The sequence below is a fragment of the Alteromonas sp. ABH4_453 genome (assembly GCF_056160665.1).
In genome coordinates this window covers 288,358-346,028 of the sequence record NZ_JBSWXP010000002.1, presented here as the reverse complement: position 1 = coordinate 346,028, position 57,671 = coordinate 288,358, and the positions used below count along the sequence as shown (strand labels likewise).

Sequence of the window (57,671 nt, the reverse complement as noted above, 5' to 3'; positions counted from 1 at the left end):
GTGGGATATCCCGCTTGTCAAAATCGATTTCGGTGTAGCTCGCACAGAACAGTCTTTGACTGGCTTTACCGCATGGAGCGGACTACGCGGCGGACCTGGCTTTAGCCCATCGTTCACGGAAATTTTCCCAGACAGCATGTTCGTTCGCAACGACACCTCAGGCTTCCTAGACGCTTTTGATGGTGGTGGTGCGAGCATGAACCCAGGCTATTATTACACCTTTGACTTTGATGAAGCCATTGCGCGTCAGCTTCAATTCATCACTGCCGACGTTGTGGGCGAAAGCAACGCGTACTCTATCGACCCGTACTTCAGCGGCGCACCTTCAGTAAGCAACGTAGAAGAGACAACCGACTCAATTTACGTACAGACCGAGTGGGACTTTGACGTTAGCGATTACTACGTTCAAATTAACGCTGGTCTTCGCTACGAAGAAACGGAAGTACCTAGCACTGCTGAAGTTCGCGTACCTATTCAAGTAAACTGGGTTGCCGCTGGTGAGTGGATCACTGTTTTCCAAGACGGTGTTGAAGAGCAAGACTTCACAGGTAAGTACGATGTACTGCTTCCTATGTTCGACGTGAAAGTTGATGTTACTGACGACATTGTTGCCCGTTTCTCTTGGGGTAAATCAATTACTCGCGCACCTATCGGCTTTTTACAAGGCGGACGTTCATTTAGCGGAAGCCCTAAAATCGGTTCAAGAACAGTGTCTGAAGGCAGTACCGATCTTAAGCCTTACGAGTCGACTAACTTAGACTTATCTTTCGAATGGTACTACGACGAAGCAAGCTATGCGTCTGTAGGGCTATTCAGAAAGTCGGTTAAGAACTACATCGATACGCAAGGTGCACTTGAAACTTTCGACGGTCTGAACGACATCTATCTAGGACCAAGATGGCAAGAAGCGGTTTCAGCACTTCAAGCAGACGGAATCCAGGCTACTGACAGCAACATTTACGATTACTTCTTGTCGGCGGGTTACGCCAACGCTGAAGGCGTAGTAGAGCCTAATTCAGATGACCCGCTTATTGAATGGAACGTAGTGAAGCCTCGTAACCTTAACGAATCAAAAACCGTTGAAGGTATCGAGCTTGCTGTTCAGCATACGTTTGGTGAAACGGGCTTTGGTTTTGGCGCTAACGCAACGCTTGTTGACGGTGACGTAGAGTACGACCCGTACAACCTAGAACAGCAAAACCCGCTAGTAGGTATCAGTGATTCAGCTAACTTCCAAGTGTTTTACGAGAAGGAAGGTCTATCTGTTAAAGTTACTTACGCATGGCGTTCAGACTATGTTGTTGGCATTGGTCAAGCGCAAGGTTCATCTGATAACCCAGCTACCCAGTTCGACACATTTGGTCAAGTTGATGCCAGCATCAACTACGATGTAAATGAGCATCTAACGGTGTTCCTAGAAGGTGTAAACATCAACGACGAAACCGAGCGTGGTTACGGCCGCTTTGAAGAGCAATTCTTATTCGCTCGCCAGTATGGCCCTCGCTACACGCTAGGTGCTAGATACAGCTTCTAAGTTTAGTAAGCACTTACGATAAGGGCCTTTTTAAGGCCCTTTTTTAATTCTAACCCGCTAAAATCATCAAACATTTCTGCCATTTTTTGGTAACCTCACTTCATAAGCTCAGGTATGAGTAGTAGAAGAAGAAAACAAGTGAAGTATAAGAAGTATATTAGCGCGCTAGTGCTATTTTTGATGGGAATTAATTCTACTTTTGCGATTAGCGGTGATAAATATCTCCAAGCATATTCCCAAATTATAAGCAGCAAGCCCGAAAGTAAAGAAGCGTTGATGTCATTAGTTTCTGACTCTGAAAGCTTATCTACACCGTCACCTGTTGCATCCGTTTATATCGCTTTGCTGCACTCAATCATTGACCATCCAACTGGGTTTGAAAAATACTACCTTGCTCCGTCACATCATCTTAAAGAAGTAAAAAATACCAATCCCTCTTTGTACTACCGGCATAAAATTCTGTCAGCCTATAACTTGGCTATACAAGAAAAGTGGCGTTTAGCTCACGGCGAAATTGACAAAATCATCGCGTTTGCTCGTAACAAAGACAAAGAACTTTATTTTGATGCCCTTGCCACAAAATCCATCTTTCTTGCTCGTATGGGCTTAATAAGAGCATCGCTAAATGACAACGCGAAAATTATAGAAGAACTCCCCTCACTATCTGAAAAACAATTTTTTGGAGATGGTGCAATCGAAACCATGGAGCTTGAGATAGGACTCAGTATGTCTTATCTAGGCGAGGATAAAGGCGCGTTGGAGTTGTGTTCACGAGCAGAAGCATTCTTTCGCAATAGACCCAAGGCAAGTCCCCACAGGTATTACCAAATTGCACTTGATTGCCAACGAAGAAGTTTTGAAAATTCAGGTCGCATAGACGAAGCATTGAATACGCTTGAACGGCTCATCGATTACGCAACATCTATTGAAGATTGGGATACTTATGCCTATGGTCTTGTTTCAAAAATTGAGTATTTTTATACCTTAGAAAAAGTTAACGCGGCGCATACATTAATTAAAAAAACCGAGGATTTTATATCCACATTACCTGACTCGTACGATATTAATACCTATCAAATCTTTCGATTTAAAGCGCTAGTAGAACAACGCGAATTAGAAACAGCTAAAGCACTGATGGATAATATTATCGACAGCCTAAGCGCCGATTACAGCTCATCAGATTTGCACTGGGCGCAGTTTAAATCTATTCAGTCTTCTTTCTTCGAGCAGTCAGGAAACAAAGAAGCGGCAATATCAGCATTGCGCGACAGCAAAGACTTTTATCAGTCTCTTTATTACCAGACAGACGTTCGAGAGGAAGTGTTTAGCGACTACTATGAAAGCGCACTTGCTGAGCGAAAACTGCAACTTTTAGAGAAACAGCATGAATTAGCAGGCGTGGAACTCGCAAACAGCAACAGAACAAATTTAATTCTGAGTGTTGGGGCGCTGGTCTTAGTGGTGCTTTTAGCCCTCGTAACTTATCTATACATTGTTCAAAGAAGGCTGAAAAGAGAACAAGAAACACTTGCAACCGTAGATACACTGACAGGCGTTCGCAACAGAAGAAGTTTACTCGGTGTTATACAGTTAGAGCTCAACGAGGCAAAGGCGTATCAAAATGACTTGTCATTGGTGTTAATCGATTTGGATAACTTCAAGGCAATTAACGACAACTACGGCCATGAATGTGGGGACAATTTACTCAAAGCCTTTTGTGAACATGTTTCTAAGTCTATTAGAAAAACAGATACTTTTGGACGCTATGGTGGAGAGGAGTTCATTCTTTGCCTACCTAATACGTCAGCTTCCGAAGCTAAAAAAGTTGTAGATTCAATCCTTGATAGCTATAGGAAAGTGCGTATTTCTCCAGATATTGGTGCACAAACCTATTCTGCGGGCATTGCGCAGTATCAAAAAGGTATTGAAACGTCGAAACTCATCAAGCAGTGTGACGATGCACTTTATGTAGCTAAAAGATTCGGTAGAAATAGAGTTTGTATTTTTAGTCATGACGACTGACAAAAGCCTAAGAATTAAAAGCTAAACAAGCCGAACAAACCTCAGTGCCAGGGTTAATTAACCCTAACACTTTGGTAAGCGTCTCGCTTTAACTATGACTACTGGTGCTTTCCACGCTACTGTTTCTCTAGGCCATCGTTACTCGGTAACGGGTGTGCCGTCTTTGTTAAACTTCGCAATTGCAGCGCCGGACGCCTTCCATTGTTCACGCTCTTCACCTGTAGCTTTAGGCGAGAACCAGCCAACATAGGCGTAGAATATCCCTATCAAGGGCGCCGTCCAACAGGCAAAAGCAAGAGGGATATACAGCAAGTTTTCCAAGTTGTTGCCTGAAATACCAAGGCCTAGCGCCGATATCACAAACGCACCTCCGGCATTCCAAGGAATAAGCGGAGACATTAGCGTTCCTCCCTCTTCAATGCCACGTGACAGATTAAGGGTGGAGTAGCCCATGCCCCGATAAACAGGAGAATACATCCTTCCAGGTAAAGCCACCGATAGATATGGGTCGCCTGCCACTAAGTTAGTAGAAAAGGCAGTGCCAACTGCGGCAACCTGAGTACCAGCAAAAGTTTTAGCTTTGCTCTTTATCGCGTTAATGATGCTTCGTAAGCAGCCCGTTGTCTCTAACGCCCCACCGAAACCAAGGGCAATAAGCACCAATGAGATAGTCCACATCATAGACTGAACACCACCGCGATTGAGCAGACTATCTATTTCAATGATATTTGTATTAATGGAGTAGCCGTTATTTGCATAGTCGAATACGGCCTGCAGGCTTTGCCCCTGCATAAACATGGCAAATACACCTCCCACTACGGCACCAGCAAATAATGCAGGAAGTGGCGGAATTTTCTTTAGTGCCAGCCCCATTACAATAAGTGCAGGCAAAAGTGCCCAGCCAGATATGGTGAAATTGTCTTCAAGCGCTGTGGTGATACCCGCAATTTTGGCAAATGAAACGCTTTGGGCATCTATGACAAAGAAGCCTACACCCAGATAGATTAAAAATGCTATTACCATGGCGGGGATTGTTGTTGCCATCATATTTTTTATATGTGAAAACACATCTGTACCGGTTACTGCCGGAGCAAGGTTTGTGGTATCTGACAGCGGCGATACCTTGTCACCAAAGAAAGCCCCAGAAACCACCGCTCCCGCTGTCCAGTACATGGGTATATCGAAGCCCTCGCCAATACCCATTAATGCTAAACCAACGGTACCTACGCTGCCCCAACTTGTACCTAGCGAAACAGAAACGACTGCACAGATAACCATACCGGCAGCCAGAAAGATTTGGGGAGAAAGGGTCTTTAGCCCATAGTAAATAATCGTAGGTACAGTACCGCTAGCTATCCAAATACCTATGATCATTCCTACAACAATAAGAACACTTACCGACGGTAAGGCCACATGGATGACTTTAAAAATACCTGCCCGTACTTCTTCCCATGTCAGACCAAGATAAGTCCCTACAAAACTAGTCAATGCTATACCGATGGCAAGTGGTATATGAGGTTCGAATACGCCGAAATAGAAGATCTGCATACCCAATATCAAAAGGGTTAAAACAACTGGCGTCAAAGCAAGATAAAGATGGGGTGTAGGCGTTTTTTCCTTTGTCATATTACTACCCTGTAAATAAACATGTGAAGTGAACGAGGACTTAGCAAAATACCCTGCTTGAATCAGTTATCATCCAGCCACTGATTTGCAGTTTTAATAAACATAGCTACGGGGTAACGTGGGGAAAAGATCGGTGACGCAAATGAGTGGGGGGTTGAGCTGTTTACAAACAAAAACGTCGCCAAGACTTTGCCCCGGCGACGTTGCTTAAGGTCTAGTGATAGAGCTTTAACTTATTCTTGGCAGCTTATACTCGCTGATTCTGCTGCACTTGGTGTAAACTGAATATCTGCTACGCTCAAACTTGCCTTACCTGAGCTGCCTAGCTCAAACGGTACGACAAGGCCAGTGAAGTCAATGCCTTCGTCGACAAAGCACTGAAGATCAATGCTCACGTTCGTCCACGTATCAGCAGGCATTGCTTTTAGCTGCTCGCTAATATTAATCTGCGTTGAACAGCTGCCAGCAGCATCACCTTCGCCTTCACAGTTCATGCCTACGGTAACAGGCCCAGTAATATCTGAGTGACGACTAACGTTAAAGCTTAGCGCCCCGCTAGTGAGTAACTGTGCACTTAAGTCTTCGCGGAAAAAGCTTTTGCTCGCAAAGCGCATCGCCGCAAATTCAGAACCATCAAAGGTAACTTTCCGTGCATCTTCTTGCACTACTTTATCTACAGTACGGTAGGTCAGCGCGCCAACGGTGTGAGTGCTTGCGTTCACAGGTAGCGATTCATCACCTGAATACAGCCATAGTACCCACGGTGACTGCACGGCACCGTTTAGAATTTCCATTGCTTCGTTGTTATCAGTACTAATTTTTATTTCAGTATTTAACGTATCGCTTAATACATTGTCATCGCTGAAAGTAAGACCAAAACCATAAGGTAATAGCGGCTCGTAGCTCTCATCGCCTTTGTTAACTATCTGCTGAGGCTCAGACGGCCAAGAGAAAGATAGCTTACCTTTAAAGTCTTGCTCGCCAAACAGCACGTCGGCTACCGCATCACCTTCAGAGCCAGGCAACCAAGCGGCGACAAAAGCGTCAGACGCATTAAGCTCAGCATTCACCCACATTGGGCGGCCGCTGATAAATACAGATACCACTGGAATACCTTGTGACTTCAGTTTTTCAAGTAGCGCTAAATCTTTCTTACTGCCGTATTGGTAAATAAGCGTTTCTCTATCGCCGTGGCCTTCTGCGTAAGGCTCTTCACCAAATACCACTATGGCAACATCTGGCTTTGTTTCAAAATCGCCTTCAACAGAAAGCTGAACGTTGCCACCTGCACTTTCGACATGCTCTTTGATGCCGTCGTAGATAGAGCTACCGCCAGGGAAGTCGTCATTGGTATTGTTGGTGCCTTGCCACGTAATGCTCCAGCCACCAGACTGCTTACCAATATTGTCGGCACCATCGCCTGCTACTAATATGTTTTTATTTGCAGAAAGAGGCAGAGTTTTATCTTTGTTTTTCAAAAGCACAAGTGACTCACGTACCGCTTGCGCAGCTACTTCACGATGCTCTGCTTTACCTATAAGTGAACGGTCGCCAGATAACGGGCGATTTGCTGGGCTTGGCTTATTAAAAAGGCCCGCTCGTACTTTCACGCGAAGAATGCGGCGCACTGCATCATCGATGCGGGCCATAGATATAGTGCCATCTTTTACTTGAGCGAGGGTGTTGTCGTACAGTACCTTCCAATCGTTAGGTACCATGAAAATATCCAGACCCGCGTCGATAGCTTGCGCGCAGTCTTCGTTATTACAACCTTTTACCTGGCCATGGCCGTTCCAATCGCCCACTACGAAGCCGTCAAAACCCATTTGATCTTTAAGTACATCATTTAATAGATACTTATGACCGTGAAGTTTGTCGCCGTTCCAACTGTTGAACGATGCCATGACAGACTGCGCCCCAGCGGTCAACCCGCCAACATAACCTTGGGCATGTATGTCGAATAGCTCTTGTTCGCTAGCTACGTTATCACCTTGATCGTCCCCGCCTACGGTACCACCATCACCGACAAAGTGTTTTACCGTGCTGATTACACGCTGGTCGCTTAAAAAGTCTTTGTCAGCAGCACCTTGTAGACCTTTAACCACTGATGCAGCATACTCTCTTACAATCGCTGGGTCTTCAGAGTAGCTTTCATAGGTTCTACCCCAACGGTCGTCACGTACAACAGCAACCGTTGGCGCAAATACCCAATCAATGCCCGTCGCCATCACTTCTTTCGCTGTGATATGAGCAATTTTCTCTACTAGCTCAGGGTTATTTGCCGCACCTAAACCTATGTTATGAGGAAATAAAGTGGCGCCAATTACATTGTTGTGACCGTGAACCGCATCGGTACCCCACATCGTCGGGATTGTCGAACCATCTAGGCTGTCGTCAATGGAAGCTTGATATAGCTTTTCGGCAAGTTCCACCCAATCTTCAGGTGTTGCATGCTTGTCGTTATTCGGAAATGCGCCACCACCATTGAGGTAAGAGCCAAACCCATACTTGCGCATGTCTTCAACAGTGATATTGCGAATTTCTGGCTGTATCATCTGCGCAATTTTCTGTTCAAGCGTCATGGTAGATAAAATATCATCTACCTTTTTCTCTACCGCAGGGTCTGACTTTACTTCGATATCTAGCTTAGGCCATATCTCACTGGCTTTATTCGTTTTTTCTACGGCACTGTTAACTGAAGAAGCGTCTTCATCGGATGCACAAGCGCTAACTAAGACACTGACCAATGCACCTGCAACAACCTTCGCGATTAGACTTTTTCGCATTATTAATCCTCGTTACTTTTCAGTGGTTTGAAATTTAGATACGCGACTTCCCACAAGGCCATAATAAGCGATGTAAAGATAGCACGAAGCGGGTAATAGGAATGAAAGCGTAACCCCAATTGAGTCGGCCAGCATACCTTGAAAGAGTGGAACGATAGCTCCCCCCACAATAGCTAGACATAAAATGCCTGAACCTTGCGGTGTGTCCTTACCTAGTTGCTGTAGTGCAAGACTGAAAATAGTAGGGAACATAATTGAGTTAAATAAACCTACGCCTAATATGCTCCACAGCGCAAGGTCACCCGTACTTGAAAGCGATAGCAAAATAAGGCCAATTGCTACACAAGCATTAAAGGCCAATACATAACCACCTGAGATTTTTTGCATAACGACAGCGCCGATAAAGCGCCCTACCATAGCTCCGCCCCAGTAATACGCCAGCAGTTTTGCCGCCCCAGCTTCAGTTAGGCCGCCCACCGCAGGGCTAGCTAAGTAGTTAACTAGCATACTACCTATAGCCACTTCTGCACCAACATACATAAAGATACCCACCGCACCTAAAACAAGGTGTTTGTGATGCCATGCGCCGCCTTTAAATACACCTGCATTTGCGCCTGTGTGGTTAAGCTTAGGTAACTTCAAGTACATGAAAATAAGCGCTAGAAGCAGTAACGACGCCGCTAGAATTAAATAAGGAACCTGCACATCTGAAGCGCTTGGCGTGCCGCCACCGTGCTCGCCCGTAGCACCGTAAATAAGATAAGAGCCGAAGAATGGCGCCACTGTGGTACCAAACGCGTTGAATGCCTGAGTCATGGTAAGTCGTGACGAGGCCGTTTTAGGGTCTCCTAGTGCTGTCACGAAAGGGTTGGCAGACACTTGAAGTATGGTTATACCTGACGCCAACACAAAGAGCGCCAACAAGAAAACACCATAAATTTGACTAGACGCAGCGGGGAAAAACAGCAAGCAGCCTACACATGCTATACCTAAGCCAAGCACAATGCCTTTTAGGTAACCAATGCGCGACACAACCATTCCCGCGGGGAGCGATACGATGAAATAAGCGCTAAAGAAACAAAATTGAATTAACATTGCTTGCGTAAAGCTAAGGTTAAAAGCTCCTTTTAGATAGGGAATAAGAATGTCGTTCAAACATGTAATAAATCCCCACATGAAAAACAACGTGGTAAGTGAGATTAGCGCAAAACGGTAGCCACCGTTTGCCCCTTGCTCTTGGGCGGATGAAATATTCGGCTGAACTGGTGTGTCCACAAGTAACCTCTGTTGCTATTTTTCTGATTAATGATAAATTTACATTTGAAAGCGCTTACATGCTTATCCAAATTATTTTGTAAGCGCTTACATTGAGTAGATAATTACATGAAGCGTTATCGAATTCAATGTAAATATGATGTTATTTGCTTAGCAATTCGCAAAGCAAATATGACGAAATTGTTATTGCTAGGACATTTCTACGATGAAAGACATTAACCTTCCATCCAATTCTATGATGCTTTCTAAAGACTTCCTGTTTGGTGTAGCTACATCAAGCTTTCAAATAGAAGGCGACAGAAAAGGAAGGTTGGACTGCATTTGGGACACCTTCTGTGAAAAGAGCGGGACAATTTCAGATGCAACTAACGGTGATGTAGCTTGCGATCACGTTGCGCTTTGGAAGGAAGATGTAGCGCTTATCGATGCCTTAGGTGTCGATGCCTATCGATTATCTATTTCTTGGCCCCGCGTTATGATGCAAGACGGCACCGTTAATGAAGTAGGTATGCAATTTTACGTCAACCTAGTTAACGAGGTCGTAAAACGCGGTATGAAAGTGTTCGTTACGCTTTATCACTGGGATTTACCGCAGCACCTTGAAGACAATGGCGGCTGGCTAAACCGCGACACCGCCTACGCATTTGAAAAATACGCAGAGGCCGTTGCAAAGGCATTGGGCGAGAAAGTCTATTCTTACGCCACCTTAAACGAGCCATTTTGCTCTGCTTATTTAGGCTATGAAGCCGGTATTCATGCGCCTGGTAAAACAGGGATGGGCAACGGGCGTAAAGCAGCGCACCACCTGTTGCTTGCACATGGGTTAGCTTTGAAAGTACTTAATAGCCATTGCCCGAACAGTCAAAACGGTATTGTGCTTAACTTTAGTAACTGCCATACCACGACGAATTCTAACGAAGATAAGCACGCAGCTAAACTGGCCGACGACTACCATAACCAGTGGTATTTAAAGCCGATAATAGAAGGTAGATACCCCGATATTATCGACATGCTCGATACTGATAGCAAACCAGAAATACTTGAAGGTGATATGGATATCATTTCTCAACCTATCGATTATTTGGGTATCAATTTCTACACACGCACTCTGTATCAAAGTGATGGAAATAATTGGTTTGAAATTGTTCCACCAGCAACAAATGAGCTAACAGCAATGGGCTGGGAAATTACCCCTGACGCGTTTACCGAACTGCTCGTTGATCTTAATGAGCGCTATGACTTACCGCCCATTTACATTACAGAAAACGGTGCGGCCATGGATGATGTCCTTAATGACGGTGAAGTTATAGATGATACGCGTACCGCTTATTTTCACACTCACTTAAATGCCGTAAATCAAGCAATGGAAAAGGGTGTGGACATTCGCGGGTATTTTGCATGGAGCCTGATGGACAACTTTGAGTGGGCGCTGGGTTATTCCAAGCGTTTTGGCATTGTATATGTTGACTACGAAACCCAAAAACGCACCTTAAAACAAAGTGCTTTAGCCTATTCAAAACTGGTGAAGAGTCGCATAAATGGGTACATTAGCGGTATTAAATAAGGACAATTACTAGAAACCGTATGGCAACAATTTACCAAGTATCAGAAGCAGCTGGGGTATCGCTGGCTACCGTCTCTCGCGTTATGAATGGAAACGCGAAAGTAAGCGAACGCACGCGTAAAAAAGTGGAAGACGCTATGGCATCGCTGGGCTATCAGCCCAACGCTATTGCGCAATCTCTGGCATCAAACCGTACCAATAGTGTAGGTTTACTTGTTTCCGAACTGCATGGCTCATACTTTGGTGACTTGATGAGCACGGTTGAACACGTGCTAAAGAAAAGTGGTAAGCATGTAATCATAACCGCGGGACACGTCGATGAAGAGCGTGAACACGAAGCTATAGAGTTTTTGAAAAGCCGCCGTTGTGACGCACTTATCTTGCACGCTGAGGCAGTCTCTGACGAATACTTGAAAAAGCTGGTCGACAGCAAAGTCCCGGTTGTAGTGATTAACCGAAAAGTAGACGAACTTGAGCAAAACTGCTTTGTTGTAGACAACGTAAAAGGTGGCTACTTGGCTACGAAAGCGGCCATTGACGCAGGTCATACGAAGATAGCTTACATTAGCGGACCGCTATTTAAAAAAGATGCGAGCGATCGTCTTACTGGTCACAAAAAAGCTCTTGAAGAAGCGGGACTTACATTTGACAGCAACAGTTTGTTCGAAGGCGACTTCCATGAGTCAACAGGACAGGAAGGGATGCAGCATCTCCAAGCGACCTTTCCAGACTTCACCGCCCTTGTGTGCGCAAACGATGAAATGGCCTCTGGCGCAATGACGGCGGCACGAGAAGCTGGATTTGATATCCCAACTCAGCTTTCCATAGTGGGTTTCGATAACGTGCTATTTTCGCGCTATCTCTATCCTAAGCTAACAACTATTAATAACCCTATTCACGCTATGGGAGAAATGGCCGCTTATTGGGTGCTTGAACATGTTTATAACATTAAAAGTCCTATCCCAATTGAGCACTTATTTGTTCCTGAAGTCGTCGATAGGGACACACTAGGCAAATTATAAAATGCATAAAGCCCTGACTCCCTCGCTATACTACACGCTCATTGTTTCCCTTGGTGGGTTCATATTTGGTTTTGATGCCAGCGTGATAGCCGGAGCCAATGGCTTTATTGACGCCGAATTTAACCTAAGTGATTGGCAGCAAGGATTTGTGGTCAGCTCACCCACGTTGGGCGCACTTATTGCCATGCTCTTTGCCGGCGGCATAAGCGATGCTATCGGAAGACGAAAAGCCCTGATCCTTGTGGCTTTCTTGTATTTACTTTCATCCATAGGCTCTGCCCTCGCCCCTAATTTCGAATTGTTAGTGCTTGCTCGGTTTATTGGCGGCATTGCCTTCTGTTCACTCATCATTGCCCCACTGTATATCTCGGAAATAAGCGCCCCAGAAAACCGAGGTAGAATGGTATCGGTGAATCAACTCAACATTGTGTTTGGTTTCGCTCTATCCTATTTCACTAATTATTACCTGTTACAGCTGAGTAACAGCGGTGCAGGTTGGGTTACTGAATGGGGTATAGATACGCATTTGTGGCGCTACATGCTAGGGCTTGAAGTCATTCCAGCCGCATTTTGGTTTGGCCTACTATTTACTATTCCACGTAGCCCTCGATGGTTAGTACTAAAAGGAAGGCAAGAAGAAGCAGAGCAGGTGATAAACCGCCTTTTCGATAAGGCACAAGCCCATGCACTTGTTAAGGATATTGCATCTTCGCTTAATGAGAAGACTTGGACACTACGCGAGCGCCTTGGTTTTTTAAAAGCAAAAGCCATGCGCTTTCCTTTGATGGTAGGAATCATTATTGCCATTGCGCAGCAAATTACCGGCATCAACGTTATCTTTTTCTATGCACCTACTATTTTTGAACAAAGCGGCGTGGGTACCAACGCCGCCTTTATGCAGGCAGTATGGATTGGTGTAGTGAATGTCGCCTTTACTGTTGTGGCAATGATGACTATTGATAAGTGGGGTAGAAAGCCACTACTCATTGTGGGTTTGACCGGTGTTGTAATCAGCATGGCTATCTGTACCTATGGCTTCAAACAAGCCACTTACCAAGTTCAACAAACTGCCGTTAGCACTATTCAACAAGACGCACCCATCGCAGCAAGCAAATTAGAACCTCTAACCAACCAAGTCTATTATTCGGACGTGGAGTTTAAACGGGCGCTTAAAACTGTTTTATCAAGTGAAGAGTTTGATACTTACCAACAGCCATTGCTTACCAGCAGTATCACAATGAACGCGCCCTTAGTGCTATTTGGCATTATCGCGTTTGTAGCCTCTTTCGCTATGTCTTTAGGCCCTGTAATGTGGGCGATGTTAGCCGAAATTTTTCCTAATCAAACGCGTGGTTTGGCTATCTCTTTGGTGGGCGTGATTAACTCCTTAACCAGCTTTCTAGTTCAAATTATCTTTCCGTGGGAGCTAGCTAACCTAGGCGCGGCCACCACATTTGCTATTTATGGCTGTTTTGCATTAATCAGCCTCATTTTAGTTGCTAAGCTCTTTCCGGAAACTAAGGGTAGAAGCTTAGAAGACATTACAAGAAACTTTGAACACAAGGCTATGAAATAGCGCACTGTGTTTGCAGTGAAGTTTTAATGTCGGCTTCACCTAGTTGAAGGTGCGTTTTTACGTTTAGCGCGTCTGGTGTTGTGTGGGATGCAACTAAAATCAATGTGGTAGCAGAAAGACTATTTAGTACCTCACTCACCTTTAGTTGTGTGTAAGAATCTAAGCCCTCAAAAGGCTCATCTACAGCAAGAACAGGTGGCTTTGCTAGTATTGCGCGAGCTAATGCCAAACGCTTTCGCTCACCACCAGATAAAGGCCTTCCAGCTTTTCCTACCCAGTTCGTCAAGGGCAGAATCTCTTCCAGGCCAAGCGCAGACAACAATTCACGCATTTCATTTTGAGAAATATCGTTGCCCGCTGGGTCTAGGTTTAAGGATATACTGCCTGATAACACAATAGGTTCCTGCTCTACATAACGCCAGTTTGTTACCATGCCCTCAGGCATACCTATGCCGTCAATTTCGCGCAGCCCCGTAGCTGGCAGCAAACCAATAATTGACTGCAACAATGAAGACTTACCGCATCCCGACGGCCCAGAAATACAAACAACACCATTCGCAGGTAGTGAAGTATTAACCAAACTTGCATGTCGACCTTTAGCAGAAAACTGAATTAAATTAAGTGAGTGTTTTATTTCTCTATCACGATACTGCCTAATTGGCGTGGCTTTAAGTTGCTTAAGAGCATTGACGCTTTGTTTGTACTGCGCAAATTTACTTACACTTAAAAAGCCTGTACTTGCCCAGTCAGGCGCTGCCAATAGAACCATAGGTATGACTATAGCGATAGGCGCGAATACAAGGGCCGACGCTACGGGTGAAACACCCGACATGACTAAAACAACAAATAAAAACGCTAATCCCTGAAACCACCATGCTGTTCGTTGTGCCTTAGCTTTTTGCGCCAGCTGATAGCGCCATACCTGACTAGCACTCGGTATTTTAGTGTTGTCAGGGTTAGGTGAGGCAAGGTCATTTTCAATCATCGATTTGTCCAGATGCCAAATGGCACTGCAGTTGAAAAAATCGGAAGATTGCTGACGAAATAGTTTGTTTGCTTTATTGGCCTCTTTCGCAAGCGTTAGTGCGTTTACGCCTTGCACGGCCACAAAAACTAGCCAAGCAACAAATAGCGCCAGAATATAAAAAGCGCCGGGGAGGTCGAGGTACACCGCAGCAACGCACAAACCTGAGAAGATGAATACAACGCTTGATAGAGGGGCAACCCATGCAATCCATTTGCTCGCAAGCTCTTCAGTATGTTGCGCTAGTGCTTCTGTGGTATAGGCCTTATCAGTAATCCGACTGTTTTCTAGCTGACGAAAAACGCGCAGCCGTGCTTTTGCAATGCGTGCTAGGAGGTCATTGTGTCCGAACCACATACTGGCATAACCTGACGCAATACGAAGGAGCGCCAAAGCGCGAATGACCACAGCAGGTATTACATAGTTAAACCCCACTGGCGCTATTGCGCTAATCGCGATAAACCAAGCAGAAATAACAAGAATACTAATCCCCGCTATGCCATGCAAAAGAGCCAGTAGTAACGTCAGATAAGCGGGTTTTCCATTATTCAAAACCAAAACTCCTTTTCTGATCATTTGAATTTTTATTCACAGCACTGGTTACTACTTTCACTACACTTGCTACATCACAATCGTGGTTGCCGTGTTCTATACCAGTGTCGCTGTGATCATTATTAGCTTCAGTATTTGCTTGGTTGAGTGACGTTTTTTTCTCAACCGACCAAAACTGATTAAACCAATTACTTGGCAATGCTTTGTGAGAGGCCCATATCAAGGTTTTGCTCTCGCCCAAACGCTTAATCAACTGAGCTAGCCTATGGTGTTGCTCATCGGGTAAATGTGCGGTTGGTTCATCGAGAAGCCAGATACTTTCATCACGTAATAACGCTCTTGCCAGTGACAAACGCTGTGCTTCACCGCCTGAAAGTTGCGGGTAGTCTGTCATCACAGTATCAAGCCCATAGGGCAACAGTGTTAGCCAAGCTTCAAGTTCAACGTCTTGCAATGCGGCCATTAAGATGTCATCGGAGTAAGTATCGTTAAGACATAGGTTCTCCCGTACTGAACCTGGCGTGATGACTGGGTGCTGAGTGATCCACACTACTGGCTGTTCGAATTTATGGGTCGCTGGCCTTTGGCCACTAAGCGCCTCTAACAATAAGGTTTTTCCCGCTCCAGATTTCCCATTAAGGAGCACCTTATCGCCTTTTGAGATTATCAAGGAGTTAGCTTTTAGTAAGGCAGGTTGTACGTGCCCTCCATTAAGTGAAGCAGGCTCGCGCAAGTCGAACACATTGAAGTTAGAAGCATCTAGTAACCGTGACATTTCCTCAGGATTATCAGCGCTTTGAGCATAAGATTGTAGTGAAATCGTATCAGGCACGTGTGAGTACAATGGAGCCAGTTCTTCTTGCGCTGCTTCAGCCTGAGCTTTTTGATGATACACCTGCCCCAGTTTTTTCATTTCACTTAGTAACAAGGGTACGGTAAGTAAAACCCATAAGCCTTGCTGCAAGGTTATAGCCGGGCCAATTTCAAGCTCACCTAATAGCGAAAACCCAATAAACACCGCCACTAACGCCACAGCAAGCGTGGCAAAAAAATCGAGCACACTATTAGATAAAAATGCGACACTGACGACTTTCATTGTGCGTGTATTTAACTGTTCGCTTGCTTCTTTTAGCAGGCCGGTTTGTCTTTGATGCGCTTGAAAATTTGATAGCATCGGCAATGCCGCTAAACGGTCTGTAAATAAGCTTCCCAACCTTTCAAGAGCGACAAAGTGTTTACGATGCAGTGCAGCTGCGCCCTTACCAACAATAATCATGAAAAGCGGCACAACAGGGAGTGTGATTAGTAACCCAAGACCAATAACCGGATTGACATAAAAAATTACTGTTAATGCTAATAAAGGCACTACAACGGCTATTGTTTGCTGAACACGATATTCCAATGCCCAATCTGTAAAAGCTTGTAGATTCTGTAACCATAGCGTTTGCCAGTAATAAACTGAGTGCTGTCGAACCAAGGCATGTTGGCGAGAAACAAACACCTTACTTAACTTCTGCTCCAGCTTGTTGAGCACCGAGTCTTTCGCTTGGCACGACAAGCGATTCGCTACGCCTTGAAGCACCCAGGTTATTCCCAAGCAAACAGATAAGCCCGCTAGATCACTTTGTAAGGCGGGTGTTTTATTCACCACCCAGTCTTGGGCAATATTAGAAAAGTAATAAAAACCAATAATTAAAGAAAAAAGCGACAAACACTTAACCGCTACCTGTGACATAAGAGAACGGCGCAAGCCAAGCGTGTGCGCGCTATCCATTTCCTTACACCACTGAGTAAGTGTTTGCCTGTTGGGAACCTTTTCTTTAATCACTGTTCGTATCTATCTTTCTCGTTATTTGATTTCTTTTTCACCCTCTTCGAAGGGGTGATGGGCTGGCCGCAAAGCCCCCTTTGACGGGTTCACGGCGTGTTCTTGCGGCCAGCCTACTTCCATTTTTACTCTTGATCTTCCGGTCTATCCATATTTTCTGTAGCTTCTAACCACATGGCGTTGATAATGCCGAAAGAGCACGCCAGTAAAACACCTAATATCCAAGCGAAATACCACATAAATATCTCCTTAATAGATAGTGTGAGATTGGTCGAGGTCATCATTTTTGATGCGACCACGCATCACGTAAAAGCTATAAGCGGTGTAGCTAAGTACAATGGGTACAAAGATACAGGCAACAATGAACATAACGTTCAGCGTCATGTGACTAGACGTTGCATCCCATACGGTAAGGCTAGCTTCTGGCATTGTGATGCTAGGCATTAGGAACGGGAACATTGAAAAGCCCGCAGTTAAAATTACACCCGTGATAAACAGTGCACTTGATACGAACGCCATACCCGGATTGCCTTTCTTAGAGAAGAACGCGCAGGCGAGACCAGCTACTACACCTAATACAGGGGCTACCACCATGAAAGGATATTTGCTGTAATTGCTCATCCAAGCGCCCGCTTCAATAGCTACCTCTTTCTTAAGCGGGTTCGATGTGGCAATAGTGTCTACCGCAGAGGTAATCACAAAGCCATCTAAGCCAAATGCTACCCAAAAACCTGCAATAACAAACAAGGCTACGCCTACAAGGCTCAATACTACGGACACGGCGCGGGCTCTAACTTCAATAAAACCATCAGTTTTCATTTGTAACCAGGTTGCACCGTGATTAAGTAAAATAGCCACTGACAGTAAACCGCTCACCAGGGCAAAAGGCGTTAGCAAACCAAAGAACGAACCTGTATAGGTTGATTTAAGGGTGCTATCTAGCTCGAACGGCACACCTAATAGCAGGTTACCAAACGCCACGCCAAAGATGAGCGACGGAATAATGCCACCAGCAAAAAGCGCCCAGTCCCAGGCTTTGCGCCACTGCGGGTTAGGTAATTTACTGCGGTAGTCAAAACCAATAGGACGCATCCATAGGGCAATCAAGGTTAATGCTAACGCGAGGTAAAAGCCCGAAAACGCCGTAGCATAAATCATTGGCCACGCCGCAAAGATGGCGCCGCCAGCGGTAATAAACCACACCTGATTTCCGTCCCAGTGAGGTCCAACAGTGTTAATCATCACACGACGTTCTTTGTCATTTTTCCCGATAAGGGTAAGCAAAGCGCCCACTCCTAAATCGAAGCCGTCAGTGACGGCGAACCCAATTAGCAGCACGCCAACTAAGCACCACCAAATGACGCGTAACAGTTCATAATCAATCATGCTTTTGCTCCTTGCTCATCAAGGTCAATAAGATCAAGCTCAGTTTCAGTCTTTGTATCTTCCGGAGGCACAGGACCTTTCTTCGCGAATTTTTTCATTAGGTAAAAGCCAATGATGAACATTGCTGTGTAGAAGACGGTATAGGCAACAATAGTGATTACCACATCGCTAATCGCCAAGTTAGACACTGAGGTATGCACCGGCAATACTTCTGCAATAGACCATGGCTGACGACCATATTCCGCAACGAACCAGCCTGCTTCGCACGCCACCCAAGGAAGTGGTAAACCATAAAGCGCGCCTCTTAGTAGCCAGCGAGGCTTGGTGATTTTATGTTTTGTGCTGTAATAAAATGCGCATAAGAACAGAGCAAGCATAATAAAACCTGCGGCAACCATGATTCGGAAACTCCAAAATAGCGGGGCCACCGGAGGAATGCTGTAGTCAACGGCTTGTTGAATGGCCGTTTCTGATGGGTTTGATACATCGTCTGTGTAGGGCTCAAGCAGCATGGCGTAGCCAAGACTGTCTTTGTTGGCTTCAAAGGCTGCACGCTGCTCAGCGGTCGCTGTGTCGTTTCTTACATCATCAAGCACTTCGTACGCTTTAATGCCGCTTAAAATACGCTCGCGATTCTCTTCTTTAAGATCCTTAATACCTTTCACTTCTTCGGTTAACGAACGGGTTGCAATAATGCCCATTGCCCACGGAATCTGAAGGGCGTATTCGGTTTCCTCTTTCTCATCGTTAGGTATACCAAAAACAGTGAAGGGTGCTGGCGCAGGGTGGGTCTCGTATTCAGCTTCCACTGCAGCTAATTTCACTTTTTGCACGTCACCAAGTTCATAGCCACTTTCGTCACCTAAAACAATAACTGACAAAGTTGAAGCTAAGCCAAAGCTTGCTGCAATCGCAAACGAGCGACGGGCAAACGCAATATGCTTATGGTTTAGTAAGTAGTAGCTAGAGATTGCCAACACAAACATGGCGCCGGTCACGTAGCCTGCTGAAACTGTATGAACGAACTTAACCTGAGCTACAGGGTTAAAAATAACGTCAGCGAAGCTGGTCATTTCCATACGCATTGCTTCAAAGTTAAATTCAGCACCTACTGGATACTGCATCCAGCCATTAGCGATTAGGATCCAAAGCGCCGAGAAGTTAGAACCAATAGCAACTAACCAAGTAGCCATAAGGTGCTTCACCTTAGACATTTTGTCCCAGCCAAAAAAGAACAGGCCCACGAAGGTAGACTCCAAGAAGAAAGCCATAAGCCCTTCAATAGCCAGAGGCGCGCCAAAGATATCGCCAACATAGTGGGAATAGTATGACCAGTTCATGCCGAACTGGAATTCCATGGTTAAGCCTGTGGCTACCCCAATGGCAAAGTTAATACCAAACAGCTTTCCCCAAAACTGTGTCATTTGCTTGTATATCTCTTTACCTGTCATCACATAGACCGACTCCATGATGGCAAGTAGAAAGCTTAGCCCTAGTGTTAAGGGTACAAAAATAAAGTGGAACATCGCAGTTAATGCAAATTGCCACCGCGATAGTTCTATTAACGTATCGCTCATGGGTTATCTCCCTCGTCTCTCTTGCGCGATAAGCGCTTGACCTTAAATAAATTTATTGGTTATTCAGTGGTTATCACGTGAACATTCATCACAGCTAGAGCATGGTTTGTGCCATACATCACTTTTCTCGTTAATCTGAACTAACAACTGATGAATGACAGTCTATTCGTACTGTGCAGGACAATTATTCCATGGCGAAAAGTTGCGCACTTTGATCCATCGCAAGGATCTAATATGAATTTTTCGCCAATTTTGTCATTTTTAATGACAAAATTGGCGCAGATAAAAAGAAGACAGGGATGTCGTAGCCTTATTCAAAATGGTTGAGAAGAGAGCTTTTGCTTCAGCTAATACAAAATTAACTGAAGTTGTTACTGTGGCGAATAGGTCAGTGTGAACGCGCCGCGCAATTCACCAAGTTCAAACCCAGTGGCCTCATCCTTAGGGTAATGTTTTAAAATGGTGTCCTTTACTGAAGGTGCAACTTGGCCACCGTGGCACGCCATGCAAACTTGACCTTGTTGAATAGCCATCATGTACCGGAATTCGCCACTGTCGCTGTCATACTTAGAGGCATCCATAGGCATAGACGGCTGTTTATCCTCTAGCTTAGCCTTTTCCAATAGAGAGGCGAAAAGGGCTAGCTGCTCGCGCTCCCACTCGTCTGGCGCGTTATTCGGGTTTCTCACTTTTAGCGCAGTACGCCCTACTTCCCACCCATTTTGGCTAAGCCCCTCGGCGATAGGCTCGGCGGCCAACTGACACTCTTCTACACCCGCTTCTAAACCACCAGACTGAATTGCCTGTTTTAGCCTAGATTTAAGCGCTCCACCAAGTGCTTTAGCGTGAACTCTTGCCTGCTTCACTTTTGTTTGTACTTCGCTTTCAGCTAGCTCGTTGGTTTGTGCATTAGCGAAAGGGCAACCGGCGCTTACGGCTACCCCCAACGCAATTAAAAAGGTGCGTTTTTTCATTGTGTAACTCTCCTATTGACGGACGTATTTGCACTCAGGCATTGTGATTCAACTAAAACAATCAACAAGCTCTATGCCAATATGTTAAGTTGGCAAGATAAAAGTAGCATTAACTAATACGCTGACAATGAACATATCAATTGTACAAGCAATGATAGATGCAATAGACAAACCCGCTATTTTCATCAATCAAAACTACATTATTGAGGCGGTCAATGCGCCTTACAGAGATACTTACCCTGTCGATATCAAGCTCGGTTATAGCACCTGTTATCAGGTATCTCATCGAAACAATAAGCCCTGTGACCAATGCGGCGAGCAGTGCCCTATGCAGGAAAGTAAAAAGTCGGGCCGAGCAGCTAGTGTGGTGCATATCCATACCACCAGCGAGGGCCAAAGCTACTGTGACATTCTGATGCGACCTATCTTCGACGGTCACGGGGATTTAATAGGTTATCTGGAAATTCTAGATAAGCTTGCCTTTGCGTCTAACCGCCCCTCTGCTGGAAAAATGATTGGCGAGTCTGAAGCATTTAAAACTATGCTTAATAAAATAAATCGCGCTGCAAATTCAGATATATCCGTTTTACTGTTTGGTGAAACCGGAACCGGGAAAGAACTGGTGTCTCAGGCTCTACACTCAAGTAGTCATCGCGCTGAAAAACCTTTTGTTGTAATTGAATGTACTGGGTTGTCTGATGCTTTGCTTGAAAGCGAGTTATTCGGCTATGAAAAAGGCGCGTTCACCGGCGCGACCACCAATAAAAAAGGGCTAGTAGAGGCGGCTGAGGGTGGCACCCTATTTTTTGATGAAGTAGGTGATATACCGCTTGCCATGCAGGTTAAACTACTAAGATTGTTTGAAACCCAAACCTATCGCCCTGTGGGTAGCGTAGTCTCTAAGAAAGCTAACTTCCGTTTGGTTTGCGCATCACATAAGAATTTGAAACAAATGGTAGAAAGAGGCGAGTTTCGACGCGATCTTTATTACCGAATTGCGGGCTTTCCTATTAGCCTTCCGTCTTTGCGAGAAAGACCGTCAGATATTGCGCTTATCGCAACGCACTTTTTAGCGCAGTCGCAAGAGAAAAAGCGTTTCAGCAAAAAAACACTAGAGAAATTGAGTAGCTATACTTTTCCGGGCAATATTCGCGAGTTACGTAACATCGTGGAGCAAGCCATATTACTTGCCGATGAGACCGTAATATACGAGTCAGACTTACCTGACCTTGACGATGACTTTACAGGCGAAGACCTAAGCCCAGTGGCAAATAGTAATGGTAAATACGTTCGAAAAGTGGATGTTAAGGGGCTGGCAAAGCCTGCGAATGAAATTATGACCCTAGAAGAAGCCGAGCACGCTTATCTTGCTGAGGTTTATGATACTTTCAAAGGCGATATAAACCAGCTTGCGGACCAGTTGGGCGTGAGTACACGTACCCTTTATCGAAAATTAAATAAAGCCGGTATCAAAGCTGGTATTAACGAACACAATTAATCAGTGGAAATAAACTGTCGTCACAGGCTATGATAAAAGTGCGCAATTTAAAAAGATAAAAAATGTCGATTAAACGCCTGATAGCCTTAACACTTTGCCTTTGTATGCTTTTGCAAAATGCATTAGCACTCGGCCTTGCTTCGCATACTATGCAGCATGCGCGTGGATTGGTGGGCGACGACATCGAGCTTATCTGTACTGGCAAAACCATGCGATACATATCGCTTAGTGCCACAGAGCTTGAAGGTGAATTTGTATTTATAAGCCCCGAGCTGCTAAAAGCGCCTGTCGAGCATGTAGATTGTACCAATAGCACACTCGCAGACCTTCCTCATGTTGATAATGTACCGGTAGATTCAATGCCGGTGCTATCCCTTGTGCGCTATCGCGCCTTAGTATCTCGCCTTGCAGCAGCGCCCTACACATCATTTGCGTTTGCCGCCCCGCTTGGCCGCGCTCCACCAATTGCATAACAAAACCTTAAAACACACTTAACGCGCATGGTTTAACCGTGCATATAGTTCGTTTATTTAATGGAATTGTTATGAAGTATTCTTTACTGGCATTCGCTATTTCAGCTGCCTGCACATCTGCACACGTTTATGCGAACACATCGGCGTTCGTTGACAGCGCTTCAACAGAAGTGATTACAGTTATTGGCTCTTCGCTTAAGGATAATACAGTAGAAATTGAGCGAGAAACGGTGACCGCCGCAACCAATATAGACGCTGATTTTGGCGATCAGTTAGCGCAACTGCCTGGCGTATCCGTGTCTAGAAACGGGCCGGTAACAGGTCTTATTCAATACCGAGGGCTGTTTGGCGATAGGGTTGGCGTATCCATTGACGGTGTTGATATAGCGGGTGCGGGGCCTAACTCCATGGACTCGCCATTATCCCACGTACTGCCAGAGCCAGGTCTTACTGCTACTTTGTATCGCGGTATTGTACCAGTTAATGCTGGAGTACAAACGCTAGGCGGTAAGCTGCGAATTAACGCCGATGCGGCATCTCTTTTTGCTTTAGGAAGCGGTATTACTGGCAGTGTAAGTGCAAGTTTAATAGGCCCGGGTAGCGGTCAACAATACCAGGGCAATGTGCTTTACAAAACAGACCAAGCTTTCATTAGCGGCGCCTTCATGCATCAGCAGCGTGACGAGCGAGAATCGGGCGATAACGCTGTTATACCTAATAGCCACTATCAAAGAAATAGCGGCAAATTTAGACTTGGCTATGAATGGGGAAAACACCAATTTGATGCTAGCTATCAACAGCTAAATACCAATGAGAGCGGCACACCAGCGCTCGCCATGGATATAGGCTTTATTGATGCAGCATGGTACCGACTAGGTTATCGCTACAACGCCGGCGAAGCAGAGTACTTTGCTATAAATTGGTTTGGCAACAGTAACCAACATGCCATGGATAACTTTTCCCAACGCATGATAATGTCTGAGAATATGGCGCGAGAAAACAACGCTGACGCAATCGCACAAGGCCTAGATGCAAAGTACGTTATACCGTTAGATAGTGGCGAGTTAGAATTGGGCGCTTACCTGCACCACAGCCGCAACAACTCTGTTATTACTAACCCTAATAACGGTATGTTTTTTGTAGATAACTTTACTAATGTACAAAGAGATACCGCGAGTATTTATGCACAATGGACAATAAACAAAGAAGATTATTCGTCTACGCTTGGTGCGCGATACACCCGCGTTAATATGGAAGCCGGAGAAGCGGGTTCTAACATGGTGATGATGAACCCAGCAGTTGATACGTTAGTCAGTAATTTTAATACCGCTGAGCGTGACGAAAACTACAACATGTTAGATATCGCCGCGACTACCCGATACCATGCGAGCGACTCGCTTGATATCGTACTTGGCATTTCTCAGAAAAATCGTGCCCCTACCTATTTCGAGCGCTACACCTGGCTGCCACTTGGCATCTCGGGCGGCATGGCTGACGGCTTTAACTACATAGGCAACCTCGAGTTAGACAATGAAACTGCGCGTAAATTAGATGTGGGTGTTGATTACACCTATAAAAATTGGACTATCTCTCCACGCCTTTTCTATCAAGACATAGAAGACTACATTACCGGCTCACCTAGTACGAATATGGCGGCGAACATGGTATCTACCATGATGGCTGGTACAGAGCCATTTCAGTGGACGAATACCGACGCTGTTATCAAAGGTGTGGATATGACGGTGCAAGGCGAGCTTAGTGAAAACCTAAGCTTGCGAGCAGTAGCAACCATTCAGCATGGTAACCGTGATGACATTGATGATGCTTTGTTCCGCATTGCGCCAGAGCAGTTAACAACAACAGTTCAATGGAATACTCAGGTATTTGACGCGCCGCTTCAGATGCAGCTTACATCTGAATTAGCAGGTGCACAAAACCATATCTCGGCACTGCAAAGTGAAGCACCCACAGCAGGCTATGGTTTGTTTCATATCTCAGGGCTTTTAACGCTTTTTGATAATGCGCAGTCGAATCTTCAGGTTACGGCAACTATTCATAACCTGTTCGACAAACAATATGCCCCGCACACAGCCGGTATCAATCGAGTAATGAATGCCGATGTTGAAGTAGGAGAGCGCGTGCCTGGTGCTGGAAGGGAGTGGCATCTGTCGTTGAACTATCGCTTTTAAGCAGCCAAAAAATAACGGAAAAGGCAAAAAACATGCTGAGCTTAAGAAGCTAACTTCTTAAGCTCTTTTTTCTATAACAAGCTAGCTACAGCCTGCCATAGCAAGCGCAGGGCCAACAAGGTCACTACAATTTTGAACGCCAGCATAAACTTCTCCGCCGGCACACGCTTTAATACTTTGAGCCCGAAAAATGTACCGAGCGCACCACTGGCAATCATAATGATGATAAGCCCTGCCCACTGCGCAAAAGAAAACCCTACAAAGGTAAACACGAAGGCTTTAAGGCCGTGCTGGAATGTCATGCAGCTGGCAAATGTGCCGGTTATCTGCATTTTGCTATATTTATTTCGGTGTACAAATGCAGCCACCAAAGGCCCTGTGGCACCTACAAACATTGAAACCAAGGTGGTCACCAACCCCGCCAACGTTCTACCCGCGGGCCTCATTTCTTGTGCTTTGGGTTTACTCCCCCACACTAAAAATAAAATGAATGCGGCAACTGCAAACTGAATGATAACGAGCGGCAGCTGAACCACAATAAACGACGCTAAGAAAGCGCCAACAATTGCACCTAAAGAAAAATATTTCAGCATATTCCAGTCGATATGCTTTGCCGTCATCAGTGCACGATTTCCGTTGGAACCAAGCTGTACTAAGCCGTGAACTGGGATCAGCGCACTAACCGGCATAGTACCGGCCATTACCGCTAGTAATAACACCCCGCCACCTATACCTAGTGTTGCTGTCATCATAGACGTAAAAAACGAGGTAACAACAAGTATTACTGACGTTGACATCGACAATGTATCGTTGGCCGTCAACCAGCTTAAAAGTAAATCCAAGAGCAAACTCCACCTTAATTTATGACACTGTTTGCGTGGCGTTAGTGATCACAACACCATACAACACCGTTTAAATATCATACAAATTTACTCGTGTCGCGTTAGGTTATTTATCATGCCTTCTATTAGTTATTTAAACAAAGCACTGCAAATAATATGCGACAAGCACAGCACAAAAGACGCCAAGCTTGTTGCCAGGCAAATTCTCCATAACAGTGGCTTTACTGATAAAGATATTTATGATTGTTTAAAGCAGGGCTCGATTATTCGCATTACCATATTTGAAGCCTAGGGTAGCGTGAGACCTTACATCTTACACTTACCGCTTGCCCACCCGCTCGCATGAGTCTAATTTGTTCACATAAAAAACCCATTGACTTTCTCTTTGGTGCACAGGATACTCGGGTCATTAAATACTCACTAGCAGCATTGTTTTTAAATACTATGCCTAAAAACACGAATATACATACTGCTTACTCAGCGTCTGCGCTGATTATTATTCTCGCTATTCTAAGGAATGGGCGGGTTAGCTAGTGCGTAAATAGAATTCACTAAACCCGCCGCAAAGGCGGGTTTTTTATTGGCTCGTCTTGCGGTAAAAATAACGGAACGACAGCCATGAACAATCCAATATCTCACGTGTTACAACAGTTGCATGACGCAGTAAACCGCGGCGATCAAGACGCCTTATCCCAATGTTATGCGAGCGATGCAACAGTGGTCGCGACCCCTATGTCCAGCTCAACGCAAAACCTGGCTACAGACGAACATGCCACGCAGCGCGACTGCATTAACGCCCTACTTAAATTTCAAAAGAAATTCATGCCCGATCATTTTGTTACCACCGGAGACGAACGGGTTATACAAGCCGGTGACGTAGCGCTAGTCGTCGCCAAGCTTTACCTTGTTCCCAAAGCAACACCCAACGCCCTACCCTGCGAGGGCAAGCGCGCCGTCTACGTTTTGCAAAGGGATGTAAGTGGTGAATGGCGCTGTGTCATCGATAACTTCTTCGGTACTGACTTGTTAGATTTTGCGTGATCCTCTCAAACCCATACATTAATTCTAAAAATTAGAATGTTTTGCTGAATTTTTACGCATTTAAAATAAATAAAAACGAACATAAGATTTATCTCGAGGTTTACGAAGTACTCACAACAAACTTAATCCAAGAGGAAATCGCAATGTTCAATATCAAAAAATCAATGGTAGCACTTGTTGCTGGCTTAACCTTTCTTGTTCCTTCTGTGCAAGCGGGAGAGCCAGCAAAGAGCCTTCTGACCCCCGACAACCACACGGTCATTCTTATCGACCACCAGCCTCAAATGGCGTTTGCAACACGCTCACATTCAATCGAAGATGTGCGCAACAACGTTACAGGTCTAGCAAAATCTGCAAAGGCATTTAATGTACCCACCATTCTGACAACCGTAGCTGAAAAGTCATTCAGCGGCCCGCTTTTCCCAGAATTAAAAGCAGTATTCCCCGACCAAACACCTATTGACCGCACAACGATGAACACCTGGGAAGATAAGCGAGTTACCGACAAGGTTAAGAAATTTAAAAAGAACAAAATTGTTATTGCAGCGCTTTGGACAGAAGTTTGTGGTGTAGGGCCAGTGCTGTCTGCCATTGAAGAAGGCTATGACGTGTATTTTGTAACCGATGCGTCTGGCGGTGTATCTAAAGAAGCTCACGACATGGCGGTTCAGCGTATGATTCAGGCAGGTGCTCAACCCATTACTTGGTTGCAGTACCTTCTAGAACTTCAACGTGATTGGGCTCGCACTGAAAGCTATGTGGACGTGACAAACATCGCAAAAGAACATGCTGGGGGATACGGTTTAGGCCTTATTTACGCAACCGAAATGTTTAACGCCAAAGAAGGCCAGTAGCCTTCAATGCGACAGGTCACCGTGACCTGTCGCTCTTGTATCGTTACTGCACGAGGAGTTTAACATGAGAGCTTTGCACCCACTTGTAGCACTATTGACCTCGCTTGAAATCGCAACACTTTCTTTCAGCGTTAGCGCTAATACCGATAGCGCGCAATACGAAAAAGGCCAAACACTTTCACAATACTGTATGGGGTGTCACGGTGAAACAGGCATTGCCAACATTGAAAGTAACCCTAATTTGGCAGGTCAGAACAAACCGTACCTAGTTTATGCACTTAAAGCTTATCGCGACGGCATCAGGAAAGGCGGTATGGCCAGCATCATGCGCCCCAATGCATCAGGGCTTAGCGATGACGATATTGACGCCCTAGCCACTTATTTTGCAGCCCAGTCAGGTAAACAAACCACTAGCCAAAGCAGCAATAACTAGGAGCTATCCCATGAATTTATTATTGTCACGTTTTTCGATTGTTGCTCTATTGTTTGGCGCTAGCCAGGCAATGGCTGCCCCAGATCTGGTCGTTGTAAATGCAAAAATCACAAATTCGAGCGGCCAAACCTATACGGCTCTTAGCGTAGAAAACGGTAAATTTAGCGCCTTTTCGCAAGATGCCCAACAGCTGCTAGCAGACGCAGATAGCGCCACTCTAGTAATCGATGCAAAAGGACAGCGGCTCATTCCAGGTATTAATGACTCGCATATGCACGTAACGCGTGGAGGACGCTTTTATAATTTAGAAACTCGCTGGGAAGGTATTACAAGCTTGAAAGAAGGCTTAGCCATGCTAGAAGCACAAGCCAAACGCACGCCCAAGGGTCAATGGGTAAGAGTCATTGGAGGTTTCAGCCCTTATCAATTTAAAGAGAAGCGCTTACCTACACCACAAGAGCTTACCGACATCGCGCCAAACACACCGGTATTTGTACTTCATCTTTACTCAGGTGGTGTGCTCAATAAAAAAGGCCTTGAAGCACTGGGAATAGACAAAGACACCCAAGCACCAAAGGGAAGCGTGATAGAGCGAGATGCTAACGGCAACCCCACAGGTGTTTTGCTTGCTCAACCCAACCCAATGATTTTATATAAGACCATTGCCGCGCTGCCTCAGCTAAGCGCAAATGAACAGTTAAATTCCAGTCGACAGTTTTATCGCAAACTACTTAGCCTAGGCGTAACCAGTGTAGTAGACGCAGGCGGCGGTGGCCATACCTTTCCTGAAGACTATACAGCCAGTGAAACCCTTGCCAAGCTCGGTGAGTTACCGATACGGGTTTCTAATTACTTGTTCCCGCAAGTTCCCACTAAAGAAATGGTGAGTTTTGCTACATGGATGAGCAAGTATGAAGCAAATCAAAACCAGCATATTCATTTAGACAATGGCTATGTGATTGAAGGCGGTGGCGAGCTACTCACTTATAAAGCGTCAGACTATGAAAACTTTCGTGCGCCACGCCCTGAACTTCCAGGCGAAGCCGAAGATGCGCTGGAAGAAGTGATTAGGCTTCATCTATTGCAGCAGTGGCCGTTTAGGCTCCATGCCACTTATGACCAATCTATAACACGTATTTTAAACGTACTTGAACATATTCACTCAACACAGCCCGTTGATAGCGTGCGCTGGATTATTGACCACGCCGAGACGGTGTCTGATGAAAATCTCTCGCGCATTAAAGCGTTAGGTGGCTCGATTGCGGTACAAGGCCGTATGGCCTTTGCTGGTGAGGATTTCGTTGAGCGATATGGCGCCGAGCAAGCCAAGCGCACGCCCCCTATAAAGCAAATGCTTAGTGCTGGTATCACAGTGGGCTTAGGCACAGACGGTACCCGCGTTTCAAGTTTTAATCCATGGGCAACCTATTACTGGGCAGTGAGCGGAAAAACCGTGGGTGGTTTTGATTTAGGTACAGAGCATTTAGACAGACTGACAGCCCTTAAGCTATTTACTCAAGGAAGCGCTGCACTATCTGGAGAAGAAAACGTTAAGGGAAGATTACGACCTGGCTTTTACGCTGACTTTGCTATTCTTAACCAGGATATCTTAACAGTAAGTGAAAAGGCATTGCTAAACACACAAGCACAGTTAACTGTCGTAGACGGCAACGTCGTTTTTGCCGATAGACAGCAGTACCCAGAACTCGCAACACCAATAGAAACAGCCGAGCCCGCGTGGTCACCGGTTAACTTCTCCCAACAACGTTAATTGAGAAAGATCATGGCAAAACGAATTTCATCTCACAAAAAAGATTTAGGTGGCTTCTCAGTAAGTCGTATTATTCCGCACGTTGACGCAAGGAGCATTGGCCCATTTGTTTTTGTTGACCATATGGGACCTGCACATTTTCCAGCAGGCAGCGGCATTAACGTTAGGCCCCACCCGCATATAGGACTGGCCACCATTAGTTATTTAATGGAAGGTAGTATGCTGCATAGGGATAGCTTAGGCACTATTCAGGAAATACAGCCTGGCGACGTAAACTGGATGACTGCGGGTAAAGGCATTGTTCACTCTGAGCGAGAGACCATTGAAACCCGAGGCAGTGATCATGTGCTCAACGGTCTACAGTGCTGGGTTGCATTGCCTGAAGAAAAGGCAGATATGGAGCCCAGCTTTATACACGTTAACAAAGCTAAACTGCCTTATATACATCGTGAAAAAGTACTGATGCGACTAATTGCAGGGGAAGCGTACGGCTATACGTCACCGGTTAAGACGTACTCACCCATGTTTTATTTAGATGTGATAACAGAAGCCGGAGCGGTTATTGAGCGTCCGTGTGGCAAATCTCAAACGGCCTGTTACGTTATTTCCGGAAAAGTAAAACTAGGCGATGAAGTTTTCAGCGCTGGCGAGTTTGTCCTTTTGGACGATGAAAGTGAAATTGAAACCATGGAGAACAGTCGCTACTTCCTTTTAGGTGGAGAGAAAATGGAGAAACAACCCATTTTACGTTGGAACTTTTTGGCGTACTCTCAAGAGAAAATAGAAGACGCTGAGGCTCGTTGGGCAAACGGGTTATTCCCAACTATTCCGGGTGACGACCAAGAGTTTATTCCACTGCCTAAATAAAGCTGTTGTTGTAAGCAGGTCTAGCAACAAACTAATGGCTTTAAGCACAAGGTACATTAAAACCAAAAAGAGCAGGCTTATAGCCTGCTCTTTCGTTTACTTAATCACTACTGCGTATTAGTGATCGTGATCGTCGTGCTCGTGTTCTTCAGCAATACCTAACCAAACTGCACCTGCAGGCTCAAAATCTAGTTCAAGCAAGGTTTCCGTGGTCTCGGTTTCCAAATCAACAGCAAGGATAGCTTGCGCAACAGGGTCAACCACAAACAAGGCTTCTTCATGTTGTGATGCTGCCATGCTAAATGACTGGTCATCCGTTAAGTTTGCGGCGCTGGCACTGGCCACATCAATTTTGTGCGCAAACTCCCAGTGAGTGTCACCGTCTTCTTCATGCGCTTCTAGCAGCGTTACAAAACCTTTGTCATCTAGAATAGCAAAGAACTCGCCGCCCATTGAGAAACCGTATGACACTGCATGAGCATCAGTCTCTGGTTGCCAATCAATCACACTCATTGTACTGGTTACGGGCGACACATTAGCTAAAACAGCACTACCACCGCCGTGCTGTGAAGCAATACCGATAAACGCTTCTGCGTGTTCGTGTCCATACATTGTGCCAATGCGCAGGTCGCCAAGCGCATCAATGTTGTCGATAAACGTGCTGGTAAATACTTCATCAGCTTCGTTTAATATTAATACACCGTCGCTACAGCCAAATGCCACAGCGATTTCGTTTTGAGCTGCGCCATGTAAATCAGCACACTCGCCATCAAAGCGTTGCTCTTCTTCGTACTCGCCATCATGCCAATGATATACCGCAACACTGTCTGGCAAGATTGGGTTAGCAGAACGAGACTCTGCATCGTCACGACGTACGGTACTAATCAGCATGTCACCACGAGGTTCTGCGACACCGTGCATGTTTACGGTAAATTCTAAAGTAGGAACGTCTGTAATTTCACTGGCAATTTGCGTGTCAGTTACCACCTTTACCGCTGCAGGCATACTGGTATCGGCGTCACCATCGTAAAATACTGCAAGCTGACCGTCATGCGTGACTACGTGAGTCGGCTGGCTGCCTTCTAGTGTAAAATCAGACAAGCTTGGGGCTTCTTCATAGTCATGAAGGTGTTCTACGTGATCTTCTCGCCATAATCCACCATCAAGAAACTCAGTTAACCCGTTTGCTCGGCTGTTAATTACGGCAAAGCGGTAGTCTGCTGAGGCGCTTACACTACTACCATCATGGGTGGTAGAGAAGGTATCGAGTACTGAATCATCATCTAAATCAAATACAGTGAGCGTATTTGAAGCAGCATCGGCGACTACTAATCTGCCTTCACTTTCTATTTCATAGTCTGAGTCGTGGTCGTCATCGTGATCATGGTCGTCGTGATCATGGTCATCCTCTGGCACCTCAATAGGATCCAGCTCTACAATATTGGTTTCTGCATCACCACAGCCTGCAAGCAAAAGTGCGCTGGCTATGGCGCTTAGTACTAGTCTATTTTTCATGTGTGTATCCCTATCAATAATTCTTTTTTTAAGCTGATCTTAGAAATAACCACGTACGCCGAAAGCAAAGTTTCTACCCGGACGTGGTGCAATATCTTTCAAAAATGAGGTGTGAACGCGCGCTTCTTCGTCTGTGAGGTTTTCACCGCTCAGGTAAACAGATAAGTCGACGTCACCCAATGGAATGTCATAGGTGATTGATGCATCAACAAGGGTGTAACCGTCAGTTTCAGTCTCGAAGTTTGAGATGTCGTCTTGTTTGGCAAAATGCGTAATGTCTAAGTCGGCTCGAATGTTGTCGAGTGTGTAGGCAACATGTGTCCCCACGCGCATAGGCGAGGTACGCGGCAGTGCGCCACCGTCTTTAAGTCGGGCTTTAACGTAATCGGCGAAGAAATCAAGCTTTAGGTTATCCGTGGTTTGCCAAGCAACCTGTAATTCAAAACCATGCAGAATGGCGTCAGCTGAACCAAATAGGTAGACAGGTAATTCATCGCTGTGTTCGTCTTCGCTGTGCTCTTCTTCACCGTGGCCTTCTTCATCGTGAGCATGGTCATGACCACTTTCAGCGAATAAGCCGGTTTCTTCTTGGAAGTAGTAGTTATCTACTTGGTTATAAAAGGCATTAAATACAAAACCAACGTCGCCCTGTGTTTTTCTGAACGTTAGGTCGATGTTGTTTGCTGTCTCAAGATCGATTGCCGTTTGAGAAAGCACAAACTCGCCTTCCTCTGACAAATCAAAGAGGGCGCCAATTTCATAGGTACGGGTGCCAATATGCGGGCCAAAAGAAAGAAGCTCAGAGGCAGAAGGTGCGCGCTCTGAACGGGAAAGTGAAACGCCCACGTTATAGCTTTCATTAATGGTATAAACCACACCCGCTGATAGCGATATAGGTGTAAACTCTTGATCTACCGCGAACTGTCGTACGAACTCGCTGCCTTCATGATCGTGCTCGTCGTGGGCATGCTCATCATGATCATGTCCATCTTCGTGCTCGTGAGCGTCAAGCTCAGGCAACAGCACACTTGATGCGTCTAATGTTACGCTTTCCGCTCGCGCCCCTAATTGAACCAGAAAATCACCAAAGTGACGCTCTTCCATGAGTGCTACAGCAAACATCTCCATTTCTGAAGGCGGTGTAAAGGCTTCTTCGCCTTGAGCAAATACATCGCTCCCTTTGTAATGAAGGCTGATACCACCGCGCCAGCCAGCCATGGGTTTATGCAATAACTCTACGCGGAGTTCTTCGGTTTCATTACTAAAAGTGGTACCTACTAAACCGCCCTCAACTTCAGCATGTTCATAATCGGTATAGCCCGCTCTAAAGTGAACACTTTGCAAAAAGTCATTAGTAAAGTTGTACTCACCTAAAAGCTGATACTTAGTTTGCTCAAGATCAGCGAATACCGAAGTATCTCCGCCGTGACTGTGCCCAGGCACGCCATACTCTCGCTCAAACCGCTCTACCGCTACGCCAACATAGCCTTGGTCGAATAAGTAGCTGGTCCCTAACGTAAACCCACTCGATTCTTCGTTACTGTTTTCAACCACATGGGCGCCATCCGGGTCATCAATGTCAGGGGCAACAGGTGTTTCATAATCATTTGAATCGCGATAAAAACCGTCAGCATAGAAGGCCACGTTGTCCACGCCAGTAGTCACGTTAAACGTTCCAAGCTTCTGGTCGTTAACGGTTTGCGTTTCTAATACAAATTCACCGCGCGTTTCAGTGGACGTGGGCACACGTTGGTCAACTACGTTTACCACACCGCCTATCGCACCGCTTCCGAAGAACAGAGTTGCTGGCCCACGCAGCACTTCAATTTGTTTAGCGGTCGATGCTTCACTTGCTACTGCGTGGTCGGGGCCAACGCGGGAAACGTCGCTCACATCCAAGCCATTTTGAGTAATCAGCACCCGTGGTCCGCTAAGGCCACGAATAATTGGCGTGCTCGCAACATTGCCATGGAAGTTAGACTGTACGCCGGGTAATTTTTCTAGCGTATCGCCCAGCGTGGCCGCTTGTTGCCGACGTAAGGTTTCGCCAGATAACACGCTCACTGGAGTGGCCGATTCCATCACCGATAAATGCATAGGCGTGGCGTGCACATCAATGACTTCGATAGCACTGCGCGCCAAAACAAAGTTAGCGCCACCCGCGCTGTCAGATTGAACTTGCGTATGCTCATGTAAGTGAGCAAAGCCAGAGGCGAATATGTGAAGCGTATAGTCGCCCTCCTTTACGTCAGAGAAAGTAAACTCGCCCAGCTCGTTAGTGCTGGTAACACGCTTTAGCGCCTCAATTTCAACAGTGGCATTGGCGAGCGGCTTTCCGGCTGCATTAGTTACCGTGCCAGAAAGTGTTTGTGCCAGCGCTGACGGAGATGCTAATAGCAACGCAGGCGCTGAAAGCGATAAGCCTAACGCCAATCGAGACAGTTTCATTATTCTAACCTCTGAATTTGTGTAATGTGATAATGTATCAACTTTATTTTTATGGTATGTTATATTGTAACGTTTACGCAAGAGGTAAAAATGAAAACCATTTCTATTACGTGGAAGAATTCACAAAAAGCGCTACGCGCCTCTTCAACTTTTCTTAAGGTAGGTACTTTTGTCGGACTAAACTTGGCTGGGATGAGTATCAACGCTGTTCATGCTGCGCCTCATACTCACGGCGAAGGCAAACTACAAATCCTACAAGCGGGAAGTGAGTGGCAGTTTGTGCTGCAGCTGCCTGCTGCTGATGTTCTGGGGTTTGAATACGCGCCATCCACGACTAGCGATAAAAAACGTTATGAAGAAACGCAAAATGTTTTTCAGCGCTTTGACGACATTTTTACCCTAAGCAATACGTGTGAATTACTCGATACCACACTTGAAAGCCCATGGGACGTAGCTAACGAGCATGACGAGCATGACGAGCATGACGAGCATGACGAGCATGACGAGCATGACGAGCATGACGAGCATGACGAGCATGAAAGTGAACACGAAGGCCATGCCCATCGCAACACGCATTCTGATTTTCGTGTCGCATATTTGCTTAGTTGCCAAGGCCCCGTAAAGCGTATTGAGATGACAGGGTTTCCCCATTGGCCAAGCCTGCAGCATGTTAATGCAATTTGGGTAACCAACAAAGGACAAGGCGCACTGGAGATAACTCCAAGTCAGCCAACCTTACTGATAAGCAGCTAGTTATATTTTTTACTCTCTCAGGCGCAAGCTTCACTCATTATAGCTGCGCCATAGCAATTTTCGGACATATTATGAATTCGATATATCAAGGAAGCAGCGCAATGCCAAAAGTGCAGTTCATTTCAGACAGGCTCGCTATGCTCCTTTCATCCCTTTGCGTAATACATTGTTTATTGACGCCTATTTTATTGATTTCCATACCTGCATTGGCAAGTGTGTCAATGCTCAATGATGAAACCTTCCATCAAATATTGCTGTTCTTCGTGTTACCCATTGGGGTTCTTGCACTTTCACTAGGCTACCTACATCACAAAAATAAGTGGGTAGTATTTGCTGGCGTTTTTGGCCTAACACTTTTAAGTAGTCCGCTGCTCGTTGAGTGGATAGGCTTAGGACACGAAGTGCTAGGTGAATATGGTGAAGTGATAATCACGGTAATCGCATCGTTTATTATCGTTGGTGCGCACCTGATTAACTATAGGCTTAGGTCGACCGTACAGGTGCCTATTTGCGAAGAGCGCGAGACCACCCAATCACAACCCTATTAGTTTCATCATCACCTCAAAAGCGGGTAATTCTTATCTAGCGACGCTCGCAATATTAGTGATGTAAGCCGTTTTTGAGGTCTCATTCAGAGGTTATTTTGTCTAGTTTCAATCATTCCGACACGGTACTTCCCGATGTCACTACAGAGCATTCCACTGCGCAACTTCCTGTTATTGATAGTGTAGGCATGCAGGGCATTGCTATTCCTCTGCACGTGCTAGGTAAGCGCGGTGAGCGATTAGCCAGCCAAGCAAAAGTCGATGTAACAGTGAGTTTAGATCACCCCAATGCTAAAGGCATTCACATGTCTCGCTTGTACAGCTTGCTGCAGCGATATTTGAGCAACCAAGACTTAGATAAGTCGGCACTTGTGTCGTTAATGAATGCGCTTATCGAGTCTCAAGATGGGCTGAGCAACAGCGCCCAGCTTAATCTACACTTTGACCTCACCGTGTCGCGTCCGGCGCTCATAAGTAGGATGTCAGGGTATCAATCGTACCCCGCTTCACTTTGCGTAAGGCGTTCACCTGAACGTTATGAGGCACAGCTTAAGTTAAGAGTACCGTACTCTAGTACTTGTCCTTGTTCGGCCTCACTCTCTCGCAAGGCGTTATCAGAAGTGTTTGTGCAGCTATTCGAAGGAAAAGATTTATCTGTAGAAGAAATGGGCGCTTGGCTCGCTTCTAAACAAGCCAGCATCGCCACGGCGCATGCACAGCGTTCCTTTGCCGATATAACCCTAGATTTAAGCGACAACGAGATCCCCGATTTTGTTGGCATTATAGACTTGGTAGAAAACGCGTTAGGCACACCGCTTCAAACCGCAGTTAAGCGTGAAGATGAACAGGCGTTTGCCAAGCGTAATGCTGAAAACCTAATGTTTGTAGAAGATTCGGTAAGGCGACTGCATAAAGCGTTAAGTACGTATTACCAAGCTACCTATTTTCGTGTAAAAGTAGAGCATCAAGAAAGTCTGCACGCACACGACGCCATTGCTGAAACATCTGGCCCAGTTCATCGATAAGCTCAGACACCAATTGGTTGTTGGAGCAGGTAGACAGAAGAAACGATAAAAGGAAAATAACATTGTTATCTCTTAACAAGCTCTCTTTCATCAGCAAAGCAGCGTGCATAGGCGCTGCAGTATCAGCTATTGCGGCGTGCTCGTCTGCGCCATCAACCCCGCTTGCTGGTGTAAAATCACACCCTCTGTCAAATGCCGTGATATACCAAACCAGCAGCAAAGAATATCCTGTTCTTTCAAGTTTTGTGTATGGCCAAGCTATTTCAGCGCTACCTACGCGTTTTGCTAATGGCGATGTTGTGGTGATGGATGTTGATGAAACCGTGCTAGACAATAGCACCTATCAAAAAGAACGGGAAAGTGCTGGCTTGGGATATTCTTCACAAAGCTGGGCCGAATGGGTAAAACGTGAAGAAGCCACACTGGTGCCTGGTGTAGCCACTTTCATCGATGAAGTTGTTGCACGAAATGGCAAGGTGGCGCTTATTACGAATCGCGATAAAACGCTTGATAAGCACACGTGGAATAATCTTTTGGCACAAGGTTTACCGCTGACCACCAGCAATACCTGCGTAGTTGGCCGTACTGCTGAAGATAAAAAAGCAGTCGGGCAAGATGGTATGGTTAATGACAAAGACTTGCGAAGAATGCAGCTTATTAACGGCAAAATAGCTTGCTCAAATACATCTAACAAGACAGCATCAGCCTGGTCGGCTCCTCACACTATTGTCATGCAAATTGGTGACAACATTGAAGATGTGGGCGGCGTAACCCAAGAATCTGCCAACGTTGAGTTGCTCATGCCACGAGTGGGCGCAGAGATTTTTATTCTGCCAAACCCCATGTACGGTTCTTGGTAAACCATTGATAAAGTAAAATCAACGAATGTCGCTTTCTATATGGAAAGCGCCGTTCGTTAAATTAGCGTTGTCATCGTTAATGCCATTTCCCAGCCCTGAAAAGGGCTTAATTTCTACCACGTCCAGTAAGTAAGCGGATGTGCCCTGAGGGTCTTCATACAACCCGGTAGAAAACTCACCTGAGAACGTATACGCCTGCTGGATGTCTATTCCTCTAATACCGCCTTGCTCTTGGGTATTATTCAACGAAACAAACACAATTTGATTCGGTGGCGGAGGTGGGTAATGAATGCACGCGCCGAAATAAGGGACAATGAAGAACGCCGTTATTTCTCGCTGTGCATTTGCTTCTACAGGCACAATAAACCCGCTGAGTTCGACGTACTTGCCGTTAAATGTATCAACTGTATTCACCGAAATTAGCGCTTGCTGGTATTCATCGTCAAACGTGCGTTGAATAGACTGAAATACTTGTTCATGAAGGGGTAAATTTTGTTGAGAACTCTGAGTAGACTGGGCTTTACCCAGTAACACTTTTTCAGCTTCAGGTAGCAAGGCATCCCAAGATAAAACTTGATATTGTTGGGTTTCCTGCAGTCGCGTGCTGTCTTGATAAATGACAACGTCACTGTTGAAAAATCCGATAAGGCCGTTAAGTTTGCCATTAAGCCCTAAACCAACTAATGCACCTAATGCGGCGAATGCGATGAGGAAAGACAGTAAAGCAAAAGAGGGGCGCTTCATTTTTTGAGTCAGCGCCTAACTCGCTAGAATTTTTACTTTGCGCGTATAAGTGACTGGCACATTCTTTTTAAGCGCATAGACTTTTAATACAAGTTCGTGCGTGCCTTCTTCTTGTGCCTGAAAGCTAATGGCTTGTTCGCCCTTTGTAGACGGCAGAGAAAAGCGCTGCGGCGAAAGTAGCGTTACGCCATCACTTGCCATCACATCTACACTCACTTCTTTATAGTTCGAAGGAATGGTAAATCGCAGAGGTACAGCAGACGCTTCAAGCTTTGCCACTTCATGCTTCCTATCGATATTAAGGGAGATAAGTGGCTCCTTAGCTGCCGCTAAATGCTGTTGCATCATGGGGTGTTGAAAGCCAAACTGCATGTTTCCCATACCTGCATGTAGTTCACACGCAGTGCTATGAAATGCTATAAGACTTGACAAAACGGTAGCTGCAACGACTGTTTTTTTCATATCAGTTACTCCTCGTAAAGCGCGAAGCTGTCTAGCACTAACGAATAGGCAGATGTACCTAGTGCGCTTTCGTGGTTGTCTATTTTTACCGTGCCTTCAAACCAATAAGGGTCGTACAAGTTCTCAACTACAATGCCTTCTTTGTATTCAACATACAAAATTTGATTTGGCGGCGGTGGCGGCATGTGTAAGCAAGCCCCAAAATACGGTACAACGAAAAAGGCGGTGGCTTTTTGTTCTTCGTTTTGCTCTAAAGGTACAATAAAGCCGGGGATGCGGATGGCTTTACCATCAAATCCATCTATCACCCGAGTAGATACTAACGCTTGTTGGTATCGCTGCGCTTGCTCGTCTTCTAGCTGCTTTGAAGCAAAGTCATCGACAGAGTCAGCGGCAGATCCATCGGCAATATCGTTTAAAAACTCAGGTCGGTTTAAAAGCGCGCTCAAATCGTCCTCGGGCATAAGGGCAACCCAGTCAATTTCCTCGTAATCGGCGGCTTGGGTTTGGCTTAATGTGCTAATTAAAATCAATAGTGCAGCAACTAAACCCAATTTAACGCTAGTGTGCATAGCAAAAAATTTCACAAAGATGACCTAATATATTATTCAACAATCACGTTATAACATATCACAACGTAGTGAATTGTGATAAACGTTTATCCTTTTAAAACGTTGTTTAAAGGCCTTGGTTATTAATTTTTTTCTTGTATTCTCACGCAACCTTAAAATAAAGCTATAGTTATTTGAGAGAAAACCTGAAAGCAGACGGAAAGCCTTCACATGCCCAAACTTGGTTTCATCGCCCTAACCTTTTTGATGACCTTCTTTTTTTTAAATAAATTAGCAATTGCTAATACTCAATTAAACTTGGCACCTAACGATGACGTTATAAAGGGCATTAAAGCACTGCATCGTAATCCAGAAATAGAAATGACTAAGTTAAAAACCTTATTAGAAGAAAATGACGCTCACCCTGAGCGCCACAAATGGCTTTATTTGTATGCACTGGGCAAGGAAAAACGCGGTGAATATGATGCAGCACTAAACTTAGTGGAAGCTGGTTTACGCAACATCAATACAGAAGGTTTGATGCGGCAACGCCTGAAGATGCTACAAGCAAAGATTTACGCTAATACTGGCGAAGTAATGACTGCGATAAAGCTACTTAATTCAGTAAAGAAGTGGTCTATCAACAATGGCATCATACAATTAAACATTGGCGTTATTATGACGCTCGGCACAGTCTTTGAAAGCATACAAGAACACCAATTAGCGCTGGATAACTACTTGGTGGCCTATGAAATGGCCGTACAGTTTAAAACGCAAATTTCAGCACCTCATATTGCCGGGTTAATTGGAACTGTTTATTTAGAACTGTCTAGATATGAAGATGCAAGAAACTATTTACTAGAAGCTTATGACTTTTCGAAAAAGAAAAACAATGCACTGGTCCAAGGGCGCTTCGCCGAAAAAATTGCGCTAGTAGAATACGAATTATTAGATGCCGAGAGCTCAGAAGAATATTTCGACCAAGCCAAAGAGATTGCCCAACGTAGTAAAGACACACCTTTACTAGCCCGCTCACTGCTAGGAAAAGGAAAATTGTTGCTACGCCAAGCAGACAAAGAAAAAAGTATTGAGGTTGTCCGCTCTTACTACGAAACGGCCCTTTTACTCGCCAGCAACTTAGATAACAAGACCCTTTATTTTGACGCACTGCTTGCTCTCTCGAAGCTGGCGCTTTCCAATGGAGATATCGATGTAGCCTTGTTGCGATTGGAAGAGGCCGAAGCGTTATTGAAAGGAAAAAAGCCGGGACAGCAAAACCTTAAGGCGGCGCACCTTAGATTGTCGATTATGGAAACTAGCAATAACGAGCGATCACAAATTAATGCGCTTAAAAATTTTATCTCGCTTAGTGGGACAGTCTCACAATCACTCGACAAATCAAGGGTTCAAGTCATCAGGACGCTATACGAATTAGACGAAATTCAAGAGGAAAATACTAATTTAAAAAAGGTAACTCGACTACAAGCTGAAAAACTCAATCTCAATAAACAGCGCAACTACCTTTTTGGAGCCTTGGCAGGGCTTCTATTCCTTCTAAGTATATCGCTTTTTCTGCTATACGCTAAACGCATTCGCTACCAGAGGAGATTGGAAAAATTAGCAACAACAGATTCACTAACGCGCTTCTTCAATAGAGGTAAAACCTTAGAACTGCTAGATGCTCAAATTAATAACCTTGCACAGAATGGCGATGAATTTTGTGTGGCCATGCTAGACATCGATTTCTTTAAAATAATAAACGATAAATACGGACATAAGGTGGGCGACGATGCATTACGTCTATTTTCCAAGGTCGCGCGTGAACACTTCACTGACAATGTATTAATGGGACGCTTAGGCGGAGAGGAGTTTCTATTTATTTTCGATAAAATTTCGTTAAAAGAGGCGCTCGCTTCCCTCGACGTGTTTCGCTGCTCATTAAAAGAAACTTCTCAAGATGAACTATCTAATGAAATTAAACTCACCTTTTCAGCAGGTTTAATGGCTATATCAGCCTCGCAAAGCGTCACCTCTGTTTTGGAAAATACAGACATAGCACTCTACCAAGCCAAAGAGTCTGGTAGGGGCAAAACCGTAATATTTAATTGTTTGTAATTTGAGACATGTCACTAGGAAAAATATTCACATCTTTTCTCATTGCACCTTTCAATATATTTTCAGCTTTTCTAAAAAAACAAAATTACCCATAAAATTCAACATCTTAAAAAAATAAAAAGAGAAATGGCACAACCTGGCACAGATCACGCATAATCTATACTAACGAATAAGTGCAGAACGTAATTTGTAGCCAGGACGGCTTTAGCGACGGAGAGGCCAGATTACGTAAATACCAAAGACTGAAGGTGACGACATAGGAAGTATATGGAATGGTCACCAAGGATAAAAGGATGAGTCAGTGTTAGAGATTAAAGGATACCTGTGGCGCATTCGTTAAATTGCTGGTCGATGATGAGGTTAGGTAAAAGATAACCTAAATAAACTCGCAGGATGCAAGGCTCTTGATTCATAAGGATTGCGAACAAGCACTGAGTACCTACATCGCAAGCACTGACAATGATGTCTCGTGCAGCAAGGGACTGTTGACCCAATTTGGATTCGTTGAACGTACGTGTGTGTTGCTTCAGCGAGACCATAGTGAGGACACTGGTAATGTCGTCGATATTATTAGTGAGTTGTCACCCGACGACATTCCTCTCCCCTCAAAGGCCCATCCCGGCCTTTACATACCTCTGATTTTGGCCCGCCTTTGGCGGGCATTTTTTTATCCTCAATTGTGATAAAATATTATCGACGTTCGCCACCTACCTAAAGAGCTACCTGCGTGATATCGCCTTCAGCATCTTCTACTGTCTTTAAAGTGCTTTTTTGTGCCCTGCTCGCTACGTCTGTTGGTCAGAGTGTTATGTTAACCACATTACCTTCTATGGGACGTCAGGCTGACCTGTCTGAGTTTCACATAGCCACAATTATGTCGAGTTCAGCGCTAATTTTCGCGTTTGGCACCAATGTGTGGAGCAAAGTGGCAAAGCGCGCTGGGTTTAAGCGAATTCTGATGGTGGGGCTAACTGGCTATAGCTTGGGAACATTTGCCTTTGCTAGCGCCTGGATGACAGGGTTTTCGGGCTTAATTAGCGGCACCAATTTGTTTCTGGCGTTATTAATAAGTCGCAGTTTACAATCCACTATAATGTCTGCAACCCCGCCATCTGCCGTGGGTTACGCTGTCGCAATAAGTACTCCCCAAAACAGAGTTAGTGCCATTAGTAAAGTGACCTCAGCGAGTAATGTAGGGCAGATTTTCGGTCCAGCTTATGCAGGGTTATTGGTGGGGTTTGGCTTATTAGCTCCGCTGTACAGTATTGTTTTATTAACCTTGTTAGCACTGACGTTGGTGTATTTTAAGCTGCCAGTTTTACCCCCTTTATCTAAGCAACAGACAGCTGTGCATACGAGCGAAGACCACCAAGCTCCCACCAAAGTGCCTTATGTGTTTGTTGCTGCGTGTATTTGCGTGTTCTGCGCTATGGCAATGATGCAGCAGTCGCTAGGCTTCTTTTTTATTGATTTTTATCATTACACGCCCGTTGAAGCTGCACGACAAGTAGGATTTGCAATGATGATCAGTGCCGCAGCGTCTCTTACTGCACAATTTGGATGGGTTCAAAGAGGACGTGTAAGTAAAGAGACTATGATCTCGCTGGCACTTCCTATATTGGGTCTAGCTTACTTGTTGCTCTTCCTTCAACACTCATTGTTTTTGCTTTATATCGCCATGTCATTAATGGGGTTAGGTATGGGTATGGCCTACCCATCATTAGCCGCAGCCGCAACAACCTATTGCGCACCTTCTCAACAAGCGACTATTACCGGGTTAATTACAGCCACAACCGCCATGGGCTATGTTATAGGACCACCACTCGCAGCAGTGATATACCAAGTTAACATTGCCTTGCCTTTCGCTGTAGCGTCAGTGCTAATTGCCCTGACCACTTGTGTAGTCTACATAACGCTGCAAAGAGCTGGCCGTCGTGAATAGGATTTAAAGGCCTATACCAAAGGCGCGCAACTGTTGTTTAATCGATGCTTTTCAAAGGTATTTATTTTTTTACCATTTATTTTTAAAAAAGCGGAACCTTTTCAAAATTAGGCTATCTTACTTAATACATAAAGTCGTTGAGTGTGCGTCTTTGTGGTGTGTAAATGTGTTTTCCAAGTTATGTTGTGGTTTTTTAAGGGGCTTTTTAGCCCCTTTTCTTTTGCCGCTATTTTCCACACTAGTACCTCTCAAAAACGGCATTTCGATGCACTTATCGAAGAATTGTAGTCAGTTTTAGCAATGCCCTGTCTTTAATCGAAAAAATAGAATTTAACAGACTCTATCGTTCCACCTTAAGAAATAGTAATGAGAATCATTATCAGATAAAGTTTTCATTACACTTTTAAGGAGAAGCCAATGTCTAAACCTCAACCCCGCCAAGCAGTTGTTACGCAATCTGTTCGTATAACCCCTACTATGCAGCGAGTCTTTTTAGGCGGTGAAGACCTTCGCACTTTTCCAGCAGTAACTGCCGGTGCTTACATAAAGCTGATGTTCGATAAAAGCGGAAACCCGCTTAACAAACCTACAGATATGGGCCAAGTGGCAATGCGCACTTATACGGTTGCTCACTTTGATGCGGACAAACCTGAAATGGTTTTGGATATGGTTATTCACGCAGATAACGGAAAGACTGGGCCTGCTTCAGCGTGGGCGACCAGTGCTAAACCCGGTGACGTTATTACATTGGCAGGTCCAGGCTCTAGCAAAGGATTAAGCGAACATTATGACTGGATATTGCTGGCAGGCGATATGACCGCTCTTCCTAGTATTAGAAATCACTTAGCGGCACTTCCCTCTGATGCCAAAGGCTATGCCGTGATCCGTATTGAAGACGAAAGAGACGCAGTGGAGCTTAAAAAACCTGAGGGTATTGAGGTGATATGGGAGTTTGAAAACACCTTATCTAATCGCCTTACTCAGCTTAATTGGCTAGAGGGTACACCCGCAGTTTGGGTGGCGTGCGAATTCTCTGATATGCGCACTATAAGAACATGGCTAAAAGATGACAAAGCCATAGCGCATAAGAACATTTACATTAGTAGCTATTGGAAAAAAGGTCGTAGCGAAGATCAGCACAAGATAGAAAAGAAACAAGATAGTGAAGCCTTTGCAAAAACGTTAGCCTGACATAGCTTCAGTGAGCCTGTAGTGTTTTCAAGCGTTTGTAAGTTCTGCATAAAGAGTCTTAGACTTACCATTTACAAGATACAATAAAAGCCAATGTTTTCAATGAAATAAACCATGGAACATCATTTGCTCTAAGTAAAATAGCTGGCGAATATTATTGCCAGTGTTTTCAACCAATTGTTTAGATAAGGAGAGCAAATTATGAACAGTGATCGTATTGAAGGTAATTGGAAAGAAATGAAAGGTAAAGTACAGCAGAAATGGGGCAAACTTACCGATGACGACTTAGATGTTATAGACGGTCGTCGCGAAGAATTAGTAGGGAAAATTCAGCAAGAGTACGGCAAAACCCGTGATGAGGCTGAAAAAGAAGTAGACGAGTACTTCAACTAATATCTTAGGTTTTCTTCAGTGCTCGAACAAGAGAGTGCTTGTTAGCAAGCGTAAACGTTTGCTAATGTAAAATTAAGAAGGGCCGCAACTTTACGCTGCGGCCCTTCTTGTTTGTTCAGCCTATGAATGCATAACGCTGATACTTTAGAAGACCGATTTCACCTAAATACCACCCGAATTTAATGAATGGCCGGTAAAATACATTACTGTTCTATATTCGGCTGAAGATTTTCACGTACTTCCCTTGCATCAAAACTGGTCGCTGATGAAGGGCGCGTGCCTTTACCTAATTCAATGTTTAGAATGCTCTCAATCTCACTCTTTTGGGAACCACCCACAAATACACCGGTTTCAAATTGAGTAGTCGGGTGATAAGAAGTGCGGCATGTAAGCACACCACAATCGGTAACTCGTGCGTACCGCTGGCTAAACCCAGCGGTAGGTGTGGTTTGAACCGTCTCTTTATCGACTAGCGTTTCGCGGTCGGTAACAACAAACCAGTCGTAACCTTCTAGAAGCGTAAGCTCAGCGGCACGCAGCATAGCATAGTCCATAGCTTTGGCCTTATCTGTTCCTTTAGCTTTAAAATGCACACGGTATTGTGTGTCACTCAGTTTGCTTTCGGTATAGCCAAAACCACCTTGCTTTGCTTGTCTATAGTCAGGTTGGCTTGCACAGCCCGCCATAATTATTACCGCAATGACTAACATAATCTTAGTTTTCATCATTTACTCCTTTGGCCTTATCAGATAGCCAAGTTGCTTCTATTGCGTTTTTTTCTTGCTCTCGGTTTAATGGCGCCGATGCCATCATTTTATCTAGCTCATCTTCCAGTGATTTGGCGCTAGTAGCCGTTTGATATTCACCTGCCATTTTGCTTACCTCATCCAATTTGCTAGCGGCAAGCTGCCATGTACCCTGCTTATCTTTACATGCGATCATTACACTTAGTTCATCTTGTGATGCTACTTCAGCTTGTCGGCAGTAGTTGAATTCAGTGTTTAAAAAAGACAACTGTGGCGTTACCGCAACGCCGGATACAAACGAGGTAGTTTCACCCGAAAGATTTTCATCGAGCACAGACGAAACGTTAGCCCAATGAGAAGGTTGTGCTGTTTCAACCCCTTGTTGATTAAAAAATACTAAGCCTGCTAATACCGCTACACTCGCCGCTATTGCAAAAGGTCCTTTCCACTTTGTTTGCCCACCAAGCCCATTATTAGTTACGTCCACTTTCTTTGGAAACGGCTTAACATTTTCCGCAAAACTCTGATTTGACGAGCTTTCGCTAGCTAAGCTCATGCCAGAAGCCTGTATTTCGCTTTCTTGGCTCAGCTGTTTTTCATCACTCAAAAGGGCTACGATTTCTTTAGGTAGCGCAACTGCAGTCGCCTTTTCTGCCGCTACTTTTACTACTCTGTCTACTTCTGCAAGTGCGGCGAGTCGGTCAGAAATGGATGCATCTTGCGCTATCGCTTCACGGACTGTGTCCATCTCTGCTGTGTTTAACTCTCCATCTAAAAACGCAGAGAGTTTCTCGTCAGTTAAGATCACGATAGCACCTCTTTTTGCCCGTTTAATAAGTTTGATATCTTCACTCTTGCTCTGGCTAGGCGGCTCATGATGGTCCCTGCTGGCACTTGTAAAACTTCAGAAGCATCGGCGTAACTCATTCCTTGTACCGCCACTAAAGAAAGGGTTTCTCTTTGCTCACATGGTAGCTCGTCCATGGCACTGGAAACCTGTTTTAACGTTATCGCTTGCGTCACCGCCTCATCCATATTTAATTGATGTGCAGACTGCGCTTCATGAGAAAGAACATCGCAGGCATTAGCACGTACTTTCTTCGCTCTGTACTCGTCTATCCAGCAATTACGACACACTCTAAATGCCCATGCCATTAAAGTCACTTGTTCAGGGATCGGTTTACTAAGTAATCTTTCAAGCGTGTTCTGAAGTAAATCATCAGCATCATGTATGTTTCCCGTCAACGAATATGCGAATTTTCGCAATGACGGGACGAGTTCTGTCAACTCATCTTTCATTTTCATGTACCTTCGTGAAGATTTCCATTATCAATACTCTTTTAACGAGCCACTGTTATTTTTATTCCGCTGCATTGCATCTTTTTTTCAATGGTATGGATTACCATGCCATTCGCATTGGAATTTTTTTTCTATCTATTCGTCACTACAATATAAGGCAGTGGTAATACTTGCTTAGGACTATGGCACAATTTATGCCATTCCTTCTCTTATCACTGATCTGCACCAACATTAATGTAAAGGCAGCAAAATGAAGTACGCACTTATGGTGGGAGTTATGAGCTTGTTCGCGGCATCAATATCCCAAGCTCAACTCGTAGGAACTTTGAATCAAGTAGTGTCGCCAGTGCGCCCAATAATTGATAGAACACCTTCCGATTTAACCGCCATTCGCGAGGAAGCAAAACGACGCGTGCAATCATCTATAGAAGGAGTGGATAGCGCTACGGCGTTGGTCTCGGGCGTGGTTAACAGTATTCCTTCTCTTAAATTCGCCCCCCCTGAGACAGCCACTATTCTATCTTCATCAGGTCAGGTAATTGTCAATGAGGTTATAGTAGAAAATGGTTTTCTTGCTGTCGAAAATGAGTGGCTATTTTTAGGGGAAGAAGCAGACAAATTACATTTTCAAAATAACAACATTGAAATACAACAGGCTCAGTTTTTACCTGCTCTCTCTCAGTGGCTTTTTAAAGTAAAAGTCGCAGGTGATAAAGAAGAGGTGTCATCTATTCGCAACAGTTTACCAAAAAAGCTTCAGACTCAAATTGGGCGAAATCATATTTACTTGTCACAAAATGACGTTACAAAGACTGGAAATAGGCCGAACATTGAGCAACAGTCAAATAAATCATCACAAAAATTTGAAGTTTGCCCCACCCCGCTACGCATTGGGATGATTGATACTCATGTTATGTCTACTCATCCTAAGCTGTCACACATCAACCTTACACAAGTCTCTTTCACTGTTGGGCAGTATCAAAACGTCAGCACACAAGCAACAGAAGAAGATCAGAAGGTTTTGAAGGGCTCCCAAGCAAAAGGCGTCCCCATTTCTTACGATCATGGCACAGCAGTAGCGAGTTTATTGGCAGCGTCGGTACCTGAATCAAGCCAAGTATTTAATGCCAGTGTCTTTTATTCACGCAACAGTGTAAGCCAAGGCGCTACACTGATGTCGTTAATTGAAGGCCTGAACTATCTTGCATCTCAGCATGTAGATGCCATAAATATGAGTTTGGCAGGTCCCGACAACCCTATTTTAGCGAGGGTTATAAAAAAGTTAGATGAGAACGGTATTCAAATAATTGCAGCTGTAGGTAACGAGGGCCCTGCCTCTTTACCCTTGTACCCTGCGGCTTATCCTGAAACATTGGGCATTACAGCCGTTGATAAATCTAATGCAATTTACAGGTGGGCAAATCAAGGAGATTACGTTGACTTTGCTGCATTTGGTGTATCAATAGATGCTGCACACCCTAATGGAAAAACGGTTAGACAAACGGGTACCTCTATGGCGTCACCTCGAGCCACCGCCTTGTATGCGTGCTTTTTACGTGCTGAGAAAGAGAGAAACGACGCTTTGATAAAGCTGCAGCAATTAGCGATAGATGCGGGTATTCCTGGGCGGGACAGCGTATTTGGTTTTGGCGTACTGCCCTAGGCTCAAACACACCGCCCACCTTAAGGCCTACATTAGCGTTCATTAGAAATGAACGTTAATGCCGAGCTCAGCAATGGTTTCTTGATAGTTTGCACCATCCACGCTAGAAGCATAGTCTCCGTATTGGGTAGACAGCTTTATATCCACATTCTTATGAACAGCGTAGTCTGCACTTAACTCAACAATATGCCTGTCGTCTTCCCTGCCTATTCCTCCATCTCGTGCAGAAGCATAGCTTCTCAGGTCTAATTGATAGCCAACCTTTAGCTCAAGCGGCTTACTAAACATTGCAACAGGATAGGTATAGACAATATCTACACCCTTACCCGAGTAATCGAACACATTGTTTTGAGCATCCTCATTTTGATATTTTAGTGCGATTTGAAAAAAATCTTTCCCTTCGAAGAAGTAAAAAAGGTCACCGCGCACGGCAACAGCATCGCTGTCTCGACTAGGCGCATCCTCTGACGCGTTCTTGAACTGTTTATCGATAAGGTCGCTACTGATGCGCAAATATGTACGCTGCCCTAGTAGTTTACCCGCTGATAACCCATACTGTTGATAGGCGAGAAAATCCCGACCATCCAGTTTGGCACTAGCATGATAGTAGTGCGTTCCTAGCTTCGCGAAATCAAATTCATAGTTAGCGCTTACGGACAAAGTGGTGAGGCCAACATCAAATTCGCTTAGCGATTGATAGTGGGTATTCACCTGGCTCACCGACAGCACATTTTTCCACTTATCAGTAGGTTTCACTGACATCTTTAGCTCAGCCTGTGACTGCAGTGCGCCGTCTGCCACATCGGAATTTGTGTCAAGTTCGCTAACGCTCACGTTACTGTCAGAGCGGTACCCTATATAACCAGAACCCGAAAATGAAATCGCTTGATGCTTATCACCTGACTTACGTGAACTTTCATCAGCGTCTGACTGCGCGGTTTGCCCAGCATAGGCTGTGCAGCAGCTGAATAATGCTGCACTAACAGCAACAAAGAGGTATTGGTAACCGCCAAAGCAAGAGAGTGGTTTTGTTGTTAAATATCGAGATATTTGCGTGTTCATTATTTTTACCTACTGCAGGAAAGTGAAACTAAGCGAGAGCTTTTATGGCTTTTTAAGCATGGGAAGATGAGATTTGACTTGAACGCTCGCTTTAACTAAACGAGTGAGATGGCTAGTAACGTGTCTGCTCCGATAGCCATCCTTTTGAAAAGCGGCTTGTCTTTTAATTTAGACAAGCCGCACTCAGGTTTTAAGGCGGTTGTTCAAAGTACCAATTTTAGGCTTACCACTCTCACCTAAAGTTTTAAAACAGAGTATTAAAGTCCTAGCGCACCAGAGATACTTGAAGCAACATTGTCGTTAACTGTGCTCGTTATAGCGCTTTCTACAGAGCTAGCGACTGTGCTCTCCACCGTATTTGCTACCGTACCTTCTACAGTATCGGCTACTGCACCCTCTACAGCATTGCCTACCGTTGCCGACACAGTTTGTTCGACGGTACTTGAAACTGCATCTTCTACAGTGCTCGCTACAGTATTTCCTACTGTGTTCGTAATTGTACCCTCAACCGCAGTAGCAACAGTGCCGTTTACAGAGCTGGCAACTGTGTTAATTACGCCGCTGTCAACTGCGTTTCCGGCGGCACCAGTAACCGAGGCTGCCATTGTATTTGCCATATCCGACGTTGCAGACACGGCTCCATCAAGCGAGGTTTGAGAAGATGTTAACAAAGACGACGCAGCTGTTGTCGAAAGCTGCTGCGCACTATTTGCTAAAAGACTAACGTTTGAAGTGAACGTTTGTGACACTTCATTCGGCGCTGCCTGTTCTGCATTACTTTCGTTTTGTTCTTCAGGGGCTTGATCACTTACTTGAACGCTTGGTGTGTCATTGTTTGCCTGGCTCGCCAATAGCTGTCCATTAGTTTCGGCAGACATCACGTTCTGTGTATTGGTTTCGCCTTGCACTGAAGTCTGTGTGTTTACTTGAGTTTCAGATTGCGTGTTTACACCGTCTGTTATCGAAAACGACGCAGAGGTATTCGCTGAGGTGTTCGCAGAAAACGTGGCTTCTTGAGCCAAGGCTGACGTTGATGCGATACCTAACGCTAGTGCAATTGCAGTGTTTAACTTTTTCATCCGGTTATCTCCGTTTTTCATAAAGGACACTGAGATAACGATTAGAGAAAACGATTTATTCCACTGAAAAATGATTTTTTTGAAGATAATTAAAAAAGCCCCGTAAAAACAGGGCTTTATTTGAGCTATTTTCCTGAAGCAGTCATACTCTTTTCCCACCAAGGAAGAGAGTAATCTATGTTATCGGGGTCGTAGGTTTTAGCATATTTCATTTTGACCGAGCTCCAAAACGCTGCTTTAAAGACAGGGTCGTAAATGACAAACTCACCTTGTTCTCGATACTGCTCAAATAACTTTTGATAAGCACCTACAGGTGTTAAAGGGTTATCTTGTTGGAAAACCACATCGCCGCCATAGGCCTCGTAAAGCGCTTTAGATACTTTCCAACTTTTAGCCATGCCTTCAGCCATCGCAAAACGGTAACGCTCTAACTCGTCGTTTTGATAGGCGCCATTTTCATCTAAATCAACGGTCCACAGCTTTATCACCGAATACGCAGATTGAATTTCACTTTCGTTGGGCTCTATCGCGTTTTTATCGGCAAAATCAGAAAGTACAGATTCAGTGATTTTATTACCAAGCGCACGTTGCGCCAAAATATCGCGAACTTCTTTCTCTGATTTGTCGGTCAAAATAGATTGAAAACGGTCGACGTCAGCCTGCGATGGCTGAAGTTCCGAGTTTGAAATAGACTTGTTAAACAAACGAGCAATAATCTCGTTTGCGGCTTGCGGTGTATTAATCCCAAGCGAAACTACTATGGCTGCAAATAGCACCATAGGAATAACGTTCGAACGCGTCACTTTGTATGCTTCCCTACGTTCCAATAATTAGCACAAGCACAAGACACATTCATTTATTATTGTAAGAATTTTCCGTTGTCTTGCGAAATGACATCTATAAGACTTAATACTTTAGATTAATTTTGATTAAAATTCCACTTTCTTACGCATGGATTTTTTAGCACCTTGTTGTTTTTTTACATCTACACGACGAGCTTTCGCAGCGCGGCTTACCTTAGTTTTTATACGCGGTTTTTGCTCGACTGTTGCAGCCTTAATCCAAGCGACAAGACGCGCTAACGCATCTTCTCTGTTTTGTTCTTGAGTTCGGAAGTTTTGTGCTTTTAACACAAATACACCCTCATTAGTGACGCGACTATCTTTTAAGCTCAACAACTTAGCCTTTAGCTTATCGGGCAGTGACGACTTATTAATGTCGAATCTCAGGTGTATAGCACTGCTGACTTTGTTAACGTTTTGCCCGCCACTGCCTTGCGCTCGAATAGCTTGCAAATCTGCCTCGCCCTCATCTATCGATATTGACGATGTTATCGGTAGTTCCATTTTATTTCCTATTACTTCTTCGCATGGCGCGCTAGCTTTATTGCATTAAAACCCGGCTCACAACTAGTGACTATTATTCATTACTCACTTGACCGTTTGTGGGTTAACCGATAGGTTAAAATTCACTCTTGCTATGGAAACACAACATGCTGTTCGCTTTACTTGTCATTATTTGTATCCTTGTCGCTCTTATTTGGTTTACTGCAAAAATGGATAGCAGTATCGAGTCAGCATTCACGCCATCGGGAAAACTTACCCCTGTTGAGGGAGGGATTATCCATTGGCAAAAGCAAGGAAGCGGGCCATCGCTTATACTTATTCACGGTTTACTAGGCAATAGTAGCAATTTTATCGATTTAGCTAAAACTTTAGCATCGCGCTATACCGTGTATTCTGTTGACCGCCCAGGTAGCGGCTTTTCTAGCCGATACAAACGCACGTCTGCGAGCTTTGAGCAACAAAGCAAGATGATATTAGAGTGGATGAGAATAGAAGGCATCGAAAAAGCCAGTATTGCAGGTCATTCGATGGGCGGCGGTATTGCATTAAGAATGGCGATAGACGCGCCTGAAAAAATCACATCTGTGTCATTGCTATGCCCGTTAACCACACCACTTAAAGGTGGTGCAGGGCCACTTTCGGTACTGTACATACCTAATGAATTCGTGCGCAATGGCGTAGCTAAAACCATTGCCAGCCCATTAAGAGCAAAGTTGGGACGAAAGCAGGTTGCTCAAATCTTTCACCCAGAGCCGGTTCCCTCATCCTTTTCTATAGAAGGCGGCGGCTTACTCGCGCTTCACTCGCGAAGCTTTTATGAAGGAAGCCGAGATACGGTTTCTGCACAAGGTAGCCTGCATAGACAGCAGAACGATTACAATGACATCCAATGTCCAGTGGGTATCTTGTATGGAGAAAAGGACACAATTTTAAAGCCAAGCGAGCATATCGAAGCTGTTACTTCTTCAATAACCACGGCCGTACAAAAAATAATTCCTAACGCAGGGCACATGATCCCCGTTACTCAAGTGCAAATATGTGCCGACTTTATTGTTGAGATTGACAGTAAAGCGCGACAAGCTGATTAATGAAACATAGCGCCTATTTTTGAAGCGTGAGCGTTGTGAGAGAACTCAACAACAGCCAGTGCGCTCTGCCTGCCAGATTCAGACTGTTTTAATTTACGCAACTGGTCTGCCACACACTCAATTCCATCATATTCCTTACACATCTCAAGAGGACTCGATTCAAGCGTAATATTGTAGCTACTAAACCACGTTTTCATTTGTTCACTGTCCCCTTCTGACAATGAAATGAGTAAATGATACATACGAATAAACGCGAGTTGCTTACGGTACTCTACGGTGCCGCCTTCAAAACCAAGCAAGGTAGTTTGCGCAAGAGACGAAGGAGAAATACCTAATATTTCAGAGGCTTGTTTGATATTTAAACCCAGTTCTTGATAAGCCCAAGTGAACGCTTTGGTTACTACGCTGGTAGGAAATGGTGATCTATTCATAATTTCGCCTCGTTTCATCAAACAATCGCAACAAGATTTTTTAGCTATCTATGCATTGATTAGCGAAATACGTACCAACTCGCTTGCTAGTTAACAATTCACTTAAAACGTCCCCAACTAAGACGCTTCCTTTGCTGCTACTTTTGCTAAATGTGATGAGATACCTTCTGGTTCGATACTAAACCTGTGTTCGGAAAGCCATTCAACGGCCTCTTCGAATAGTTCAACAAACGTAACTTCGATATTGAGCCCTTTGTACACGCGTTTGAGTTGACCCTTAGTCGTTGCTTTTGCTGTCGAATCACCTAATACAACCGCAATGTGAGTCAAGCCCAAAGGTTGCATTGCTGCCGTACGCTCGCGCAGCTGTGCTTCTGCTTCGGGTATCAGCAGTGACTCTCCTGTAACGCACACGATATTGCACCACACTTTGCCAAATAACCCTTCCGCGCTGGTGCGATATTCCTCACCAAAACTTTTTACACATTCCCTATTCCAAGGCCCGTAGGCTTGTGTCACTACCGAATCACCACACAGAGTCACAATAAACTCACCATGCGCGTACCTCATACAACCACCTAATCACTCTTATTAAAATTCTGGTCAGCACATAGCCATATTGCATTATGAGCTATATGCGTTTTACTGCGCGCTGCTTAACGACAGCGCGCAGTAAAAGTATGGTCTAAAACTCATAAAATGGAAGTTTAAGCCGCTAATATAGTGATGAGCTCGGCGAACGTAGGCTTACCTTGTATATCAAGGGGCAAGCGCAACTCTCTCGCAATATCACTGACGCTAATTACACCACGAACTTCATGGCTATTTCTGTCCATAACTAGACAGTGATGCTGCCCGTAATCTTTGAGTGTTTCTATCACGTCCCCCACTGATGAACGTATTAGCTCACTGAAATCGAACGACATGAGCGAGGTTTTAGGACGCATGAAATCATGAACAGTGAGCTCTTCTCGCTTAATCTTAAGCTCGCTCACACGCTGAATGATTTGTTGTTCACCGACATCGTGACTGGTCACAATACCAACGAAACGGTTCTCACTGTTTACCACCAGCATCATACGAACATGAGACTGACGCATAATCGACTCTATTTTCGTCGCTGGAGTTCGAGCATCAATAACGTGTGGTAAGTGCTGCTTAAAGTCAGTGAAGACCGCCATAGCAGATGACTGTACAGTAATGGTGTTTTCAACAACCGGCCATGCCAATGTATCGATAGCTTCGGTTTTATATAGATTTAAGGCGTGCATACCTTTCTCCTAATCAAAAATAAAAAAAATTCAGTTTTTTAATGATTAAGTGAAAGAAGGTGGCCCTCGAATGATGTTATCGCGCTGCCTAGTAAAGGCTTTTGCATCAATCGTTTTACCCGCCGAAAACCGGTATTTTTCCAAGCCGCTGGTGATGTCGACTAACGATATGCCATCATCAATGTCGTCGTCAGATACTTCAAAAGCGGAGCTTTCCCAGTCGCTAATGAGGGTTGAGAGCGAATTTGCACTGTTCGACTGCCCCGCAATATTTTGCACACTTCTTCCTTCTCCCAATACGGAGACGGATACTAGTGATGAAAATAACGCTGGCAGAATAACGGCCAACAAAACGTACGAAACGCGCAAAGCGTACAACCTCTACTGAACTAAACAACATTGAAGAAAAGCAGCCACTTTTGTTACTGCCTATTTAAACTATAAGAGTATTTAGCGCGTTTAATAGAGGTGTTTAGCGCATTTTATCGACCGTTAAACGACACGTCTTAGAAAACTAGCCGTGTCGCGACTCAGGTTTGGAGGGTTGTTTGCTGTACATTCGTTCTAAAAACAAGAACGAACACTCCCATTAAATGTGATGTTTAGCCAACGTAATTAGAAATACACTAGATTCAACTGATCCATAAGGTGTTTTTTCAGCGGTCATTTAGCGCTTGGGGTAACGCGTTTAACTGAAGGTCTAAACAACCTTATTTCAAGTAAGTAATAACGGAAGCGATATGAAACCAAGATGGTCCAGACCTATAGTTGTTTTGCATTGGATATCTGCCATTGCCATTGTCGGCATGTTTGCTTCAGGGCTGTGGATGGTCGACCTCACATACTACAGCGACTGGTATAAGACTGCGCCGCATTGGCACAAGAGCGTTGGATTACTCTTGCTTGCCATCACTGTTATTCGCTTAGTCACGCGTGTTGTTACTTCAAGGCCGCCGTCACATGGCGCCCTGTTAGAAAAAAGGTTAAGTCGCATAGGTCATGGGCTTCTGTACACCTTGATTATCGCGCTATTCGCGAGCGGCTATTTAATTTCAACGGCCGATGGAAGAAGCATCGACGTATTTAATTGGTTTTCTGTACCTGCAATGGGCGAATTCTTTGAAAATCAAGAAGACATTGCAGGAGAGGCCCATTTTTATATTGCGTGGTCAATGATTGTATTGGCGATCATTCACGCGCTGGCTGCGCTGAAACACCACTTTATTAGTAACGATGACACACTGAAGCAGATGTTACGGCTTCGATGATATTGAGGAAAAAGGAGAAATGATGAAGAAGTTAACACTTGCCTTGGCCGCTGCGCTGTCTTTAAGCACCGCTAACGCCGCAGATTATGTGATTGATAGCAAAGGCGCCCACGCGTCTATCAACTTTAAAATTCAACACTTGGGCTACTCGTGGCTTACTGGTCGCTTCAACGATTTTAAAGGTACTTTTAGTTACGACGACTCAGCACCTAATGCAGCAAAAATTATGGTGACTATCGATACCGACAGTATCGACTCAAACCACGCAGAGCGTGACAAGCACCTTAAGAGCGACGATTTCTTAAACGTTGACGACTTTCCAGAGGCGAAGTTTGTCAGCACAAAAATTGTCGATAAAGGCAATGGCATGATGGATGTAATGGGTGACTTCACGCTTCATGGTGTAACAAAGCCTATTACAATTGAAGCCAAAAAGATTGGCGAAGGCAAAGACCCATGGGGCGGCTATCGTGCAGGCTTTATGGGCACAACGACGATTGCACTTAAAGATTATGGCATCGACTATGATTTAGGCCCAGCGTCGCAAACGGTAGAATTAGAGCTTCACGTTGAAGGCGTGAAACAATAGCTATTTACATTTAGTCCCAGCGAACTAAGTTTATGATTTAAGAAAGCCCCAAACATGGGGCTTTTTTTACATGTGGTTAGTGAAGTTTCAGCTTAGGGCTGATGGCCTGACTTAGCTTCTTCACAAGGAGCTTCAGAGCACCTTTAATTTTTCCGTGTACCGCAAACTGATGCATATTATATAAAGAAACGTAAACCAACTTAGCTAGACGCCCTTCAATAAACATACTGCTGTTTGACAGTGAACCCATTAAGCTTCCAACCGTGCTGTATTTACTTAAGTGAACCAAGGATCCATAGTCCTTGTAAGTAAAATCTTTCGTGTCTTTTTGAGTAAATAACGACGTTATATTATGCGCAACAATATCCGCCATTTGGTGGGCAGACTGCGCTCGAGGCGGCACCCACTTCCCATTTTCCTGCTGGAAACCACAGCAATCGCCTAACACCCAAATATTCTTATGAAATGAACTGCGAAGCTGCTTATCAACAAGGATTTGATTAGCTCTGTTCGTTTCAAAAAGCGCAAGCTTTGTTATGAAGTCCGGTGCTTTCACCCCCGCAGCCCACAC

Annotated in this window: 54 protein-coding genes (2 of these 54 only partly in view); 26 read left to right on the top strand and 28 right to left on the bottom strand. The window is 44.8% G+C overall.

Annotated elements, in window-relative coordinates; translation table 11 throughout:
• Both ACXAGV_RS04950 and ACXAGV_RS04945 read left to right on the top strand, forming a co-directional pair.
• Positions 1-1,534, top strand: partial view of a TonB-dependent receptor gene (locus ACXAGV_RS04950; RefSeq protein WP_474872304.1) — the 3' portion only. The gene continues 1,418 nt to the left of window position 1, outside the view; only the last 1,534 of its 2,952 coding nucleotides appear in the window; its start codon lies beyond the left edge, outside the window; it ends in the stop codon at positions 1,532-1,534.
• 138 nt (positions 1,535-1,672) lie between these two features.
• Complete coding sequence (locus tag ACXAGV_RS04945) at positions 1,673-3,556, top strand: GGDEF domain-containing protein (RefSeq protein ID WP_474872303.1); 1,884 nt, start codon at positions 1,673-1,675, stop codon at positions 3,554-3,556.
• A gap of 138 nt (positions 3,557-3,694) precedes the next feature.
• Here ACXAGV_RS04945 and nhaC read toward each other — a convergent pair whose 3' ends face one another.
• The 3 genes from nhaC to ACXAGV_RS04930 form a co-directional block, all read right to left on the bottom strand.
• The gene (gene nhaC, locus ACXAGV_RS04940; RefSeq protein WP_474872302.1) at positions 3,695-5,182 is read right to left on the bottom strand and encodes a Na+/H+ antiporter NhaC; all 1,488 of its coding nucleotides are present in this window, start codon (positions 5,180-5,182) and stop codon (positions 3,695-3,697) included.
• Between the two features lie 233 nt (positions 5,183-5,415).
• Positions 5,416-7,968 carry a glycoside hydrolase family 3 protein gene (locus ACXAGV_RS04935; RefSeq protein ID WP_474872301.1) on the bottom strand — a complete coding sequence of 851 codons (2,553 nt, stop codon included), beginning with the start codon at positions 7,966-7,968 and terminating at the stop codon, positions 5,416-5,418.
• A 12-nt stretch (positions 7,969-7,980) separates the two neighbouring features.
• Positions 7,981-9,243, bottom strand: a complete 1,263-nt coding sequence (locus ACXAGV_RS04930; RefSeq protein WP_474872300.1) for a sugar MFS transporter — start codon at positions 9,241-9,243, stop codon at positions 7,981-7,983.
• 205 nt (positions 9,244-9,448) lie between these two features.
• On the opposite strand from ACXAGV_RS04930, the gene ACXAGV_RS04925 reads away from it, so the two are divergent.
• From ACXAGV_RS04925 to ACXAGV_RS04915, 3 genes are read left to right on the top strand one after another with little or no spacing between them, the layout of a single operon-like run.
• The gene (locus ACXAGV_RS04925; RefSeq protein WP_474872299.1) at positions 9,449-10,807 is read left to right on the top strand and encodes a GH1 family beta-glucosidase; all 1,359 of its coding nucleotides are present in this window, start codon (positions 9,449-9,451) and stop codon (positions 10,805-10,807) included.
• Between the two features lie 20 nt (positions 10,808-10,827).
• Positions 10,828-11,829 carry a LacI family DNA-binding transcriptional regulator gene (locus ACXAGV_RS04920; protein ID WP_474872298.1) on the top strand — a complete coding sequence of 334 codons (1,002 nt, stop codon included), beginning with the start codon at positions 10,828-10,830 and terminating at the stop codon, positions 11,827-11,829.
• Between the two features lies 1 nt (position 11,830).
• Positions 11,831-13,405, top strand: coding sequence for a sugar porter family MFS transporter (locus tag ACXAGV_RS04915; protein ID WP_474872297.1), 1,575 nt, complete (start codon positions 11,831-11,833; stop codon positions 13,403-13,405).
• Here ACXAGV_RS04915 and ACXAGV_RS04910 read toward each other — a convergent pair.
• The 6 genes from ACXAGV_RS04910 to ACXAGV_RS04885 form a co-directional block, all read right to left on the bottom strand.
• On the bottom strand, positions 13,395-14,981 hold the full coding sequence (locus tag ACXAGV_RS04910; RefSeq protein ID WP_474872296.1) for an ATP-binding cassette domain-containing protein: 1,587 nt from the start codon (positions 14,979-14,981) through the stop codon (positions 13,395-13,397). The genes ACXAGV_RS04915 and ACXAGV_RS04910 overlap by 11 nt on opposite strands.
• The gene (locus ACXAGV_RS04905) at positions 14,974-16,755 is read right to left on the bottom strand and encodes an ABC transporter ATP-binding protein/permease (RefSeq protein ID WP_474872295.1); all 1,782 of its coding nucleotides are present in this window, start codon (positions 16,753-16,755) and stop codon (positions 14,974-14,976) included. The genes ACXAGV_RS04910 and ACXAGV_RS04905 overlap by 8 nt, the downstream gene beginning before the upstream one ends.
• A gap of 179 nt (positions 16,756-16,934) precedes the next feature.
• Positions 16,935-17,048, bottom strand: a complete 114-nt coding sequence (gene cydX, locus ACXAGV_RS04900) for a cytochrome bd-I oxidase subunit CydX (RefSeq protein WP_012519975.1) — start codon at positions 17,046-17,048, stop codon at positions 16,935-16,937.
• 10 nt (positions 17,049-17,058) lie between these two features.
• Positions 17,059-18,195, bottom strand: a complete 1,137-nt coding sequence (gene cydB, locus ACXAGV_RS04895; protein WP_474803939.1) for a cytochrome d ubiquinol oxidase subunit II — start codon at positions 18,193-18,195, stop codon at positions 17,059-17,061.
• Entirely contained in the window at positions 18,192-19,772 is a 1,581-nt protein-coding gene (locus tag ACXAGV_RS04890) for a cytochrome ubiquinol oxidase subunit I (protein WP_474872294.1), read from the bottom strand. The genes cydB and ACXAGV_RS04890 overlap by 4 nt, the downstream gene beginning before the upstream one ends.
• A gap of 371 nt (positions 19,773-20,143) precedes the next feature.
• Positions 20,144-20,746 (bottom strand): Tll0287-like domain-containing protein, encoded by a 603-nt coding sequence (locus ACXAGV_RS04885; RefSeq protein WP_474872293.1) that lies wholly within the window; start codon positions 20,744-20,746, stop codon positions 20,144-20,146.
• A gap of 151 nt (positions 20,747-20,897) precedes the next feature.
• On the opposite strand from ACXAGV_RS04885, the gene ACXAGV_RS04880 reads away from it, so the two are divergent.
• The 3 genes from ACXAGV_RS04880 (at position 20,898) to ACXAGV_RS04870 (ending at position 24,906) form a co-directional block, all read left to right on the top strand.
• Positions 20,898-22,244 (top strand): sigma-54 interaction domain-containing protein, encoded by a 1,347-nt coding sequence (locus ACXAGV_RS04880; RefSeq protein ID WP_474809198.1) that lies wholly within the window; start codon positions 20,898-20,900, stop codon positions 22,242-22,244.
• Positions 22,245-22,306: 62 nt separating this feature from the next.
• A complete protein-coding gene (locus tag ACXAGV_RS04875) occupies positions 22,307-22,717 on the top strand; it encodes a hypothetical protein (protein WP_474803930.1) in 411 nt (136 codons plus the stop codon).
• Between the two features lie 71 nt (positions 22,718-22,788).
• Positions 22,789-24,906 carry a TonB-dependent receptor gene (locus ACXAGV_RS04870; RefSeq protein WP_474872292.1) on the top strand — a complete coding sequence of 706 codons (2,118 nt, stop codon included), beginning with the start codon at positions 22,789-22,791 and terminating at the stop codon, positions 24,904-24,906.
• A gap of 71 nt (positions 24,907-24,977) precedes the next feature.
• On the opposite strand, the gene ACXAGV_RS04865 is transcribed toward ACXAGV_RS04870, so the two are convergent.
• Complete coding sequence (locus tag ACXAGV_RS04865; RefSeq protein WP_474872291.1) at positions 24,978-25,748, bottom strand: sulfite exporter TauE/SafE family protein; 771 nt, start codon at positions 25,746-25,748, stop codon at positions 24,978-24,980.
• Between the two features lie 115 nt (positions 25,749-25,863).
• Between ACXAGV_RS04865 and ACXAGV_RS04860 the strand changes: the two genes are divergently transcribed.
• The 6 genes from ACXAGV_RS04860 (at position 25,864) to ACXAGV_RS04835 (ending at position 30,714) form a co-directional block, all read left to right on the top strand.
• A complete protein-coding gene (locus ACXAGV_RS04860; RefSeq protein WP_474872290.1) occupies positions 25,864-26,040 on the top strand; it encodes a hypothetical protein in 177 nt (58 codons plus the stop codon).
• A 326-nt stretch (positions 26,041-26,366) separates the two neighbouring features.
• Entirely contained in the window at positions 26,367-26,789 is a 423-nt protein-coding gene (locus ACXAGV_RS04855; protein WP_474872289.1) for a YybH family protein, read from the top strand.
• 143 nt (positions 26,790-26,932) lie between these two features.
• Positions 26,933-27,643, top strand: a complete 711-nt coding sequence (locus ACXAGV_RS04850) for a hydrolase (protein WP_474872288.1) — start codon at positions 26,933-26,935, stop codon at positions 27,641-27,643.
• A gap of 64 nt (positions 27,644-27,707) precedes the next feature.
• Positions 27,708-28,076, top strand: coding sequence for a c-type cytochrome (locus tag ACXAGV_RS04845; RefSeq protein WP_474872287.1), 369 nt, complete (start codon positions 27,708-27,710; stop codon positions 28,074-28,076).
• Positions 28,077-28,086: 10 nt separating this feature from the next.
• Positions 28,087-29,847, top strand: coding sequence for an amidohydrolase (locus ACXAGV_RS04840; protein ID WP_474872286.1), 1,761 nt, complete (start codon positions 28,087-28,089; stop codon positions 29,845-29,847).
• A 12-nt stretch (positions 29,848-29,859) separates the two neighbouring features.
• Complete coding sequence (locus tag ACXAGV_RS04835) at positions 29,860-30,714, top strand: pirin family protein (protein WP_474872285.1); 855 nt, start codon at positions 29,860-29,862, stop codon at positions 30,712-30,714.
• 117 nt (positions 30,715-30,831) lie between these two features.
• On the opposite strand, the gene ACXAGV_RS04830 is transcribed toward ACXAGV_RS04835, so the two are convergent.
• The gene (locus ACXAGV_RS04830; RefSeq protein ID WP_474872284.1) at positions 30,832-32,229 is read right to left on the bottom strand and encodes a 5-methyltetrahydrofolate--homocysteine methyltransferase; all 1,398 of its coding nucleotides are present in this window, start codon (positions 32,227-32,229) and stop codon (positions 30,832-30,834) included.
• 39 nt (positions 32,230-32,268) lie between these two features.
• Positions 32,269-34,677 (bottom strand): TonB-dependent receptor, encoded by a 2,409-nt coding sequence (locus ACXAGV_RS04825; RefSeq protein ID WP_474872283.1) that lies wholly within the window; start codon positions 34,675-34,677, stop codon positions 32,269-32,271.
• Positions 34,678-34,767: 90 nt separating this feature from the next.
• Here ACXAGV_RS04825 and ACXAGV_RS04820 point away from each other — a divergent pair, with 90 nt between their 5' ends.
• The 4 genes from ACXAGV_RS04820 (at position 34,768) to ACXAGV_RS04805 (ending at position 37,860) form a co-directional block, all read left to right on the top strand.
• Entirely contained in the window at positions 34,768-35,430 is a 663-nt protein-coding gene (locus ACXAGV_RS04820) for a ZrgA family zinc uptake protein (protein ID WP_474872282.1), read from the top strand.
• 71 nt (positions 35,431-35,501) lie between these two features.
• Positions 35,502-35,978: a MerC domain-containing protein gene (locus tag ACXAGV_RS04815; protein WP_474872281.1), complete on the top strand. Its 477-nt coding sequence runs from the start codon at positions 35,502-35,504 to the stop codon at positions 35,976-35,978.
• 95 nt (positions 35,979-36,073) lie between these two features.
• Entirely contained in the window at positions 36,074-37,000 is a 927-nt protein-coding gene (gene folE2, locus ACXAGV_RS04810; RefSeq protein WP_474872280.1) for a GTP cyclohydrolase FolE2, read from the top strand.
• 62 nt (positions 37,001-37,062) lie between these two features.
• The gene (locus ACXAGV_RS04805) at positions 37,063-37,860 is read left to right on the top strand and encodes a 5'-nucleotidase, lipoprotein e(P4) family (protein WP_474872279.1); all 798 of its coding nucleotides are present in this window, start codon (positions 37,063-37,065) and stop codon (positions 37,858-37,860) included.
• Positions 37,861-37,878: 18 nt separating this feature from the next.
• Here the strand turns inward: ACXAGV_RS04805 and ACXAGV_RS04800 are convergent, their stop codons facing one another.
• Genes ACXAGV_RS04800 through ACXAGV_RS04790 form a run of 3 tightly spaced genes read right to left on the bottom strand, consistent with a single transcriptional unit; the run spans position 37,879 to position 39,638 of the window.
• Entirely contained in the window at positions 37,879-38,604 is a 726-nt protein-coding gene (locus ACXAGV_RS04800; protein ID WP_474872278.1) for a DUF3299 domain-containing protein, read from the bottom strand.
• 15 nt (positions 38,605-38,619) lie between these two features.
• Positions 38,620-39,066, bottom strand: a complete 447-nt coding sequence (locus ACXAGV_RS04795; RefSeq protein WP_474872277.1) for a hypothetical protein — start codon at positions 39,064-39,066, stop codon at positions 38,620-38,622.
• A 5-nt stretch (positions 39,067-39,071) separates the two neighbouring features.
• Positions 39,072-39,638: a DUF3299 domain-containing protein gene (locus tag ACXAGV_RS04790; protein WP_474872525.1), complete on the bottom strand. Its 567-nt coding sequence runs from the start codon at positions 39,636-39,638 to the stop codon at positions 39,072-39,074.
• A 210-nt stretch (positions 39,639-39,848) separates the two neighbouring features.
• On the opposite strand from ACXAGV_RS04790, the gene ACXAGV_RS04785 reads away from it, so the two are divergent.
• Positions 39,849-41,732 carry a tetratricopeptide repeat-containing diguanylate cyclase gene (locus ACXAGV_RS04785; RefSeq protein WP_474872276.1) on the top strand — a complete coding sequence of 628 codons (1,884 nt, stop codon included), beginning with the start codon at positions 39,849-39,851 and terminating at the stop codon, positions 41,730-41,732.
• Positions 41,733-42,043: 311 nt separating this feature from the next.
• On the opposite strand, the gene ACXAGV_RS04780 is transcribed toward ACXAGV_RS04785, so the two are convergent.
• Positions 42,044-42,226 (bottom strand): hypothetical protein, encoded by a 183-nt coding sequence (locus tag ACXAGV_RS04780; protein WP_474872275.1) that lies wholly within the window; start codon positions 42,224-42,226, stop codon positions 42,044-42,046.
• 284 nt (positions 42,227-42,510) lie between these two features.
• Here ACXAGV_RS04780 and ACXAGV_RS04775 point away from each other — a divergent pair, with 284 nt between their 5' ends.
• The 3 genes from ACXAGV_RS04775 to ACXAGV_RS04765 all read left to right on the top strand — a co-directional run bounded on the left by ACXAGV_RS04775 (position 42,511) and on the right by ACXAGV_RS04765 (position 45,258).
• Positions 42,511-43,674, top strand: a complete 1,164-nt coding sequence (locus ACXAGV_RS04775) for an MFS transporter (RefSeq protein WP_474872524.1) — start codon at positions 42,511-42,513, stop codon at positions 43,672-43,674.
• Between the two features lie 417 nt (positions 43,675-44,091).
• Positions 44,092-44,865: a siderophore-interacting protein gene (locus ACXAGV_RS04770; RefSeq protein WP_474872274.1), complete on the top strand. Its 774-nt coding sequence runs from the start codon at positions 44,092-44,094 to the stop codon at positions 44,863-44,865.
• 201 nt (positions 44,866-45,066) lie between these two features.
• Complete coding sequence (locus ACXAGV_RS04765) at positions 45,067-45,258, top strand: CsbD family protein (RefSeq protein WP_474872273.1); 192 nt, start codon at positions 45,067-45,069, stop codon at positions 45,256-45,258.
• A 203-nt stretch (positions 45,259-45,461) separates the two neighbouring features.
• Here ACXAGV_RS04765 and ACXAGV_RS04760 read toward each other — a convergent pair whose 3' ends face one another.
• Genes ACXAGV_RS04760 through ACXAGV_RS04750 form a run of 3 tightly spaced genes read right to left on the bottom strand, consistent with a single transcriptional unit; the run spans position 45,462 to position 47,303 of the window.
• Positions 45,462-45,983 (bottom strand): CC0125/CC1285 family lipoprotein, encoded by a 522-nt coding sequence (locus ACXAGV_RS04760; RefSeq protein WP_474872523.1) that lies wholly within the window; start codon positions 45,981-45,983, stop codon positions 45,462-45,464.
• The gene (locus ACXAGV_RS04755) at positions 45,973-46,812 is read right to left on the bottom strand and encodes an anti-sigma factor (RefSeq protein ID WP_474872272.1); all 840 of its coding nucleotides are present in this window, start codon (positions 46,810-46,812) and stop codon (positions 45,973-45,975) included. Before ACXAGV_RS04755 ends, ACXAGV_RS04760 begins: the two co-directional genes overlap by 11 nt.
• The gene (locus ACXAGV_RS04750) at positions 46,809-47,303 is read right to left on the bottom strand and encodes an RNA polymerase sigma factor (RefSeq protein ID WP_474872271.1); all 495 of its coding nucleotides are present in this window, start codon (positions 47,301-47,303) and stop codon (positions 46,809-46,811) included. The genes ACXAGV_RS04755 and ACXAGV_RS04750 overlap by 4 nt, the downstream gene beginning before the upstream one ends.
• Positions 47,304-47,553: 250 nt before the next feature.
• On the opposite strand from ACXAGV_RS04750, the gene ACXAGV_RS04745 reads away from it, so the two are divergent.
• On the top strand, positions 47,554-48,966 hold the full coding sequence (locus ACXAGV_RS04745) for a S8 family serine peptidase (protein ID WP_474872270.1): 1,413 nt from the start codon (positions 47,554-47,556) through the stop codon (positions 48,964-48,966).
• Positions 48,967-49,008: 42 nt separating this feature from the next.
• Here the strand turns inward: ACXAGV_RS04745 and ACXAGV_RS04740 are convergent, their stop codons facing one another.
• The 4 genes from ACXAGV_RS04740 to arfB form a co-directional block, all read right to left on the bottom strand.
• Positions 49,009-50,028: an outer membrane beta-barrel protein gene (locus ACXAGV_RS04740; protein WP_474872269.1), complete on the bottom strand. Its 1,020-nt coding sequence runs from the start codon at positions 50,026-50,028 to the stop codon at positions 49,009-49,011.
• Positions 50,029-50,285: 257 nt separating this feature from the next.
• Positions 50,286-51,107, bottom strand: coding sequence for a hypothetical protein (locus ACXAGV_RS04735; RefSeq protein ID WP_474872268.1), 822 nt, complete (start codon positions 51,105-51,107; stop codon positions 50,286-50,288).
• Between the two features lie 125 nt (positions 51,108-51,232).
• Positions 51,233-51,910, bottom strand: coding sequence for a hypothetical protein (locus ACXAGV_RS04730; protein WP_474872267.1), 678 nt, complete (start codon positions 51,908-51,910; stop codon positions 51,233-51,235).
• 126 nt (positions 51,911-52,036) lie between these two features.
• Positions 52,037-52,453, bottom strand: coding sequence for an alternative ribosome rescue aminoacyl-tRNA hydrolase ArfB (gene arfB / locus ACXAGV_RS04725; RefSeq protein ID WP_474872266.1), 417 nt, complete (start codon positions 52,451-52,453; stop codon positions 52,037-52,039).
• A gap of 146 nt (positions 52,454-52,599) precedes the next feature.
• Between arfB and ACXAGV_RS04720 the strand changes: the two genes are divergently transcribed.
• Positions 52,600-53,541: an alpha/beta fold hydrolase gene (locus tag ACXAGV_RS04720; protein WP_474872265.1), complete on the top strand. Its 942-nt coding sequence runs from the start codon at positions 52,600-52,602 to the stop codon at positions 53,539-53,541.
• Here the strand turns inward: ACXAGV_RS04720 and ACXAGV_RS04715 are convergent.
• The 4 genes from ACXAGV_RS04715 to ACXAGV_RS04700 all read right to left on the bottom strand — a co-directional run bounded on the left by ACXAGV_RS04715 (position 53,538) and on the right by ACXAGV_RS04700 (position 55,522).
• Positions 53,538-53,972, bottom strand: a complete 435-nt coding sequence (locus tag ACXAGV_RS04715) for a hypothetical protein (protein ID WP_474872264.1) — start codon at positions 53,970-53,972, stop codon at positions 53,538-53,540. The genes ACXAGV_RS04720 and ACXAGV_RS04715 overlap by 4 nt on opposite strands.
• A 117-nt stretch (positions 53,973-54,089) precedes the next feature.
• A complete protein-coding gene (locus ACXAGV_RS04710; protein WP_474872263.1) occupies positions 54,090-54,542 on the bottom strand; it encodes a hypothetical protein in 453 nt (150 codons plus the stop codon).
• Between the two features lie 137 nt (positions 54,543-54,679).
• Complete coding sequence (locus ACXAGV_RS04705) at positions 54,680-55,243, bottom strand: CBS domain-containing protein (RefSeq protein ID WP_474872262.1); 564 nt, start codon at positions 55,241-55,243, stop codon at positions 54,680-54,682.
• A gap of 45 nt (positions 55,244-55,288) precedes the next feature.
• A complete protein-coding gene (locus tag ACXAGV_RS04700; protein ID WP_474872261.1) occupies positions 55,289-55,522 on the bottom strand; it encodes a hypothetical protein in 234 nt (77 codons plus the stop codon).
• A 461-nt stretch (positions 55,523-55,983) separates the two neighbouring features.
• Here ACXAGV_RS04700 and ACXAGV_RS04695 point away from each other — a divergent pair, with 461 nt between their 5' ends.
• Both ACXAGV_RS04695 and ACXAGV_RS04690 read left to right on the top strand, forming a co-directional pair.
• Entirely contained in the window at positions 55,984-56,511 is a 528-nt protein-coding gene (locus ACXAGV_RS04695; protein ID WP_474872260.1) for a cytochrome b, read from the top strand.
• Positions 56,512-56,533: 22 nt separating this feature from the next.
• Positions 56,534-57,100: a YceI family protein gene (locus ACXAGV_RS04690; protein WP_474872522.1), complete on the top strand. Its 567-nt coding sequence runs from the start codon at positions 56,534-56,536 to the stop codon at positions 57,098-57,100.
• Positions 57,101-57,176: 76 nt separating this feature from the next.
• Here the strand turns inward: ACXAGV_RS04690 and ACXAGV_RS04685 are convergent, their stop codons facing one another.
• Positions 57,177-57,671, bottom strand: the end of a protein-coding gene (locus ACXAGV_RS04685; protein ID WP_474872259.1) for an NAD(P)/FAD-dependent oxidoreductase. 798 nt of this gene lie beyond the right edge of the window; only the last 495 of its 1,293 coding nucleotides appear in the window; the start codon falls outside the window, past its right edge; the stop codon is at positions 57,177-57,179.

Excerpts from the sequence above, each read along its gene's own strand:
- ACXAGV_RS04705 (WP_474872262.1), bottom strand. The coding sequence starts at position 55,243 with ATGCACGCCTTAAATCTATATAAAACCGAAGCTATCGATACATTGGCA.
- ACXAGV_RS04915 (WP_474872297.1), top strand. The coding sequence starts at position 11,831 with ATGCATAAAGCCCTGACTCCCTCGCTATACTACACGCTCATTGTTTCC.
- ACXAGV_RS04855 (WP_474872289.1), top strand. The coding sequence starts at position 26,367 with ATGAACAATCCAATATCTCACGTGTTACAACAGTTGCATGACGCAGTA.
- ACXAGV_RS04875 (WP_474803930.1), top strand. The coding sequence starts at position 22,307 with ATGTCGATTAAACGCCTGATAGCCTTAACACTTTGCCTTTGTATGCTT.
- ACXAGV_RS04845 (WP_474872287.1), top strand. The coding sequence starts at position 27,708 with ATGAGAGCTTTGCACCCACTTGTAGCACTATTGACCTCGCTTGAAATC.
- ACXAGV_RS04840 (WP_474872286.1), top strand. The coding sequence starts at position 28,087 with ATGAATTTATTATTGTCACGTTTTTCGATTGTTGCTCTATTGTTTGGC.
- cydX (WP_012519975.1), bottom strand. The coding sequence starts at position 17,048 with ATGTGGTATTTCGCTTGGATATTAGGTGTTTTACTGGCGTGCTCTTTC.
- ACXAGV_RS04925 (WP_474872299.1), top strand. The coding sequence starts at position 9,449 with ATGAAAGACATTAACCTTCCATCCAATTCTATGATGCTTTCTAAAGAC.
- ACXAGV_RS04905 (WP_474872295.1), bottom strand. The coding sequence starts at position 16,755 with ATGGATAGCGCGCACACGCTTGGCTTGCGCCGTTCTCTTATGTCACAG.
- ACXAGV_RS04785 (WP_474872276.1), top strand. The coding sequence starts at position 39,849 with ATGCCCAAACTTGGTTTCATCGCCCTAACCTTTTTGATGACCTTCTTT.
- ACXAGV_RS04710 (WP_474872263.1), bottom strand. The coding sequence starts at position 54,542 with ATGAGGTACGCGCATGGTGAGTTTATTGTGACTCTGTGTGGTGATTCG.
- ACXAGV_RS04720 (WP_474872265.1), top strand. The coding sequence starts at position 52,600 with ATGCTGTTCGCTTTACTTGTCATTATTTGTATCCTTGTCGCTCTTATT.
- nhaC (WP_474872302.1), bottom strand. The coding sequence starts at position 5,182 with ATGACAAAGGAAAAAACGCCTACACCCCATCTTTATCTTGCTTTGACG.
- ACXAGV_RS04920 (WP_474872298.1), top strand. The coding sequence starts at position 10,828 with ATGGCAACAATTTACCAAGTATCAGAAGCAGCTGGGGTATCGCTGGCT.
- ACXAGV_RS04885 (WP_474872293.1), bottom strand. The coding sequence starts at position 20,746 with ATGAAAAAACGCACCTTTTTAATTGCGTTGGGGGTAGCCGTAAGCGCC.
- ACXAGV_RS04760 (WP_474872523.1), bottom strand. The coding sequence starts at position 45,983 with ATGAAAACTAAGATTATGTTAGTCATTGCGGTAATAATTATGGCGGGC.
- arfB (WP_474872266.1), bottom strand. The coding sequence starts at position 52,453 with ATGGAACTACCGATAACATCGTCAATATCGATAGATGAGGGCGAGGCA.
- ACXAGV_RS04815 (WP_474872281.1), top strand. The coding sequence starts at position 35,502 with ATGAATTCGATATATCAAGGAAGCAGCGCAATGCCAAAAGTGCAGTTC.
- ACXAGV_RS04830 (WP_474872284.1), bottom strand. The coding sequence starts at position 32,229 with ATGAAAAATAGACTAGTACTAAGCGCCATAGCCAGCGCACTTTTGCTT.
- ACXAGV_RS04715 (WP_474872264.1), bottom strand. The coding sequence starts at position 53,972 with ATGAATAGATCACCATTTCCTACCAGCGTAGTAACCAAAGCGTTCACT.
- ACXAGV_RS04835 (WP_474872285.1), top strand. The coding sequence starts at position 29,860 with ATGGCAAAACGAATTTCATCTCACAAAAAAGATTTAGGTGGCTTCTCA.
- ACXAGV_RS04850 (WP_474872288.1), top strand. The coding sequence starts at position 26,933 with ATGTTCAATATCAAAAAATCAATGGTAGCACTTGTTGCTGGCTTAACC.
- ACXAGV_RS04880 (WP_474809198.1), top strand. The coding sequence starts at position 20,898 with ATGATAGATGCAATAGACAAACCCGCTATTTTCATCAATCAAAACTAC.
- ACXAGV_RS04870 (WP_474872292.1), top strand. The coding sequence starts at position 22,789 with ATGAAGTATTCTTTACTGGCATTCGCTATTTCAGCTGCCTGCACATCT.
- ACXAGV_RS04825 (WP_474872283.1), bottom strand. The coding sequence starts at position 34,677 with ATGAAACTGTCTCGATTGGCGTTAGGCTTATCGCTTTCAGCGCCTGCG.
- ACXAGV_RS04740 (WP_474872269.1), bottom strand. The coding sequence starts at position 50,028 with ATGAACACGCAAATATCTCGATATTTAACAACAAAACCACTCTCTTGC.
- ACXAGV_RS04795 (WP_474872277.1), bottom strand. The coding sequence starts at position 39,066 with ATGAAAAAAACAGTCGTTGCAGCTACCGTTTTGTCAAGTCTTATAGCA.
- ACXAGV_RS04750 (WP_474872271.1), bottom strand. The coding sequence starts at position 47,303 with ATGAAAGATGAGTTGACAGAACTCGTCCCGTCATTGCGAAAATTCGCA.
- ACXAGV_RS04790 (WP_474872525.1), bottom strand. The coding sequence starts at position 39,638 with ATGCACACTAGCGTTAAATTGGGTTTAGTTGCTGCACTATTGATTTTA.
- ACXAGV_RS04765 (WP_474872273.1), top strand. The coding sequence starts at position 45,067 with ATGAACAGTGATCGTATTGAAGGTAATTGGAAAGAAATGAAAGGTAAA.
- ACXAGV_RS04745 (WP_474872270.1), top strand. The coding sequence starts at position 47,554 with ATGAAGTACGCACTTATGGTGGGAGTTATGAGCTTGTTCGCGGCATCA.
- ACXAGV_RS04770 (WP_474872274.1), top strand. The coding sequence starts at position 44,092 with ATGTCTAAACCTCAACCCCGCCAAGCAGTTGTTACGCAATCTGTTCGT.
- ACXAGV_RS04695 (WP_474872260.1), top strand. The coding sequence starts at position 55,984 with ATGAAACCAAGATGGTCCAGACCTATAGTTGTTTTGCATTGGATATCT.
- ACXAGV_RS04820 (WP_474872282.1), top strand. The coding sequence starts at position 34,768 with ATGAAAACCATTTCTATTACGTGGAAGAATTCACAAAAAGCGCTACGC.
- ACXAGV_RS04890 (WP_474872294.1), bottom strand. The coding sequence starts at position 19,772 with ATGAGCGATACGTTAATAGAACTATCGCGGTGGCAATTTGCATTAACT.
- cydB (WP_474803939.1), bottom strand. The coding sequence starts at position 18,195 with ATGATTGATTATGAACTGTTACGCGTCATTTGGTGGTGCTTAGTTGGC.
- ACXAGV_RS04935 (WP_474872301.1), bottom strand. The coding sequence starts at position 7,968 with ATGCGAAAAAGTCTAATCGCGAAGGTTGTTGCAGGTGCATTGGTCAGT.
- ACXAGV_RS04735 (WP_474872268.1), bottom strand. The coding sequence starts at position 51,107 with ATGAAAAAGTTAAACACTGCAATTGCACTAGCGTTAGGTATCGCATCA.
- ACXAGV_RS04860 (WP_474872290.1), top strand. The coding sequence starts at position 25,864 with ATGCCTTCTATTAGTTATTTAAACAAAGCACTGCAAATAATATGCGAC.
- ACXAGV_RS04690 (WP_474872522.1), top strand. The coding sequence starts at position 56,534 with ATGAAGAAGTTAACACTTGCCTTGGCCGCTGCGCTGTCTTTAAGCACC.
- ACXAGV_RS04800 (WP_474872278.1), bottom strand. The coding sequence starts at position 38,604 with ATGAAGCGCCCCTCTTTTGCTTTACTGTCTTTCCTCATCGCATTCGCC.